63 protein-coding genes (1 of these 63 running past the window's edge) are annotated in these 53,748 nt (G+C 72.1%); 23 read left to right on the forward strand and 40 right to left on the reverse strand.

Annotated elements, in window-relative coordinates:
- Positions 1–208: 208 nt before the first annotated feature.
- From AB0898_RS00785 to AB0898_RS00810, 6 genes are all read right to left on the reverse strand, one after another.
- Positions 209–913, reverse strand: coding sequence for a SigE family RNA polymerase sigma factor (locus tag AB0898_RS00785; RefSeq protein ID WP_407078268.1), 705 nt, complete (start codon positions 911–913; stop codon positions 209–211).
- A gap of 340 nt (positions 914–1,253) precedes the next feature.
- A complete protein-coding gene (locus AB0898_RS00790; RefSeq protein ID WP_366800642.1) occupies positions 1,254–2,312 on the reverse strand; it encodes an aspartate-semialdehyde dehydrogenase in 1,059 nt (352 codons plus the stop codon).
- Positions 2,312–3,589: an aspartate kinase gene (locus tag AB0898_RS00795; protein WP_366800643.1), complete on the reverse strand. Its 1,278-nt coding sequence runs from the start codon at positions 3,587–3,589 to the stop codon at positions 2,312–2,314. Before AB0898_RS00795 ends, AB0898_RS00790 begins: the two co-directional genes overlap by 1 nt.
- Positions 3,590–3,787: 198 nt before the next feature.
- The gene (locus AB0898_RS00800) at positions 3,788–4,450 is read right to left on the reverse strand and encodes a DUF5063 domain-containing protein (protein ID WP_366800645.1); all 663 of its coding nucleotides are present in this window, start codon (positions 4,448–4,450) and stop codon (positions 3,788–3,790) included.
- Positions 4,443–5,042, reverse strand: a complete 600-nt coding sequence (gene recR, locus AB0898_RS00805) for a recombination mediator RecR (RefSeq protein ID WP_366800646.1) — start codon at positions 5,040–5,042, stop codon at positions 4,443–4,445. Before recR ends, AB0898_RS00800 begins: the two co-directional genes overlap by 8 nt.
- A 51-nt stretch (positions 5,043–5,093) precedes the next feature.
- Positions 5,094–5,435 carry a YbaB/EbfC family nucleoid-associated protein gene (locus AB0898_RS00810; protein ID WP_366800647.1) on the reverse strand — a complete coding sequence of 114 codons (342 nt, stop codon included), beginning with the start codon at positions 5,433–5,435 and terminating at the stop codon, positions 5,094–5,096.
- Between the two features lie 233 nt (positions 5,436–5,668).
- Between AB0898_RS00810 and AB0898_RS00815 the strand changes: the two genes are divergently transcribed.
- Positions 5,669–6,400: an SLATT domain-containing protein gene (locus tag AB0898_RS00815; RefSeq protein ID WP_366800648.1), complete on the forward strand. Its 732-nt coding sequence runs from the start codon at positions 5,669–5,671 to the stop codon at positions 6,398–6,400.
- A 75-nt stretch (positions 6,401–6,475) separates the two neighbouring features.
- The gene (locus AB0898_RS00820; RefSeq protein ID WP_366800649.1) at positions 6,476–7,708 is read left to right on the forward strand and encodes a tyrosine-protein phosphatase; all 1,233 of its coding nucleotides are present in this window, start codon (positions 6,476–6,478) and stop codon (positions 7,706–7,708) included.
- Here AB0898_RS00820 and AB0898_RS00825 read toward each other — a convergent pair.
- Positions 7,680–8,231, reverse strand: a complete 552-nt coding sequence (locus tag AB0898_RS00825) for a hypothetical protein (RefSeq protein WP_366800650.1) — start codon at positions 8,229–8,231, stop codon at positions 7,680–7,682. The genes AB0898_RS00820 and AB0898_RS00825 overlap by 29 nt on opposite strands.
- Positions 8,232–8,546: 315 nt before the next feature.
- Here AB0898_RS00825 and AB0898_RS00830 point away from each other — a divergent pair, with 315 nt between their 5' ends.
- Together AB0898_RS00830 and AB0898_RS00835 are read left to right on the forward strand one after the other, a co-directional pair.
- Positions 8,547–9,932 (forward strand): aspartate aminotransferase family protein, encoded by a 1,386-nt coding sequence (locus tag AB0898_RS00830; protein ID WP_366800651.1) that lies wholly within the window; start codon positions 8,547–8,549, stop codon positions 9,930–9,932.
- A 38-nt stretch (positions 9,933–9,970) separates the two neighbouring features.
- Complete coding sequence (locus tag AB0898_RS00835; RefSeq protein ID WP_366800652.1) at positions 9,971–10,486, forward strand: GNAT family N-acetyltransferase; 516 nt, start codon at positions 9,971–9,973, stop codon at positions 10,484–10,486.
- 15 nt (positions 10,487–10,501) lie between these two features.
- Here AB0898_RS00835 and AB0898_RS00840 read toward each other — a convergent pair whose 3' ends face one another.
- Entirely contained in the window at positions 10,502–11,224 is a 723-nt protein-coding gene (locus AB0898_RS00840) for an MOSC domain-containing protein (protein ID WP_366800653.1), read from the reverse strand.
- Between the two features lie 192 nt (positions 11,225–11,416).
- Between AB0898_RS00840 and AB0898_RS00845 the strand changes: the two genes are divergently transcribed.
- Complete coding sequence (locus AB0898_RS00845; RefSeq protein WP_366800654.1) at positions 11,417–12,127, forward strand: GntR family transcriptional regulator; 711 nt, start codon at positions 11,417–11,419, stop codon at positions 12,125–12,127.
- Positions 12,128–12,221: 94 nt separating this feature from the next.
- On the opposite strand, the gene AB0898_RS00850 is transcribed toward AB0898_RS00845, so the two are convergent.
- Positions 12,222–13,337, reverse strand: a complete 1,116-nt coding sequence (locus AB0898_RS00850; RefSeq protein WP_366800655.1) for an FAD-dependent monooxygenase — start codon at positions 13,335–13,337, stop codon at positions 12,222–12,224.
- Positions 13,338–13,461: 124 nt separating this feature from the next.
- On the opposite strand from AB0898_RS00850, the gene AB0898_RS00855 reads away from it, so the two are divergent.
- The 3 genes from AB0898_RS00855 to AB0898_RS00865 all read left to right on the forward strand — a co-directional run bounded on the left by AB0898_RS00855 (position 13,462) and on the right by AB0898_RS00865 (position 14,763).
- Positions 13,462–13,812 carry a VOC family protein gene (locus tag AB0898_RS00855; RefSeq protein WP_366800656.1) on the forward strand — a complete coding sequence of 117 codons (351 nt, stop codon included), beginning with the start codon at positions 13,462–13,464 and terminating at the stop codon, positions 13,810–13,812.
- A 76-nt stretch (positions 13,813–13,888) separates the two neighbouring features.
- Positions 13,889–14,500, forward strand: coding sequence for a hypothetical protein (locus AB0898_RS00860; RefSeq protein WP_366800657.1), 612 nt, complete (start codon positions 13,889–13,891; stop codon positions 14,498–14,500).
- Positions 14,500–14,763 carry a helix-turn-helix transcriptional regulator gene (locus AB0898_RS00865; protein ID WP_366800658.1) on the forward strand — a complete coding sequence of 88 codons (264 nt, stop codon included), beginning with the start codon at positions 14,500–14,502 and terminating at the stop codon, positions 14,761–14,763. The genes AB0898_RS00860 and AB0898_RS00865 overlap by 1 nt, the downstream gene beginning before the upstream one ends.
- Here AB0898_RS00865 and AB0898_RS00870 read toward each other — a convergent pair.
- The 3 genes from AB0898_RS00870 to AB0898_RS00880 all read right to left on the reverse strand — a co-directional run bounded on the left by AB0898_RS00870 (position 14,711) and on the right by AB0898_RS00880 (position 17,495).
- A complete protein-coding gene (locus tag AB0898_RS00870) occupies positions 14,711–15,451 on the reverse strand; it encodes a hypothetical protein (protein WP_366800659.1) in 741 nt (246 codons plus the stop codon). The two genes, AB0898_RS00865 and AB0898_RS00870, sit on opposite strands and share 53 nt — an antisense overlap.
- Before the next feature lie 189 nt (positions 15,452–15,640).
- On the reverse strand, positions 15,641–16,198 hold the full coding sequence (locus AB0898_RS00875) for a hypothetical protein (RefSeq protein ID WP_366800660.1): 558 nt from the start codon (positions 16,196–16,198) through the stop codon (positions 15,641–15,643).
- A complete protein-coding gene (locus AB0898_RS00880) occupies positions 16,179–17,495 on the reverse strand; it encodes a hypothetical protein (protein ID WP_366800661.1) in 1,317 nt (438 codons plus the stop codon). The genes AB0898_RS00875 and AB0898_RS00880 overlap by 20 nt, the downstream gene beginning before the upstream one ends.
- A gap of 709 nt (positions 17,496–18,204) precedes the next feature.
- Here AB0898_RS00880 and AB0898_RS00885 point away from each other — a divergent pair.
- Complete coding sequence (locus AB0898_RS00885) at positions 18,205–18,855, forward strand: hypothetical protein (RefSeq protein ID WP_366800662.1); 651 nt, start codon at positions 18,205–18,207, stop codon at positions 18,853–18,855.
- A 42-nt stretch (positions 18,856–18,897) separates the two neighbouring features.
- Here the strand turns inward: AB0898_RS00885 and AB0898_RS00890 are convergent, their stop codons facing one another.
- The gene (locus AB0898_RS00890; protein ID WP_366800663.1) at positions 18,898–19,113 is read right to left on the reverse strand and encodes a hypothetical protein; all 216 of its coding nucleotides are present in this window, start codon (positions 19,111–19,113) and stop codon (positions 18,898–18,900) included.
- Positions 19,114–19,224: 111 nt separating this feature from the next.
- Here AB0898_RS00890 and AB0898_RS00895 point away from each other — a divergent pair, with 111 nt between their 5' ends.
- Entirely contained in the window at positions 19,225–21,057 is a 1,833-nt protein-coding gene (locus AB0898_RS00895; protein WP_366800664.1) for an OmpL47-type beta-barrel domain-containing protein, read from the forward strand.
- A gap of 87 nt (positions 21,058–21,144) precedes the next feature.
- Here AB0898_RS00895 and AB0898_RS00900 read toward each other — a convergent pair whose 3' ends face one another.
- Positions 21,145–22,428 (reverse strand): adenylosuccinate synthase, encoded by a 1,284-nt coding sequence (locus tag AB0898_RS00900; protein ID WP_366800665.1) that lies wholly within the window; start codon positions 22,426–22,428, stop codon positions 21,145–21,147.
- 208 nt (positions 22,429–22,636) lie between these two features.
- On the opposite strand from AB0898_RS00900, the gene AB0898_RS00905 reads away from it, so the two are divergent.
- Both AB0898_RS00905 and AB0898_RS00910 read left to right on the forward strand, forming a co-directional pair.
- Positions 22,637–23,437, forward strand: coding sequence for a diacylglycerol kinase family protein (locus tag AB0898_RS00905; protein WP_366800666.1), 801 nt, complete (start codon positions 22,637–22,639; stop codon positions 23,435–23,437).
- Positions 23,438–23,505: 68 nt separating this feature from the next.
- On the forward strand, positions 23,506–23,931 hold the full coding sequence (locus AB0898_RS00910; protein WP_366800667.1) for a BrxA/BrxB family bacilliredoxin: 426 nt from the start codon (positions 23,506–23,508) through the stop codon (positions 23,929–23,931).
- Positions 23,932–24,013: 82 nt separating this feature from the next.
- On the opposite strand, the gene tgmC is transcribed toward AB0898_RS00910, so the two are convergent.
- From tgmC to AB0898_RS00925, 3 genes are read right to left on the reverse strand one after another with little or no spacing between them, the layout of a single operon-like run.
- Entirely contained in the window at positions 24,014–25,234 is a 1,221-nt protein-coding gene (gene tgmC, locus AB0898_RS00915) for an ATP-grasp peptide maturase system methyltransferase (RefSeq protein ID WP_366800668.1), read from the reverse strand.
- Entirely contained in the window at positions 25,231–26,205 is a 975-nt protein-coding gene (gene tgmB, locus AB0898_RS00920) for an ATP-grasp ribosomal peptide maturase (protein WP_366800669.1), read from the reverse strand. Before tgmB ends, tgmC begins: the two co-directional genes overlap by 4 nt.
- Positions 26,206–26,207: 2 nt before the next feature.
- Positions 26,208–26,474: a putative ATP-grasp-modified RiPP gene (locus AB0898_RS00925; RefSeq protein WP_366800670.1), complete on the reverse strand. Its 267-nt coding sequence runs from the start codon at positions 26,472–26,474 to the stop codon at positions 26,208–26,210.
- A gap of 157 nt (positions 26,475–26,631) precedes the next feature.
- Between AB0898_RS00925 and AB0898_RS00930 the strand changes: the two genes are divergently transcribed.
- Together AB0898_RS00930 and AB0898_RS00935 are read left to right on the forward strand one after the other, a co-directional pair.
- A complete protein-coding gene (locus AB0898_RS00930) occupies positions 26,632–27,999 on the forward strand; it encodes a Tat pathway signal protein (RefSeq protein WP_366800672.1) in 1,368 nt (455 codons plus the stop codon).
- A gap of 12 nt (positions 28,000–28,011) precedes the next feature.
- Positions 28,012–28,290, forward strand: a complete 279-nt coding sequence (locus tag AB0898_RS00935) for a DUF6087 family protein (RefSeq protein WP_366800673.1) — start codon at positions 28,012–28,014, stop codon at positions 28,288–28,290.
- A gap of 63 nt (positions 28,291–28,353) precedes the next feature.
- Here AB0898_RS00935 and AB0898_RS00940 read toward each other — a convergent pair whose 3' ends face one another.
- From AB0898_RS00940 to AB0898_RS00970, 7 genes are all read right to left on the reverse strand, one after another.
- Positions 28,354–28,770, reverse strand: a complete 417-nt coding sequence (locus AB0898_RS00940) for a hypothetical protein (protein WP_366800674.1) — start codon at positions 28,768–28,770, stop codon at positions 28,354–28,356.
- Positions 28,771–28,877: 107 nt separating this feature from the next.
- Positions 28,878–29,102, reverse strand: coding sequence for a hypothetical protein (locus AB0898_RS00945; protein ID WP_366800675.1), 225 nt, complete (start codon positions 29,100–29,102; stop codon positions 28,878–28,880).
- 75 nt (positions 29,103–29,177) lie between these two features.
- Positions 29,178–29,963: a hypothetical protein gene (locus AB0898_RS00950; RefSeq protein WP_366800676.1), complete on the reverse strand. Its 786-nt coding sequence runs from the start codon at positions 29,961–29,963 to the stop codon at positions 29,178–29,180.
- On the reverse strand, positions 29,960–30,859 hold the full coding sequence (locus tag AB0898_RS00955; RefSeq protein ID WP_366800677.1) for an ABC transporter ATP-binding protein: 900 nt from the start codon (positions 30,857–30,859) through the stop codon (positions 29,960–29,962). The genes AB0898_RS00950 and AB0898_RS00955 overlap by 4 nt, the downstream gene beginning before the upstream one ends.
- Positions 30,856–31,059, reverse strand: a complete 204-nt coding sequence (locus AB0898_RS00960; RefSeq protein ID WP_366800678.1) for a hypothetical protein — start codon at positions 31,057–31,059, stop codon at positions 30,856–30,858. The genes AB0898_RS00955 and AB0898_RS00960 overlap by 4 nt, the downstream gene beginning before the upstream one ends.
- A gap of 264 nt (positions 31,060–31,323) precedes the next feature.
- Positions 31,324–32,940, reverse strand: a complete 1,617-nt coding sequence (locus AB0898_RS00965) for an ABC transporter permease (protein WP_366800679.1) — start codon at positions 32,938–32,940, stop codon at positions 31,324–31,326.
- On the reverse strand, positions 32,937–33,851 hold the full coding sequence (locus tag AB0898_RS00970; RefSeq protein ID WP_366800680.1) for an ABC transporter ATP-binding protein: 915 nt from the start codon (positions 33,849–33,851) through the stop codon (positions 32,937–32,939). Before AB0898_RS00970 ends, AB0898_RS00965 begins: the two co-directional genes overlap by 4 nt.
- A gap of 73 nt (positions 33,852–33,924) precedes the next feature.
- Here AB0898_RS00970 and AB0898_RS00975 point away from each other — a divergent pair, with 73 nt between their 5' ends.
- Complete coding sequence (locus AB0898_RS00975) at positions 33,925–34,449, forward strand: MarR family transcriptional regulator (protein WP_366800681.1); 525 nt, start codon at positions 33,925–33,927, stop codon at positions 34,447–34,449.
- A gap of 34 nt (positions 34,450–34,483) precedes the next feature.
- On the opposite strand, the gene AB0898_RS00980 is transcribed toward AB0898_RS00975, so the two are convergent.
- A complete protein-coding gene (locus AB0898_RS00980) occupies positions 34,484–34,876 on the reverse strand; it encodes a VOC family protein (RefSeq protein ID WP_366800682.1) in 393 nt (130 codons plus the stop codon).
- Between the two features lie 106 nt (positions 34,877–34,982).
- Between AB0898_RS00980 and AB0898_RS00985 the strand changes: the two genes are divergently transcribed.
- On the forward strand, positions 34,983–35,957 hold the full coding sequence (locus AB0898_RS00985) for a YafY family protein (RefSeq protein WP_366800683.1): 975 nt from the start codon (positions 34,983–34,985) through the stop codon (positions 35,955–35,957).
- Between the two features lie 8 nt (positions 35,958–35,965).
- On the opposite strand, the gene AB0898_RS00990 is transcribed toward AB0898_RS00985, so the two are convergent.
- From AB0898_RS00990 to AB0898_RS01020, 7 genes are all read right to left on the reverse strand, one after another.
- Positions 35,966–36,406, reverse strand: a complete 441-nt coding sequence (locus tag AB0898_RS00990) for a DUF6086 family protein (protein WP_366800684.1) — start codon at positions 36,404–36,406, stop codon at positions 35,966–35,968.
- Positions 36,403–36,684 carry a hypothetical protein gene (locus AB0898_RS00995; RefSeq protein WP_366800685.1) on the reverse strand — a complete coding sequence of 94 codons (282 nt, stop codon included), beginning with the start codon at positions 36,682–36,684 and terminating at the stop codon, positions 36,403–36,405. Before AB0898_RS00995 ends, AB0898_RS00990 begins: the two co-directional genes overlap by 4 nt.
- A gap of 43 nt (positions 36,685–36,727) precedes the next feature.
- Positions 36,728–37,201 (reverse strand): hypothetical protein, encoded by a 474-nt coding sequence (locus AB0898_RS01000; RefSeq protein WP_366800686.1) that lies wholly within the window; start codon positions 37,199–37,201, stop codon positions 36,728–36,730.
- Positions 37,202–37,217: 16 nt separating this feature from the next.
- Entirely contained in the window at positions 37,218–37,424 is a 207-nt protein-coding gene (locus AB0898_RS01005; protein ID WP_366800687.1) for a hypothetical protein, read from the reverse strand.
- 58 nt (positions 37,425–37,482) lie between these two features.
- Positions 37,483–38,148 (reverse strand): response regulator transcription factor, encoded by a 666-nt coding sequence (locus AB0898_RS01010; protein ID WP_366800688.1) that lies wholly within the window; start codon positions 38,146–38,148, stop codon positions 37,483–37,485.
- Complete coding sequence (locus tag AB0898_RS01015) at positions 38,145–39,509, reverse strand: sensor histidine kinase (RefSeq protein WP_407078269.1); 1,365 nt, start codon at positions 39,507–39,509, stop codon at positions 38,145–38,147. The genes AB0898_RS01010 and AB0898_RS01015 overlap by 4 nt, the downstream gene beginning before the upstream one ends.
- Before the next feature lie 266 nt (positions 39,510–39,775).
- On the reverse strand, positions 39,776–40,984 hold the full coding sequence (locus tag AB0898_RS01020; RefSeq protein ID WP_366800689.1) for a cytochrome P450: 1,209 nt from the start codon (positions 40,982–40,984) through the stop codon (positions 39,776–39,778).
- Positions 40,985–41,198: 214 nt separating this feature from the next.
- Here AB0898_RS01020 and AB0898_RS01025 point away from each other — a divergent pair, with 214 nt between their 5' ends.
- The 5 genes from AB0898_RS01025 (at position 41,199) to AB0898_RS01045 (ending at position 43,617) form a co-directional block, all read left to right on the forward strand.
- The gene (locus tag AB0898_RS01025) at positions 41,199–41,582 is read left to right on the forward strand and encodes an ArsR family transcriptional regulator (protein WP_366800690.1); all 384 of its coding nucleotides are present in this window, start codon (positions 41,199–41,201) and stop codon (positions 41,580–41,582) included.
- Positions 41,579–41,848 (forward strand): hypothetical protein, encoded by a 270-nt coding sequence (locus AB0898_RS01030; protein ID WP_366800691.1) that lies wholly within the window; start codon positions 41,579–41,581, stop codon positions 41,846–41,848. The genes AB0898_RS01025 and AB0898_RS01030 overlap by 4 nt, the downstream gene beginning before the upstream one ends.
- Before the next feature lie 116 nt (positions 41,849–41,964).
- On the forward strand, positions 41,965–42,678 hold the full coding sequence (locus tag AB0898_RS01035) for a DUF4097 family beta strand repeat-containing protein (protein ID WP_366800692.1): 714 nt from the start codon (positions 41,965–41,967) through the stop codon (positions 42,676–42,678).
- A gap of 95 nt (positions 42,679–42,773) precedes the next feature.
- Positions 42,774–42,995, forward strand: coding sequence for a hypothetical protein (locus tag AB0898_RS01040; RefSeq protein WP_366800693.1), 222 nt, complete (start codon positions 42,774–42,776; stop codon positions 42,993–42,995).
- Positions 42,996–43,122: 127 nt separating this feature from the next.
- Positions 43,123–43,617 (forward strand): DUF3592 domain-containing protein, encoded by a 495-nt coding sequence (locus AB0898_RS01045; RefSeq protein WP_366800694.1) that lies wholly within the window; start codon positions 43,123–43,125, stop codon positions 43,615–43,617.
- A gap of 58 nt (positions 43,618–43,675) precedes the next feature.
- Here AB0898_RS01045 and AB0898_RS01050 read toward each other — a convergent pair whose 3' ends face one another.
- The 3 genes from AB0898_RS01050 to AB0898_RS01060 form a co-directional block, all read right to left on the reverse strand.
- On the reverse strand, positions 43,676–44,554 hold the full coding sequence (locus AB0898_RS01050; protein ID WP_366800695.1) for an alpha/beta hydrolase: 879 nt from the start codon (positions 44,552–44,554) through the stop codon (positions 43,676–43,678).
- Between the two features lie 213 nt (positions 44,555–44,767).
- Positions 44,768–45,961 carry a kynureninase gene (gene kynU / locus AB0898_RS01055; RefSeq protein ID WP_366800696.1) on the reverse strand — a complete coding sequence of 398 codons (1,194 nt, stop codon included), beginning with the start codon at positions 45,959–45,961 and terminating at the stop codon, positions 44,768–44,770.
- Positions 45,954–46,814 (reverse strand): tryptophan 2,3-dioxygenase family protein, encoded by an 861-nt coding sequence (locus AB0898_RS01060; RefSeq protein WP_366800697.1) that lies wholly within the window; start codon positions 46,812–46,814, stop codon positions 45,954–45,956. Before AB0898_RS01060 ends, kynU begins: the two co-directional genes overlap by 8 nt.
- 424 nt (positions 46,815–47,238) lie before the next feature.
- Here AB0898_RS01060 and AB0898_RS01065 point away from each other — a divergent pair, with 424 nt between their 5' ends.
- Complete coding sequence (locus AB0898_RS01065; protein ID WP_407078270.1) at positions 47,239–48,711, forward strand: hypothetical protein; 1,473 nt, start codon at positions 47,239–47,241, stop codon at positions 48,709–48,711.
- 49 nt (positions 48,712–48,760) lie between these two features.
- On the forward strand, positions 48,761–49,180 hold the full coding sequence (locus AB0898_RS01070; protein WP_366800698.1) for a DUF3151 domain-containing protein: 420 nt from the start codon (positions 48,761–48,763) through the stop codon (positions 49,178–49,180).
- A gap of 72 nt (positions 49,181–49,252) precedes the next feature.
- Here AB0898_RS01070 and AB0898_RS01075 read toward each other — a convergent pair whose 3' ends face one another.
- The 5 genes from AB0898_RS01075 to AB0898_RS01095 form a co-directional block, all read right to left on the reverse strand.
- Positions 49,253–50,746, reverse strand: a complete 1,494-nt coding sequence (locus tag AB0898_RS01075; protein ID WP_366800699.1) for an MFS transporter — start codon at positions 50,744–50,746, stop codon at positions 49,253–49,255.
- A gap of 206 nt (positions 50,747–50,952) precedes the next feature.
- On the reverse strand, positions 50,953–51,975 hold the full coding sequence (gene fbaA, locus AB0898_RS01080) for a class II fructose-bisphosphate aldolase (RefSeq protein WP_366800700.1): 1,023 nt from the start codon (positions 51,973–51,975) through the stop codon (positions 50,953–50,955).
- Positions 51,976–52,133: 158 nt separating this feature from the next.
- Positions 52,134–52,685, reverse strand: coding sequence for an orotate phosphoribosyltransferase (pyrE, locus tag AB0898_RS01085; protein WP_199581434.1), 552 nt, complete (start codon positions 52,683–52,685; stop codon positions 52,134–52,136).
- Between the two features lie 41 nt (positions 52,686–52,726).
- On the reverse strand, positions 52,727–53,515 hold the full coding sequence (locus AB0898_RS01090; RefSeq protein ID WP_366800701.1) for an aldose 1-epimerase: 789 nt from the start codon (positions 53,513–53,515) through the stop codon (positions 52,727–52,729).
- 54 nt (positions 53,516–53,569) lie between these two features.
- Positions 53,570–53,748: the final stretch of an SRPBCC family protein gene (locus AB0898_RS01095; protein WP_366800702.1), read on the reverse strand. The gene runs 661 nt beyond the window's last position; 179 of the gene's 840 nt are visible here — the last part of the coding sequence; its start codon lies off the right edge, out of view; it ends in the stop codon at positions 53,570–53,572.

The raw sequence follows: 53,748 nt of genomic DNA on the forward strand, positions 1-53,748 counted from the left end.
GGCTCCTCGGCCGCGCCGGAATCCTCGGCCGCCCCCGGAGTCTTCGCAGCCTCCGAAACCGCCGGAGGTGTCTCGCGTTCCTGTCCGGCCTTCCGGCCGTCCCCGTCGGGGCCGTGCTTCACAGTTCCGTTCCCAGCGTGCGTAGGCGTGTCGTCGTGGCCGGTGCTCGGGTCGCGCAGCGGATCCCGCTCGCGCGGAGCGTCCCCGCTCATGTCTTCGCCCCCATGGACACCCGCAGCGCGGCGATGCCCCGTGAGCCGTACGCCTTCACCGAGCCGAGCGAGATGCCGAGCGTCTCGGCGACCTGGGCCTCGGTCATGTCGGCGAAGTAGCGCAGCACCAGCACCTCGCGCTGACGTCGCTGGAGACCCTTCATCGCCTTGATGAGGGAGTCGCGCTCCAGCTGGTCGTACGCGCCCTCCTCCGCGCTCGCCATGTCCGGCATCGGCTTGGAGAGGAGCTTCAGGCCGAGGATGCGCCGGCGCAGGGCGGACCGGGAGAGGTTGACGACCGTCTGCCGGAGATAGGCGAGGGTCTTCTCGGGGTCACGCACACGTTTGCGCGCCGAGTGAACGCGGATGAACGCCTCCTGCACGACATCCTCGCAAGAGGCGGTGTCGTCGAGCAGCAGCGCCGCGAGCCCCAGCAGCGAACGGTAGTGCGCGCGGTAGGTCTCGGTGAGATGGTCGACGGTCGTACCGGCGGCCGCGTCGGCCGTCTGGTCCTCGGAGCCGTCGCGCTGGCCGGGTATGCGGGTCTGCCGTCCCGTGGGCATCGGCGCGATCACCGGCATGTCGCCGAGCGCGCGCGGCCGGAGGACGGCGCGGGGCGGACGGAGCGCCGCGGCGCCGCCTGCCGTTGGGGATACGCCCTGCTCGAAGAGCATGGGGGCGAATTCGAGTACCTCTGCCACGCCAGTTGGACACGCGCACCCCCACAAGGGTTGTACGTGCCGGGCGTCACATGTGCGACGACCGACGGTTCCTCAAGTGCCGCCATGCGTCCCGCTCTTCCCCTGTGTCCTCGTCGAACGGGCGTCACCCGCCCCCGATCACGGCGCTCCGCGCCGAGATCTCCGCGTCCCCGGCCCCACGCGGGTGCCCGCAAAGACGCTTGCCGCCCTCACGCGGTTGCGGAGGGCGGGAAGGAAATCCTCTGTTGTCGTGGAGCCGGGGTTCAAGTGGATTGGACCATGGTTCCGGCCACATTTCTTAAAATAATCCTACGGAATCCACAGGGTTCTCCCACCATTCCTACAGATTCCCGGCGACCAGCTCCGCGATCTGCGCGGTGTTGAGCGCGGCCCCCTTGCGCAAGTTGTCGCCGCAGACGAACAGTTCGAGCGCGGTGGGGTCGTCCAGGGCGCGCCGTACCCGCCCGACCCAGGTGGGGTCGGTGCCCACCACGTCCGCCGGGGTGGGGAATTCACCCGCCTCGGGGTCGTCGCACAGCACCACACCGGGCGCGGTCGCGAGGATCTCGCGGGCGCCGTCGACCGTGACCTCGTCCTGGAAGCGGGCGTGGACGGTCGCGGAGTGGACGGTGACGACGGGGACGCGGACACAGGTCACCGCGACCGGGAGGTCCGCCAGCCCGAGAATCCTGCGGGACTCCTCCCGCACCCCCAGCTCCTCGGTGGACCAGCCGTCCGCGCCGAGCGACCCGGCCCAGGGCACCACGTTGAGCGCGACCGGCTCCGGGAACGGCCCGGTCAGCTCGCCCGCCGCGCGCCGTACGTCACCGGGGGCGCCGCCCAGTTCCGTACCGGCGACCAGGGACAGCTGGGCGCGCAGGGTCTCGACCCCGGCCCGCCCGGCCCCGCTGACGGCCTGGTACGAGGAGACGACCAGCTCGCGCAGGCCGTACTCGGCGTGCAGCGCGCCGAGGGCGACGATCATCGACAGGGTCGTACCGCCCGGGCTCGCCACGATGCCGCGCGGCCGGTTGCGTACGGCGTGCGGGTTGATCTCGGGGACGACGAGCGGCACCTCGGGATCGCCCCGGAAGGCGCCGGAGGTGTCCACGACGACCGCGCCGCGCGCGGCGGCGAGCGGCGCCCACTCACCCGCGACCTCGTCGGGCACGGCGAACAGCGCCACGTCGATCCCGTCGAAGGCGTCCTCGGTGAGCGCGCCGACCTCGGTCTCCGCCCCGCGCACGGTCAGCTTGCGGCCGGCCGAGCGCGGGGAGGCGAGCAGCCGGATCTCGCCCCACACGTCGGCGCGGTGGGACAGGATCTGGAGCAGGACGGCCCCTACCGCGCCGGTCGCCCCCACGACCGCGAGGGCGGGGCGGGTGAGGCCCGTGGTCATCAGCGGCCGGTGCCTCCGTAGACCACGGCCTCGTCGCTGTCGGAGTCCAGGCCGAAGGCGGTGTGCACGGCGCGCACGGCCTCGGTCACGTCGTCGGCGCGGGTGACGACCGAGATGCGGATCTCGGAGGTGGAGATCAGCTCGATGTTGACGCCCGCGTCGCTCAGCGCCTCGAAGAAGGCGGCGGTGACGCCCGGGTTGGTCTTCATCCCGGCGCCGACGAGGGAGATCTTGCCAATCTGGTCGTCGTAGCGCAGGGAGTCGAAGCCGATGCCGGGGCGGTTCTTCTCCAGGGCGTCGATGGCCTTGCGGCCCTCGGTCTTCGGCAGGGTGAAGGAGATGTCGGTCAGGCCCGTGGAGGCGGCCGACACGTTCTGCACCACCATGTCGATGTTGATCTCGGCGTCCGCGATGGTGCGGAAGATGGCGGCGGCCTCGCCCGGCTTGTCCGGCACGCCGACGACCGTGATCTTGGCCTCGGAGGTGTCGTGCGCGACACCGGAGATGATGGCCTGCTCCACCTGCTGTACCCCTTGCTCGGTCGGCTCGCTGCTGACCCACGTGCCGCGCAGCCCGCTGAAGGAGGAGCGGACGTGGATCGGGATGTTGTACCGGCGGGCGTACTCCACGCAGCGGTGGAGCAGCACCTTGGAGCCGGACGCGGCCAGCTCCAGCATGTCCTCGAAGGAAATCCAGTCGATCTTGCGGGCCTTCTTCACCACGCGCGGGTCGGCGGTGAACACGCCGTCCACGTCGGTGTAGATCTCGCAGACCTCGGCGTCGAGGGCGGCGGCCAGCGCCACGGCCGTGGTGTCGGACCCGCCGCGCCCCAGCGTGGTGATGTCCTTCTTGTCCTGGCTGACGCCCTGGAACCCGGCGACGATCGCGATGTTGCCCTCGTCGAGCGCGGTGCGGATGCGGCCGGGCGTGACGTCGATGATCCGGGCTTTGTTGTGGACCGAGTCGGTGATGACGCCTGCCTGGCTGCCGGTGAACGACTGGGCCTCGTGGCCCAGGTTTTTGATCGCCATCGCCAGCAGGGCCATGGAGATACGCTCTCCGGCGGTCAGCAGCATGTCGAATTCACGTCCGGCAGGCATCGGAGACACCTGCTCGGCGAGATCGATCAGCTCGTCCGTCGTGTCGCCCATCGCGGAAACGACGACAACCACCTGGTTGCCGTTCTTCTTCGCTTCCACGATCCGCTTGGCGACGCGCTTGATGCCCTCGGCATCGGCTACGGAGGAGCCTCCGTACTTCTGCACGACAAGGCCCACGTGCGCTCCTCGCTCGGTTCGTTTGTGTCGGCTCAGTCTATCGAGCGTCCGAAATCGGCCACCGCGCTCCCGCATGGTGAGACATCGTCCGCCCGGTCCCGAACCTGCCCAGCCCACCGGCCCTCACGCGGAACGTGCCTCGCGTCACAGCCCGGAGGGCACTCCGGCGGCCGCCCCGGCGGCAGCCGTCCGGCCGCGTCAGCCGCCCTGCCGGATGCCGAGCGGGGTCCCGATCTCCTCCGCCATGACCCGCCCCGCCTCGATCTCCAGGACCTCCTCGTCCATGGACTCCTGGTCGGTGTCGAGACCGTCCAGCTCCTCCAGGGGCTGGTCCAGGCGGACGTGGATGAGGACGGACTGGAGGGCACGCAGCACGGCGGAGGCGGTGGGCCCCCAGTTGGAGAAGTAGGAGAACTGCCACCACCACAGCGCCTCGGTGGTGCGGCCCGCGCGGTAGTGGGCCATGCCGTGGCGCAGGTCGGTGATGAGGTCCGCGATGTCGTCCGAAATACGGGCCGGCACGGGTGCCTTGCTGGGCGCGTACGGGTCGAAGACCTCGGAGTAGACGTCGACCGGCTCCAGCAGCCGGGCGAGGTTCTCGCGCAGCTCGTCGACGTCCGGCTCGGGGCCGGGGTCGGGCTCGTAGCGCTCGTCGGGCACGAAGTCCTCGTGCGCGCCGAGCCTGCCGCCCGCCAGCAGCAGCTGGGAGACCTCCAGGAGCAGGAAGGGGACCGTCGAGCCGGGCTCGTCCCCCTTCGCCACCTCGGTGACGGCGACCAGGAAGCTCTCCACCTGGTCGGCGATCTGGACCGCGAAGTCGTCCGGGTTCTGCGTCGTGGCGTGCAGCGTGGCGTCAGACATCTAGGAGTCGTCTCCCCTCGAAGGCGCGGCCGAGGGTCACCTCGTCCGCGTATTCCAGGTCACCGCCGACCGGCAGGCCGCTGGCCAGGCGGGTGACCTTCAGACCCATGGGCTTGATCATGCGGGCGAGGTACGTCGCCGTGGCCTCGCCTTCGAGATTGGGGTCCGTGGCGAGGATCAGCTCGGTGACCGTGCCGTCCGCGAGCCGGGCCAGGAGTTCCCTGATGCGCAGGTCGTCCGGGCCGACGCCCTCGATGGGGCTGATGGCGCCGCCGAGGACGTGGTACGTGCCCCGGAACTCCCGGGTGCGCTCGACGGCGACCACGTCCTTGGGCTCCTCGACCACGCAGATGACCGAGGGGTCACGGCGCGGGTCGCGGCAGATGCCGCACAGCTCCTCCTGTGCCACGTTGCCGCAGGCCGCGCAGAACCGGACCTTGGCCTTGACCTCCAGGAGCGCCTGGGCGAGCCGCTTGACGTCCGTCGGCTCGGCCTGGAGCACATGGAAGGCGATCCGCTGCGCGCTCTTGGGACCGACGCCGGGCAGCCGCCCCAGCTCGTCGATGAGGTCCTGGACCACGCCTTCGTACAACGGACTGCCTTTCCTGGAGACCTTTCGGTACGTACGGTAGTTGCCCCGGCGTCAGAACGGCAGACCGGGGATCCCGCCGCCGCCCAGGCCCTGGGCCAGCGGGCCGAGCTTCTGCTGCTGGAGGGTCTGCGCGTTCTCGTTGGCCGCCTGCACGGCGGCGACGATCAGATCGGCGAGGGTGTCGGTGTCCTCGGGGTCGACCGCCTTCGGGTCGATCTTCAGCGAGCGCAGTTCACCGGAGCCGGTCACGGTGGCCCGCACCAGGCCGCCGCCCGCCTGGCCGTCGACCTCCGTGGCCGCCAGCTCCTCCTGGGCCCGCTGGAGGTCCTGCTGCATCTTCTGGGCCTGCTGGAGCAACTGCTGCATGTTGGGCTGGCCACCACCGGGAATCACGATCAGCTCCTGTCCGTACCGGCGCCGCGTACGCCGCTCTGGCACGAGCCTACGTGCTCCGGGCGGCCCTCGCCCCGCCACTCTTTCGAGTGAGAACGACCCCGACCGTATACCTGATCAAGGCCCTCTTACGGGCGGATTGCCCGGGAAAGCCACCACTTGGCCACCCATTGGGCGGTAGGAAGGGTGGCGCGCGCGTCATGGAGTGGGTCGGTTTCAGTAGGGAGTGCCGGGTGGGTCAGGCGGAGATGCAGCCCGAGGGTCCGCCGCAGGACGGCCGGGGCGGGGGCACGGCCGACCTGACGGGCCGGGCGTTCCCGCTGGGCGACTGGGGGGAACCGGCGGAGCGGCTGGACGAGCTGTACCGCTGGGTGGAGGACGGCGCGCTGCGCACGGCGGCGTGGTACCTCCGCGACCGCCTGTGGCGCCGCCGTACGGCCCGGCTGCTGCGGCTCGGCACGACGGCCGGGGTGGCGACGGGTGCCGTACTGCCCCTGCTGGACCTGACGCACGCGGTCCCGGGCGCGGCCCCCTGGGGGTACGTGGCGTTCGTGCTGGCCCTCGCCTGCACGGGCCTGGACCGCTACTTCGGCGTCTCCTCCGGCTGGATGCGCTCCGTCGCGACGGCCCAGGCGGTCGAACGGCGCCTGCGGACCCTGCAGTTCGAGTGGGCCTCGGAATGCGTCCGCGAGGTGCTGGGCCCGGCGGAGGGCACGGCGAGCGAGGCGGCGGAGCGCTGTCTCTCGGTGCTGCGGCGCTTCTCCGAGGACGTCTCGGACCTGGTCCGCGCGGAGACGGCCGACTGGATGTCCGAGTTCCGCGCCGCCCCCTCCCCGCTGACCCCGCACACCACCCCCCGGCTGCCCCGCCCGGACTCCGCCGTCCCCGCGCCCCGCCCGCTGCACTCCCCCCACCCGGCCGCCCGCCCGAACATGCCCCGGCAGCGGCCGCCGGAGCCCCGGTGACGTCCGCCGGAGCCCCGGTGACGTCCGCGCGGGCCCTCGGCCGAACCGGGGCCGGCGGCCGTAGAGTGCCCGCTCGTGGACAGACACATACGATTCGATCGGCTGCACAACTTCCGTGACCTGGGCGGCTATTCGGCCGGGGACGGTCAAGTGGTGCGCTGGGGACGGCTGTTCCGCTCCGACTCGCTGGGCAAGCTGGCCGGCGCGGACTGGGAGCGGTTCCTCGCGCTGGGCGTCGGCACGGTGATCGACCTGCGCTATCCGTTCGAGATCGAGGCGCGGGGGCGCGTCCCCGAGCACCCGTCGCTCGCGTACCACCACCTCAGCGTCGAGCACCGCCCCTACGACCAGCCCGGGCAGGGCCCGGAGGTGGAGACGGGGCCGTTCCTCGCCGGGAAGTATCTGGAGGTGGCGTACGACGGGGTCGCCGAGCTGCGCCGGGCCCTTGAGGTGATCGCGGCCGCCGAAGGCCCTGTGGTGTTCCACTGCGCGTCCGGCAAGGACCGCACCGGACTGCTGGCCGCGCTCGTCCTGGCCCTGCTGGGCGTCCCCGAGGCGGAGATCGTCGCGGACTTCACGCTCACCGAGCTCGCCACCGAGCGGCTGATCGCCGACTGGCGGGCCGACAACCCCGGCACGGTGGCGACCTGGCCGGGCCACCACCGTGCCCCCGCCGAGGTGATGCGCCTCTTCCTCGACAAGCTGACCGCCGAGCACGGCTCCGTCCGCGCCTACGCCCGCGACCTGCTCGGCGTGGACGACGACCTCGTGGCCGCCCTGCGCCGCGCCCTCCTGACCGGCCTGGACTTCCGGCGCGCGGACGAGCGCGACCTGCCCACGCTGGTACGGCTCCGGGACGACGCCGCCCGCTGGCAGATCGGGCGGGGCATCGACCAGTGGAAGCCGGGCGGGCTCGGCGAGGACCACTTCCGGGCGCGGCTCGCGGACGGCGAGGTCTGGCTCGCCACGCTGGGCCCCGGCGGGCCGGTCGCGGGCGCCTGGGAGCTGTGGTGGGACGACCCGGCGGCCTGGGGACCGCAGCCGCCCACCGCCGGTTATGTGCACCGCCTGATGACCGACCGCCGCACCGCGCCCCCGGGCACCGGCCGCCTCCTCCTTGCCGAGGCGGAGCGCCGTATCGCCGCCGCGGGCCGGACCCTGTGCCGGCTGGACTGCCTCGCGGACAACGCCCGCCTGCGGCAGTACTACGAGGCGGCCGGGTACGAGGTGGTGGGCGAGCAGTCCGCGAAGGACGGCGGCCTCGGCAGCCCGTACGCGGTCACCCTGCTGGAGAAGCGGCTCGTCTGAACGTCAGCCCTCCGCCGGTCAGTTGGCCGCCGGGGAGCAGGGTGAGGGTGGCCGGGGGGCCCGAGGCGCAGGTCGGGAGGTGCGTCGCGGGGGCGGCGAAGCGCAGGGAGCCCGGGGTCACCGCCGTCAGCCGGGCCGTCGCGACGCACTCGTGGGCCGGGGTCTCCGTCACCAGGGTCAGGAGGGTGTCGCCGACCCGGCCCTCGGTGAGGGTCAGCCGGTGGGCGCCGGCCAGCCAGGTGCCGACGTAGGCGGCGGGTACGGACTCCTCCGGCTCCGCGTCCACCGGCGGGGCTGCCGTGGGCCTGCCCTCCTGGAGCAGGGCGTAGACGGAGCCGCCCGCGCCGAGGGCGACCACCAGGGCCACGACGACGAGCAGGACGGTGGAGGGGGCGCCGCGCCGGGGTGGTGCGGGCGGGGCGGGCGGGCCGTAGGAATGGGCCTGGGGGTGGCCGTACGGTCCCTGGCCGCCACCGGCGGCGGCCGGCCATTGGTCGCCGTCACCCACGGCTCCGTGCTGCACCTCGTCCGAGGGTTCGACCGGTCCTGGTGCCGGTCCCGACGCCCGCTCCGACGGCCGCTCCCGCGACTCCTCCGGCCCCCACCGATCCACGACAGCCCCGCCCTCCCCCAAGGCGCGCACCCCCGTACGCGCGGCCCAGGCGCCGGCGGGACATCCCCCGCACATGCGCTGATTCCGAGAATAGTGGGGCGGCCCGGACCGGGGGCGTGGTCGCGGGCGGCGGCCGCAAAACCGACAGTCTGTCGCGCGTCGCGGGCACCCGGCAGGCAGCCCGCCGATGTCGTACGGCCCCCCGCGCCGCATACCCTCCCCGGCATGACGTCACAGCCGCAGGCACAGCCACAGCCGCACGCGACCCCCGACCCCGCCACCGGCCGCGCCGTGAAGGCCGCCGACCGGGCCCACGTCTTCCACTCCTGGTCCGCGCAGGAGCTGATCGACCCGCTCGCCGTGGCGGGCGCCGAAGGCTCGTACTTCTGGGACTACGACGGCAGGCGCTACCTGGACTTCACCAGCGGGCTCGTCTTCACGAACATCGGCTACCAGCACCCGAGGGTCGTCGCCGCGATCCAGGAGCAGGCGGCGAGGATGACGACGTTCGCGCCCGCGTTCGCGATCGAGGCCCGCTCGGAGGCGGCCCGGCTGATCGCGGAGCGCACCCCCGGCGACCTGGACAAGATCTTCTTCACCAACGCGGGCGCCGACGCGGTCGAGCACGCGATCCGTATGGCCCGGCTGCACACCGGGCGCCCGAAGGTGCTCTCGGCGTACCGCTCGTACCACGGCGGCACCCAGCAGGCGGTCAACCTCACCGGCGACCCGCGCCGCTGGCCCTCCGACAGCGGCACGGCGGGCGTCGTCCACTTCTGGGCGCCGTTCCTCTACCGCTCCCGTTTCTACGCGGAGACGGAGGAACAGGAGTGCGCGCGGGCGCTTGAGCACCTGGAGACGACGATCGCCTTCGAGGGGCCCGGCACGATCGCCGCGGTGATCCTGGAGACGATCCCGGGGACGGCCGGGATCATGGTCCCGCCGCCGGGGTACCTCGCCGGGGTGCGCGAGATCTGCGACCGCCACGGCATCGTCTTCGTCCTGGACGAGGTGATGGCCGGGTTCGGCCGTACCGGCGAGTGGTTCGCGGCGGACCTCTTCGGCGTCGTCCCCGACCTGATGACCTTCGCCAAGGGCGTGAACTCGGGGTACGTCCCGCTCGGCGGCGTCGCCATCTCCCCGGAGATCGCGGACACCTTCGCCACCCGCCCCTACCCCGGCGGCCTGACCTACTCCGGCCACCCGCTGGCCTGCGCGGCCGCCGTCGCCACGATCGACGTGATGGCGGAGGAGGGCATCGTCGACAACGCCAGGCGCCTCGGCGACACGGTCCTGCGCCCCGGCCTGGCCGCACTGGCCGAACGGCACCCGAGCGTGGGCGAGGTGCGCGGTACGGGCATGTTCTGGGCCCTCGACCTGGTCCGCGACCCCGACACCCGCGAACCCCTGGTCCCCTACAACGCCGCCGGCGCCGACAACACCCCCATGGCCGCCTTCGCCACCACCGCCAAGCAGCACGGCCTGTGGCCCTTCGTCAACATGAACCGCACCCACGTCGTCCCGCCCCTCAACATCACCGAGGCAGAACTGAAGGAGGGCCTGGCAGCGCTGGACGCGGCCCTGACGACAGCGGACGGCTTCCTGGCCTGACCCCCACCCCGGGGCACCGGCCGCGCTACGGTGCCCCGGTGCCCTGGCCCACGCCCACCCCCCTCGCCACCCCCCGCCTCCACCTGGAGCCCCTCCGTGTGGGGCACGCGCGGGAGGCGTTCGTGTTTCTGGACGACACCCGGCTGCACACCTGGACCGGCGGTGCGCCGGACACTCTCCCGGAGTTGGAGGCGCGCTACGCACGTCAGGTTGTCGGGGAGTCGCCGGACGGGGCCCGGGGCTGGCTGAACTGGCTGCTGCGGCGGAGGGCGGACGGGCGGCTGGTGGGGACTGTGCAGGCGACGCTGAGCCGGACGCCCGGGGGTGGGACAGAGGGGATGGTGGCGTGGGTGACGGGGGCGGCGTATCAGGGGGAGGGATATGCGCGGGAGGGGGCGCGGGCCATGGCGGGGTGGCTGCGGGCCGAGGGGGTGAGTCCGTTGGTGGCGTACGTCCGTCCCGGGCATCAGGCGTCCATGGCGGTGGCCCGGGGTCTGGGGCTGAGTCCGTCGGACGTGGTCGTCGACGGCGAGGTCCGCTGGAGCGGGGCGTGACCCGGGGACGGACAGTCAGGTCAGTTCCAGGGGGTCGCCGAGTCGTACGCGGCCGGGGTGCGCGACCGTCGCGAGGGCGTCCAGGCGGAGGTCGTGGGACTGGGCGACGGCGCGCAGGACCAGGGGGGAGTGCGGGAGGTCCTGCTGGGCCTCGTTGATCATCACGCACCGCTCGCTGGAGCGTTCGAAGCGGATGCGCAGGGCGGAGCCGATCCGGGCCGTGCCGCCGAACCAGTCGTCCTCCACGAAGGGCCGGGTGCCGGGCGGGGTCCGTATCAGCAGGTTGGGGCGGAAGCGCCGCTCGTCGACGGGGACGCCGGGGACGGCCGCGCGGACCCAGTCGAGGGTGGCGGTGGTCAGCACGCTCAGCGGGAGCTGGTCGAAGTGCGAGACCGCGTCCTCGCGCGCCACTTCGACGTCGTCCCGTCGCAGATGGTGCCGTACATAGCCGGTGGGGTCCGCCACCGGCGTGCCGTCCGGGTCCAGCAGCTCGGGGGTCCGGGTGGTCACGCCCCCGGGGTAGCGGGACCGCAGCCGCAGCAGCCCCGGCATCCGCCGGAACCGGCGCGTGTTCTTGCCCGAGCCCAGCTTCCCCCCGGCGTCCCGCACCGCGTAGAGCCGGTCGCCGACGAGGCCCCGGGCGTCCACCTCGGCCTCCTCCACCATCTCGCCGCCGGTGGATTTGATGGGGTACCGCCAGATCCGTTCGACCGTGCCGAGCACGCTGTCCCTCGCCATTCCCCTGCCCCCCTCCGAGCCGCGAGCGAGCATAGCCAGGTCAGGGCGCCGACCGCGGTCTTCCTGCCCGAAATCGGAACCGCACCTGCCGCTCGCGGGCGACGGCCGCGTAAGGTGACGTGCTCGTAGGGGATGAAAGATCGGCAGTGCGTACGAGTACCGCACCCATTCGTGTGAGGAGACTCCCGGACGATGGCCTCCACCGGTGGCGTGACGCGCAGTACCCTCCGTCAGCAGATCGCGGACGCGCTGCGCGACGAGGTGCTGGCGGGGCGGCTGCGGCCGGGGCGGGCGTTCACGGTGAAGGAGATAGCGGACCAGTACGGGGTGTCCGCGACGCCGGTGCGCGAGGCGCTGGTGGACCTGTCCGCGCAGGGGCTGCTCGAGGCGGACCAGCACCGCGGCTTCCACGTCCCCGAGTACTCCCTCGCCGACTACCGCTCCATGATCGAGGCCCGGAGCCTGATCACCGAGGGCATGTTCCGCGCCCTGCTGGACGGGCACACGGCGTTCGCGCATCCCGAAGACCCGTGCACGGCGGCCGCGTTGGCGGCGGTACGGCGCCGGGGCGAGGAGGCGAAGCGGGCGAACGCGGCCGGCGACCTGACCGTCCTCGTCGGCTACGACCTCCGCTTCTGGCGCGAGCTGAGCGTGCTGTTCGGCAACCCCTACCTCGCCGACTTCCTCCACCGCCTCCGCCTGCGCTCCTGGGTCTGCGCGGTCCAGCACCTGCGCCGCCGCCCCGAGCCGCACGAGGTGCGCGGGCGGCTGTGGGCGGGCCACACGGACCTCATCGACGCGCTGTCCCGCCGGGAGGCGGAGGTGGCCCGCGCGATCGTGGCCGAGGCCAACGCGCACTCGCTGTCGCTGGTGGAGCGGCTGGCGGCGGAACAGGCGGGATAGCGCCCCCGGCGGAGGGGCCGGCGGGGCAGCGCCCCCGGCGGAGGGGCCGGCGGGGCAGCGCCCCCGGTGGCGGGACCGGCCGAGGAGCCGGCCGCTACTCCGCGAACAGGTTCACCAGGTTGTACGGCGCGTCGTCGCCCAGCATCTCCCGCAGATCCACCCCGTCGAGCGCGGCCGCGGCGCTGCGCGGGAACATCTCCCGCTCGTACGCCGTGAGCGCGGCCTCCACGTCGCCCGGGTGCGCGGCGATGGCCTTGCCGAGTTCGGCGCCGTCGAAGAGGGCCAGGTTGGCGCCCTCGCCGTTCGGGGCCGTGAGGTGGGCGGCGTCGCCGAGGAGGGTCACGCCCGGGACCCGGTCCCAGCGGTGCTCGTCGGGCAGGGCGTGGATGTGGCGCAGTACCGGCGCGGTGTCGCCGTCGGCGATGAGCGCGGTCAGCTCCGGCGCCCAGTCGCCGAACTCGCCCGCGATCCGCGTAAGCGCCGGGGCGGTGTCGGTGAGGTCGACGCCGTCGAACCAGTCGCGCGGCCGGACGAGCATCACCCAGGTGTGCAGGTCGCCGTCCCGCTCCCGGTGCACGAGGACGCCCCGGCCCGGCGCGAGCACCATGGTCGAGCCGTCGCAGACGAGCTTCGCGCTGCGCGGGTGCCGGGTGGAGGCGTCGAGCAGATAGGTCTCGACGAAGGAGACGCCGGTGTACTCGGGCGTCGCCCCGGAGAGCAGCGGCCGCACCCGGGACCAGGCGCCGTCCGCGCCCACCAGCAGCTGCGTCTCCACGGAGGTGCCGTCGGCGAAGGCCACCTCGTGCCGTCCGCCGCCGAGCCCGCGCACCCCGGCGACCTTGTGCCCCCATCGCACGGTGCCCTCCGGCAGCGAGTCGAGCAGCAGCTGCCGCAGCTCGCCGCGCGGTACCTCGGGGTTGGTGCCCGTACCGTCGTCGGGCAGGTCGAGCAGCACCTCGCCGTCCCGGCTCAGGACGCGGGTCGCCTGGCGCCCTTCGAGGATGAGCGCGCGGAACTCCTCGTAAAGACCGGCGTCCCGCAACGCCAACTGCCCGTTGTAGTCCCGGATGTCGAGCAGCCCGCCCTGCGCCCGCGCCTCCGGGGACGCCTCCGCCTCGTAGACGGTGGACGTGATGCCGTGGACGTGCAGGACGCGGGCGAGCGTGAGGCCGCCGAGTCCGGCGCCGATGATCGTGACGTGTGTGTTCATGGCCCCAACGTCCCAAGCGCGGCCGACAAAGCCCCGACACATGGCCGACAGCCGCACCCGCCGCCCGACAGCACGACGACACTGTCCCGGAAACCACCTTCCGCCCCGGAACTTGGAGCCGTTGATGACCGTCCGCCGAGTCGTCCCCAACCTCCACGCGCAGGCCCTTGAGGAAAGCCGCGCCTTCTACGGCCTCCTCGGCTTCGAGGAGGTCATGAACCACGGCTGGATCCTGACCCTGGCCTCCCCCGCCCACCCGACGGCCCAGCTGAGCGTGATGACCACCGACGCGACGGCACCGGTGGTCCCCGACCTCAGCGTGGAGGTGGACGACGTGGACGCGGCCTACGCGACCCTGCGTGCCCGGGGCGCCGAGATCCTGCACCCCCTCCAGGACGAACCCTGGGGAGTACGCCGCTTCTTCGTCCGCGACCCGAACGGCAAGGTGGTCAACGTGCTGGCCCACCGCGCCTGAGGGGGGTTCCTCGGCCCCCACCCCCTGATGTATCGTTTCTCGATAACATCGTTAATCGATAAGCGGGGTGGCTGTCATGACGCAGGACCAGAAGCTGCTCGAACCCATGGCCACCGTCACCTCGGTGGTCCTGCGTCTGCTCATGGCCTCGGTCATCACCGGGTTCGTCCTCTTCATCGTCCACGGCTGGGGCGGCCGCAGCGTCTGCCTCACGGACTGGACCTCCAGCAGCTCGTACGCGCCACGGGACTTCGCCCCCGAACCGGGCGCCGTCGTCGACTCCGTTCCGCGCTACTGCGCCCGGAGCGCGACGGCCTCGCAGAACGCCCTCGCCAGTCTCGGCCCGCTGGCCTCGCTCGCCCTGTACGCCGGGGGCCTCTTCCTCCTCGACCGGCTGCTCCGCGGCGCCTCGCGCGACGGGGTGCACACGGCGCGGGCCGCCGGCCGGCTACGGCTGCTGGGGTGGTGGCTCCTGGTGGGCAGCGTGGTGGCGGCGACCGTCGCGGCCGTCTCGCGAAGGGCCCTCATGGCATCGCTCGCCCGCAGCGCCGACCTCACGGCGCTCTCCTGGCTCCAGGACTGGAACGCGCCCTACCTGGCCGTGATCGTCGGCCTGGGCCTGCTGACCTTCTCCCGCATCACCCGCGCCGGCGCGGCGATGCGGGAAGACCTGGAAGGGCTCGTCTGATGCCCCCCGAGGAAGGTGACGGCCACGCCGTCGAGGTCCATCTCGACAAGCTCCTCCAACAGCGCGGCATGACCCTCGCCGAACTGGCCGCCCGGGTGGGCGTGACCAACGTCAACCTCTCCGTCCTCAAGAACGGCCGCGCGAAGGCGATCCGCTTCAGCACGCTCACCCGTATCTGCGAGGTGCTGGACTGCCAGCCCGGCGACATCCTCACCGTCCGGACGGTTCCGCCCGTACCCGCTCGGCCTGCTCCCCCGGCCTGACCCGCGCGAAGCCCTCCGTCCACTCGTCCTCGTCCAGCTCGTACGGGTCGCAGGAGAAGCAGTCCGGTTCGTCGCGGAAGCCCGGCAGCAGGCGGGCCTGCCGGAGCCGTTCCGCCGCCCGCTCGGGGGTGGAGTAGATGCCGAGCAGCTTGACGTCGTCGCCGGCCGACTCGTCGCAGAACACGCCGTTTCGATCGACGTGGACGGTCGAGCCGTTCTCGCCGGCCTCGTTCTGGTGGCCCACATGCCACAGGGGGTACACGATCACGGCCGCGAAGCCAGCAGCGCCCTCGCGGGGAGGCGATGCGGTTTCGCGTGACGGTGAGCAACAGGGGCGTGCGGATGTCGAGTTGAGCGGCGCAGTCGGCGACGGTTTCGGCCGGCCGGCCGCGTCGCGTGAAGCGGCGTCGTGCCCCAGCCCCGGCAGGAGGGCCTGGAGGGCGGAGAGCCGCACCGTCCCGATCCGCGCCGTGGTGTCCCAGGCACAGCGTAGGAACGGCTGCACGGGAAGCGGCCGTTCCTCCGCCACCGCCCCGGCATCATTCATGCCCCAGAGCCCAGGCACGCCCCCTTCTTCGAGCCATCCCATGGCAAGCGACCGCTGGTAGAACAACTGATACGCGTCGTGCTCGGACGCGGGATCGTGCCAGGCGTACCGGATCAGCTCCCCGTAGAGCGCCGCGAACATGGCACCCGCCGTACGCCGGCCCGTCGGCGCGATGCGTGGCCGAACGGTGTCACCCTCCTCCGACACATCCCCCTCCACGGCTCAGTGACCCCCCACGCTACGCCTCACGGGGCCCAGAACAGCGAAGACCACGCCACCAAGACTGTGGTCCGGCGACCTCACGATCGCCGGACCACAGGGTTGGGACACTTATTTCGCGGAGTCGAGCGCAAACTCGCAGTGCATGTCCTGGTAATAACTGACATCGCCCTGCTTGTATTCGACCCGGCACCCGCCGAGATGCCCCCGGACGCGTCCGGTGACTTCGACCAGCACGCTCCCGTATTTGTCGCTCAGAACTCCGGGTTTGATGCTGTACGACCTCTTGTAGTAGTCGTGGAAACTACCGAAATCGGGGTCGCCCATTTTCCGGCTCCCGGGATCTCGGCCCGACAGAAGAAATCCGTTTGTTTCGAGATCGGAGTAGACGCTGTAACCGAGCACCTTCACACCCTCGGGCACATGCAGCAGTCGCATACGGGTGATCTCGACGGTTTCCTTGCCGCGATTCTTGAGCATGGGGTACGAGAACCGGTATCGCAGGCCGGGGCGGACGTGCGGGAAGCCGAGGACCCCGTGCAGCTGCGGACCGGAGCCGATGAGTGCGGTCCCCTTCCGGCCGGGACCGGACCCGGAGGGCATGTGGCAGCCGCCCAGCGCGACCAGGGCGAGCCCGAGCGCGACGACCCTAGAACGAGTAGAGGACACCGGCGTTGCCCCACACAGGACCCTTGGCCCCCCAGATGTCGTGCTCCAGCTTGCCGTTGCCGGCGGTGATCTTCTCGAAGTGGTTCCGGTTGTACTCGGTCTCGGTGCTGAGCTTGACGCCGAAGAACGAGGCGGAGCGTGTGTAGTTCATCGACGAGCCGGAGGTCAGCGTGTAGTAGGCGCCGCGCGGGATGACCCCGCGGTAGGACGCCTTGGACTTCGAGTACGGCGAGGAGCCGTCGTGGCTCGTCACCTTGGCGCCGTACTCGCCGACCGTGCCCCCGGACGGCACCTTGTACTTCACCGGCACGATGCCGTACGTGGTGCTGCTGCCACCGCCGCAGTTCAGGTAGGTGGCGGTCTCCTTGAACTCGATCGGCACCCGCCACTGCTTGGCCCAGTAGGGTCCCTTGTTCGTGAACCCGGTGGCGTGCCCGGTGCTGGACTTCCGCGCGACGCGCCCACTGAGCGACCAGTCCTTCCCGTTCGCGCTCACCTCGACACCGATGGACTCCGACAGGGTGTCGTTGAACTCGAACGCCGCCTGCGCGTCGTAGAAGGCGTGGCTCTCGCCGACGGTGGTGTAGCGGATGCCGTCCTTGATGACCTTGGTGGACTGGTAGCAGGCGTTCGGAGAGGTCTTGGCGGGGGCGACCGCGCTGTAGTCCTTTCCGCCCACGACATCGGGGTTGTAGCCGGTGGTGGACTGGCCGTCCGCGGACTGCCACTGCGCCGAGGGCGCGGCATCCGGGTCGGTGGCGTCGCTCCCGTCGTCACTTCCGTCGGGGCTTGAGGACGAGGTCTCCAGCGGGGTGCCGTCGGCCGCGCCGGCGGGGGCGTTCGCCGGGTCCGACGTGCCGTCCGAGGAGGCGTCGCTCAGCGCCTGGGAGTCGGCCTGGCTGACCGTGAGCGGGTGCAGCGCCACGGAGAGGGGGGCTTCCGCGCGGGCGTCGGCGGAACTCTGCGTGGTGGCCGGCCCGGTGGCGACACCGGCGTCGAGGTAGTCGCTGCCCGACAGAATCGTGCCGTCGGGCGCGGTGCCCGTGGCCGTCGCCTGCAGCGAGAGGACGCCGTCGTTGGCGTCCGCGTACGCCTGTAAAGCGCTCGGAAGCGTGGCGGGCAGGGTGAACGACCACGATCCGTCGGCGCCGGTCGTAGCCGTGCCGACCTGCGTGGGCGTCACCAGGGAGCCGTCGGTGGGCACCGAGTCGACCGAGGTCAGGACGACCGCGGCATTGGCCAGCGGGGCACCGGAACCCAGCGTGAAGGTGCCCTTGATGGTGGGCGGCCCGCTCACGGCCGTCACCGTCGTCTCCGGGCTCGGCGTCACGGTGGGACCGCCGCTCGGCAGCGTTCCGTCGTCACCCGGCTTGACGTCGGTGTCCGTCGGGCTGGGCGTGGGGGAAGGGCTCGACGTGCTTCCGCAACCGCCGCCTCCGGGCGACACCGCGTCCGTGCACGCGGCGAAAGCCGGTGAATTCCCCGTGGTGACGCCCAGAACCACCAATGTTGCCACTGCCGTAGTCGTCAGAGCCGCCCTGAGTGCCGGCCTGGTCTTCCCACGCATACGCAAACCTCTCCCCGAAGAATCCCGGATTGCGCCGGGCTCGAAACGATCAGGAGTGATCGATGCCGGAACACTATGCGAAAGGAATTACCAAATCTACGAGAAGTCGACAGCTGGCCTTAAAACTGCGCGGAATTTGAGGTTCCACACACGATCGACAAGGTGAATTCGATTCAAACATCGTGACCGGTGAGGGTGCGGTAAGCCGATGGCCACCAGTTCAAGAAAAGAGTAAGTTCTCTTACTCGTCGTTTCACTTGGCGGATTATCCCGCAGCCCGGTCGTATCGCCCTCAGGAGTACCGGCGCACCGTCACGCGGGCGGCCGCGGCGCACGATCCCGAAGCACCCGCCGCACAGAACCCGCCCGCCTGACCGGCACGCATTACGCTTGTCAGCCCGCGACACCCGACGCGCCCCCGACGTGCGAGGAGCTCTCCTTGGCCTGCGACCTGTGGCTGGTCCCTCTCGTGGACGTGCTGTGCCACGCCCCGGACAACCCGTTCGCCGAGGAACTCGCGCATTACAACGGCGCGCTGACCGACGCCGGGCTCCCGACGGTCCCCGTGTTCCCGTACATGCCGGGCCTGTCCGGCGACGTCGCCCCCGTCGCCGGTTTCGACTACGACGCCCTGCACTTCCTGCGCCGCGTCTACCTGCTCCAGGTCTGCGGCCTGCCGGTCACGCCCGTGGACGAACTCGGCGGCGACTACGAGCAGTTGCTGGAGATGTTCGAGAACACCGCCCAGCAGTCGCACCTGGTCTGGCACTACGACCACGCGGGCGCGTACGTCCCCGTGGACTTCCCGCACCCGCTGTCGAACGACGAACTCCTCGCGGGCGGCGGCCCCCTGGGCTCCACCCACTCCCTGCTGCGCGAGCTGGAGCACATCGCCCCGGCCCTCGGCATCGACCCCGCCAACCCGCCGGCCGCTCCCCAACCCCCCTCGGCACCGACCGAGTTGGAAGAGGCCGCCGCGCCCGCGCCCTACGACCCGAGCCCCTTCGCCCGGGAACGGCACGTCTGGCTCGGCCTGCACGCCGCCGCCACCCGCTCGCTCGCCCAGGGCTCGATGATCGTGTTCAGCTGAGCCCCCGCCGCACCGTGTCCGCCACGGTGTGGACCCCGTTCGTCACGGGCGCCCGACGAGCCTGATCACCGGCGGCCACAGCACCCCCGTCCCCACCAACAGCGACGGCCCCAGATGCAGCGGGCACACCATGAGCGATGCCCGCCCCTGCCGTACGACCTCGAACACGGCCGGGTCCACACAGTCGGGCCCCCGGAGGGAGGCGTCACCCGCACCTCCGTAGGGCCCCCGGCACCGCACACCCTGGTCGCCGCTCATACCCCGATCGCACCCCGCCGGAGGGCGCCCCGCACCTGGCGGGCGGCCAGCAGAGTGACCGTACGACGAGCCGTACGGGGTGGACACCGGGCGTAGCCCTACCGTGCGGCCATGAATACACAGCGTTACCAAGGGCGCACGGCGCTGGGCATCATGGCCCTGGCCGTCACCCTGCTCATGCTGGCGACGGCCGGGGCGACGGCCGCCGCACAGCGCGCGGGCACCCAGCTGACGGTGAGGTTCACCAACAACAGCGACCGCGATCTGACCCTGGGGCCCTTCAGCTACAACGGGTGCCCCGCGAATCTGCCGGAGCGCGTCAACGCGGGCGCCACCGCGAGCTGGAGTCTCGACGCCTGCGGCGACCCGCGCGGCAACTTCGGGAATGTCAGTTTCAACATCTACCGGGAGACCAACCGGACACAGATCACCTGGGACGCGCCCGTCGTCGGCGACGCCACGTACACCCAGTCGGCGCCGTCCGGCTATGTGATCAGCCGCAGCGGCGGCCAGGGCATCAACCCGACCGTCGACTTCACCTTCGACTGCAACTCCACGACCTGCGACGGCATCCCCGACAGCTGGAAGCGGAACGGCATCTACATCAACCCCGCCGACGGCAGCGCCCACACCGCGCCCGGCCCGGGGCTGAAGTTCATCGACCTGCCCGCGATGGGGGCCACGGTCAACAAGCCGGACATCTTCGTCCAGCTCGACTGGATGGCGAACGACAACCACAGCCACGCGCTCGCGCCCGCCGCCATCAAGCAGGTGGTCGACGCCTTCGCGAACTCGCCGTACTCCCGGCACTCGCCGTCGACCGGCATCAACCTGCACGTGGACGCCGGGCCGAACAGCATCATGAACTTCGCGACCAACGCGACCTGGGGCACCCTGAGCACGGCCCGGCAGCTGCCGGAGCAGACCAACCTGGGCACCGCGGTCAACGGCATGTACCAGTGGAACGCCTTCAACACGATCAAGAACCAGACGGGCGGCTTCACCAGCACCGGCCGGGCGCCGGTCTTCCACTACGCCATCTCGGCCCACAACCTGAACTCCGGCACCGACTCCAGCGGCATCGCCCCCACCCCGGGCAGTGACCTCATCGTCAGCCTGGGCAGCTTCGCGGGCCAGGTGGGCACGGTCGCCGAGCAGGCGGGCACCTTCCTGCACGAGCTGGGGCACAACCTCAACCTGGAGCACGGCGGCGACCAGAACGTCAACAACAAGCCGCAGTACTTCAGCTCGATGAACTACCTCTACCAGTTCGGTCTGACGTCCGGCACCACCACCGGCCTCACCGACCTCTCCCGCCAGAACACCTCGCTCAACGAGAACAGCCTGAACGAGCGGTCGTACCCCACGAGCAGCGGGAACTACGACGTCCGGCACTGGTGCCCGGGCAGCAACGGCGGCTCCTTCGTCCTGGTGCCCGCCGCGGACGGCCAGGTCGACTGGAACTGCAACGGCATGATCGAAACGGCGCCGGTCTCCTTCGACGTCAACAACGACGGCCAGCGCACGACGCTCACCGGCTTCGACGACTGGAGCAACGTGCTGCTGCGCGTCGGCGCGGTCGGCCGCACCGAGGCCTCGGGCGACGTACCGCCCCCGACCCGCGAGGACGAGCTGACCCCGAGCGAGGCCGAGCTGAACCTCCCGCTGGACACCGAGCCGCCGGTCACCAAGGCCCGCGTCGCGCCGTGCTCCACCGGGTACGGCGCCAACCGCTCGGACGTGTGCGTCACCCTGACCGCCAAGGACCGCATCTCCGGCGTGGCCAGGACCGAGTACCGGCTCGACGGCGGCGGCTGGAAGAAGTACACCTCCCCCGTCACGGTGCACGGCAAGGGCAAGCACGTGCTGAAGTTCCGCTCGGTGGACTACGCCCAGAACCGCGAGAAGACGAAGTCGGTCACCGTCACCGGCAAGCGCCCCTGACCCGGGAGCGCGCAGGAAAAAAAGGGGCCCGCACCGGTCGGTCGGTGCGGGCCCCTTCTCCATGTCCCCGCGCGGGAACATGTCCCTTTACAGGAACGAGTTGATCTCGATCGTCTCGTCGCGGCCGGGGCCGACGCCGATGGCGGAGATCGGGGCGCCGGACATCTCCTCCAGCGCCTTCACGTAGTTCTGCGCGTTCTTCGGCAGGTCGGAGAAGGACTTCGCCTTGGTGATGTCCTCGGACCAGCCGGGCAGCGTCTCGTAGATCGGCTTCGCGTGGTGGAAGTCGCTCTGGGAGTACGGGAGTTCCTCGACGCGCTTGCCGTCGATCTCGTACGCGACGCAGACCGGGATCTCCTCCCAGCCGGTGAGCACGTCCAGCTTGGTGAGGAAGAAGTCGGTGAGACCGTTGACGCGCGTGGCGTAGCGGGCGATCACCGCGTCGAACCAGCCGCAGCGGCGGTCACGGCCGGTGGTGACACCGCGCTCGCCGCCGATGCGGCGCAGCGCCTCGCCGTCCTCGTCGAACAGCTCGGTCGGGAACGGACCCGAGCCGACGCGCGTGGTGTACGCCTTCAGGATGCCGATCACGCGGCTGATCTTCGTCGGGCCGACGCCGGAGCCGGTGCAGGCACCGCCGGCGGTCGGGTTGGAGGAGGTGACGAAGGGGTACGTGCCGTGGTCGATGTCGAGCAGGGTGCCCTGACCGCCCTCGAACAGCACGACCTTGTCGTCCTCCAGCGCCTGGTTGAGGACCAGGACGGTGTCGGCGACGTACGGCTTGATCTGCTCCGCGTAGCCCAGCAGCTCCTCGACCACCTGGTCCGCGGCGATCGCGCGGCGGTTGTAGAGCTTGGTGAGCATCTGGTTCTTGACGTCGAGCGCGGCTTCCACCTTCTGGAGGAGGATCGACTCGTCGTAGAGGTCCTGGACGCGGATGCCGACGCGGTTGATCTTGTCCGCGTAGGTCGGGCCGATGCCGCGGCCGGTCGTACCGATCTTCCGCTTGCCGAGGAAGCGCTCGGAGACCTTGTCCATCGTCACGTTGAACGGCGTGATGATGTGCGCGTTTCCGCTGATGAGGAGCTTCGACGTGTCGACGCCGCGCTCGTTCAGACCGCTCAGCTCGGAGAGCAGGACCGAGGGATCGACGACGACACCGTTGCCGATGACCGGCGTACAGGTGGGTGAGAGGATTCCGGAAGGGAGGAGGTGGAGCGCGTACTTCTGGTCGCCCACGACGACCGTGTGGCCGGCGTTGTTGCCGCCCTGGTAGCGCACTACATAGTCCACCGAGCCACCGAGCAGGTCGGTCGCCTTCCCCTTGCCTTCGTCACCCCACTGAGCACCGAGCAGCACAAGTGCGGGCACGCGCGTACACCCCTTCCGGGCGGGGCATGTCCAAGGTCGGGGCGTGGGCGAAGAGGTTTCGTCGCCTCGTCGCCGTGTACCGCCCGCGACCGTCATTGGCCGCACAACCCGTCGGACCGGATGCCCCGGAATAGACGAAGCCCCTGGCGCAATAGCGCAAGGGGCTCTTGCACAAAGATGCTACCCGAGGAAGCGAGGCAGGACCGAGGTGGCGACTTCCGCGACGTCCGATCAGCTCCTGGTGATCATCGACCCGGCGGCACGGCAGGGGGACGGGGAGTCCGTTCGGATAGCGAAAGACGTGCTCAGCGCGGGTGCGGCGGCGAAGGTGTGCCTGCCGGACTCTCCCGAGGAGTTCGCCCGGGTGCTGGGCAGACGGGGGTCCCGGCGGCCGGTGGTGGTCGGGGACGACGCGGCACTGGTCCGCGCGGTGAGCCTGCTGCACCGGCACCGGGAGCTTTCCGACTGCGCGGTGTCGGTGGTGCCGGTGGGCGCGGCTTCGCTCGCGCGGTCGCTGGGGGTGCCGCCGGGGGCGGTGGCCGCCGCCCGTGCGGTCCTGGAGGGGTCCGTGCGGCGGCTGGACCTCCTGGTGGACGACAGCGACGGGGTGGTGCTGGGGTGCCTCGGGATACCGCCGGCGTCGGCCCGGGCCTCCGTCCCGGAACCGGTCGGCGCTTCGCCCGCCCACCCCTGGCTGCGGTCCCTGGTCCGCCGGGTGGCGTACCGCCCTGCGGTCCGGCTCCGGGTCGAGATCGACGGGGAGACGGTGACGGACCTGGACCATCCGGTGGAGGCGGTGTCGGTGACGCCGTCCGGGCACGGCGTGGCCTCGGTGGAGATCCACCCCTTCTCGGAATCCACCTCCTCCGTCGTCACCTCCGCCCGCACGATCACGGTGACGGGGGAGGACTTCCGCTACCGCGCGGACGCGGTGACCTCCGGTCCGGTACGGCGTCGCACCTGGCGGGTGGCGGAGGGGGCGTGGGGGCTGGTGGTGCCGCGGGGGTGAGGGGTGGGGGCGCGAGGTGTAACTACTCTGCGTACGCACATGATCTCCGTACGTAAGGACGACCCGTCATGCCGTACTCCCCCCTCCTCGTCCGGCCCATGACGGAAGAGCTGACCTCGATCGGCTTCACGGAGCTGCTCACGGCCGAGGACGTGGACCGCGCGAACCTGGCGGGCACGAAGGGCCTGACCCTGCTGTTCTTCAACTCCGTGAAAGGCAGCGCGGCCGGGATGGGCCGTCCCGGCGTCCGCCAGGCCCTGGAGAACGCGCCCAAGCGCCCCGACCGCCTCCTGACGGTCTTCGCCGAACACGACCTGGACGCCACCGCCCGCGCCCGCTCCCTCTTCCCCGACATCCCACCCTCCGACCCCTCCATCGCCCTCTTCAAGGACGGCGACCTCATCCACTTCATCCCCAGCCACCGCATCGAGGGCCGCGACGCGGGGTCGGTGGCGACGGAGCTGACGGGGGTGTTCGAGGAGTTCGCGGGGTAGGGCGGTGACGGCCTGCCTTCGCGGCTGGGTCAATGTGCCGTTGCGGCGACGGTCACCGGAACGGGTGATTCTGCGCCCAGCGCTACCGGCGCGGGTGGCTCCGCCCGGCACGCACAAGGGGAAGTGACAGGTCGGGGAGGTGGGGATGCCGGAGATGCTGGCCGCCGCCGTCGACGCGGAGCGTGAAGGCCTCCGGGCCGGGACGGCCTGCCTCGTCGTACGCGGTCAGCACGCGCTCGATCCGCGCCCACAGGCGCACGGGTCCACACTCGCGGACCTCCCACCGTCCCTCGCCCGGAGTGAGGGTGGCGGCGGAGCCGGTGACGACGTCGACCAGCCGCACGACATCACCCACGACCGTCATTTGCGCGTCCGGTACGGCGCACTGGGCGAGAAAGCGCAGATGGAACGCCTCCTCGGTCCCGGCCATGACGCGCTCCGGGCCGTGCCGGGCGACGCGCCCGGACTCCGGGAGGGCTGCGGCCCAGTGGGCGGGGTTGCCGAACGCCGGCGCCGCGTGGGTGCGCGCGGACATGAAGGAGACCGTGCCGGGCAGCAGCCGACCTTCCGCGGTGCCGTCGCCGTGCACGGTCAGCAGTACGCGGGCGTAGCCGTACAGCCAGCCTGAGAGGGTCAACAGGATCTTTCCGCCCGGCCTGGTCTGAGCGAGCAGAGTCGGGGGGACTGCGCGGAAGGAGCAGGCGGCCACAATCCGGTCGAACGGCGCCTCGGGCCAGTAGCCGTACAGCCCGTCTGCCACCGCCAGGGTGGGGGTGTAGCCGCAGGCGTACAGCGCGTCGGCCGCCTGGCCGAGCCTATGCGGGTCAACCTCGATGGAGGTCACCCGCGCGGAACCCAGGCGTTCGCACGCGAGGGCGGTGGAGTAGCCGGTGCCCGTGCCGATTTCCAGCACCGTGTGCCCTTCGGTGACGTCGGCGTCCGCCCACATCCGCACCACCAGCGACGGCAGTGTGGAGGAGGAAGTGGGGGCTCCGCCCCGCCTCAACCGCGGGTCCTTCCAGTCGGCCTCATCGCCGTCGAACTGCGTGATGAGTGTGGCGTCGGAGTACGCGGCCGACAGCCAGCGGTCATGGTCGAGTTCGGCGGTGACCGGCTTCCACACCGTCAGGCCCTGTACGTCGCGTTCGTCGGCAGGCAGATAAAAGCCCGGCACGAAACGGTGCCGGGGCACCGTAGCCACCGTTCGCGTCCACTCCACGTCCAGTCCCTGCTCGGCGAGGGAACGGGTCAGACGGGCTCGCAGTTCGGCCGCGTCGGCCTCCAGGTCGCCGCTCGTGCTCACGGCGCACCTCCGTTCTGCAGAAGGTCGGCGAACGCCTCGGTGACAGCGGCCGCGTCAGGCAGCCAGCCCCACTGACCGTTCGGGTTGCATTCGATGAACGTCCAGTCCCGAGGGGTCCCTCCGTCGCCCGTGAGAGCGAAGTCGAAGCAGCCGAAGACCAGGCCGAAGGTGGCCAGGTAGCGCTGCAGGGCAGCCTCGATCCCGGCGGGGACGGAGACCGGAGCGTGAATCAGCGCGTCCCAGTCGCCACGGCGCCAGTCCAGCGCCCCGTCCGGGGCGGCGATCTGCTGGGCGAACACGCGGCGGCCGACCACCGTGACGCGCACATCGCCGGTCTTGGGGATCTCCGCCTGGAACAGGTGCGCGGTCACTGCCAGCGAGTCGTCGAAGGTGGCCGGGTCGACGCGCTGGGTCCAGATCGCACCGGTGCGCCCTGCCTCGTCGCGGGGCAGCCCGCGGAAGGTCTTGTAGACGATGGGGCCGTGGTGGGCGGCGAACTCCCTTGCCGCTTCGGGATCGTTGGTGACCAGCGTCGGCGGGATCGCCAGGCCGAGCCGCGTCGCGAGCTGAAGCTGAGCAGGTTTGAAGTCCGCGGCTGTGACCGCCGACGGATGGTTCACGTAGAAGGCACCGTGCAGGTGATTCAGCACTCCTCCGAACCCGTGCCGGGCCTCGGCAGCGGCAAAGTCGCGCTGCTGGACGGGCAGATACCGGTAGCGGGTGACGTAGGGAGTGGGGCGGCGGTAGTACACCGCCGCCACCTCCCCCAACTCCACGTCCCGGCTGTCGGTGACCAGCCGTCCGGTCCAGACAGGCGCTCCGGCGCCGATGTGGGCGCGGAAGGCCAAGTCGCGAGCGATGTCGGCCGGGTCGACGCGGACGACGGGCACCTCGCGCTCGTTCAGCGCGGCGATGACGCGGTCCGCAGTGACGTCCTCCAGCGCGGTGACAACCAGGACGGTGGAGGCCATCGTCAGTCCGACTCGTAGTCGGTGGTGTGGTCGTCCTGGGTCTGCGGCTGAGGGTCCTGCCCGTCGCCGCCGCCGGACACCGACGCGGTACCGGTGGTCTTACTCGTACCGTGCTTTCCCATCTCCACGGCCTGGCCGGCGTCGTCGGCGTACGCGGCGGTCTGGGTGGCCGCGTCGAACGTCACCGTGGCGTACGACGGCGGGCCGACCGGAAGCCGGTCGGTGACCAGCCGCATCGCCCACGGAGCCTGCGGTGCAAGCGTCGCCATGCGTTCGTCCTTCCCCTTGCCTCATGCGGATAGCCGAGCGACTACCGCTTCAGCAGAATCAACCTCCCGCGCCATCAGTGACCAGTACCGTAGGTACCGCGAACCGTGGCGAAACTGACACGCTCCGTGACCGCGAGTCAGGGGAGGTGAGGCATCGGTGCCGAGCAGACCGAGCAATCCGCATCTTGCACTGTGGATCCTGATCTCCGGCCTGTCACACGGCGAGATCGCGCGCCGGATCACCGCTGAGGCGATACGCCGAGGTCATCGGCAGATCGCCCCGGACGCCACTCGCGTCCGTCGCTGGATCGACGGCGAACGGCCGCGCCCGCCTGTGCCCGCGCTCCTGGCGGCGGTGCTGTCCGAGGCACTTGGCCACCCCCTCACCCCGGGTGATCTGGGTCTGACGTCCGCCGGTCCCGCACTGGACAACATCCAGCTCCCCCTGCTGACCGAGACAGCGGCTCAGACTCTTGCCGGATGGACCCAGATGGACCTGTTCTTCGACCGCCGCGAAGCCCTCAAGCTGGCCCTCGGTGCCCCGCTGATCCTGGCCGCCGAGCGGATGCTGGGCGGCACCGCGCGTCGGCTGAACCGCGACACCAAGGGCTTCGACACCGACACCACCACGGCCCTGGAAGAGGTCACCGCGTTCTTCGCGAAGGCCGACGCCTCCAAGGGCGGCGGTCTGTACCGCTCAGCGATCGTCGCGCAGCTCGCCGAAGTCGCCCGCCGCATCCAGGACGGAGTCCCGCCCGCGCTGAAGACCCGGGTGTTCGCGGCCACCGCCGACCTGGCTGCGCTGGCCGGGTGGGTCAGCCACGACTGCGGCCGGTACGCCACCGCCCAGCGGTACTGGTCTTACGGCATCTACGCCGCCTCCGAAGCCGGGCAGCGGGATCGTGGCGTGGAGATCGTCACCCGCATGTCCCACCAGATGATCTACCTCGGGCACCCCGGCGACGCCCTCGGCCTGCTCGGCGTTGCCGCAGAGAAGGCCTGCCTGCCCGCGGCCAAGGCACTGGTCGCCTCGCAGACGGGACGGGTGCACGCAGCCCTCGGCGACGAGCGCCGGGCCGACCGGCACCTCGGCGCCGCCGACGAGCTGGTGACCGACGGCTTGGGCGACGGCGTTCCGGAGTGGATGGCGTACTTCGACGCCGCCGAGCACGCCGGTGCACGGGCAGTCTCCGCCCGCGACCTGCACCGCATCGGCCGAACCCGCGCCGCGAGCGCGCACTTCACCGACGCCCTCGCACTCAGGCGACCGGGGTTCGAGCGGGTGCGTGTCATGGACCGGATCGGCTTGGCCGCCGCCCTGTTCGACGAGGGCGAGCCCGAGCAGGCCGCGGCTGCCGCGCAGCAAGCCCTGGACGAGGCGGCCCGGGTCGACTCCGCCCTCGTCATCTCCCGGCTCAACACCCTGCTGGATGCCGCCCGCCCGTACCGGACCGCCGCAGCGGATGCGGTACGGGACCGCGCCACGGATCTCGCTGCGGCACGACCGACCGACATCGCCGCCTGAGAGCCTTGGAGCATGGGCAAGCACGCGCGGCCCGGGCCGCCGAACCAGCCGGCCAGGGCCTTTCCCCGGGTCGACGAGGACAAGCCGCTCGCGGCGTACGAGAAGCGGCGGCGGCCGCCGATGGACGTCTACCGGCGGCACCGGCCACTTCATGGTGAGGGCGGCCACGTGCGGCCCGATGAGCCCCGGGTGCTGGAGAAGTGGGACGGGTTCGCGTACGGGCCTGTCGGTACCGCTGCGGATCTCGCGGAGGCGCAGCGGTGGGTGGACGAACGGCGACATGGGTCCTGAGCTTCCCAAGGGGGGTTGGTGGCTTGGCTCGGGGGCGGAGTCAACGTGCCGTTCCGGTGGTGGTCACTGGGGCGGGTGGTCTTTCCGGGGGGTGGGGAGGAGGTCGGAGAGGGTTGCCACGGGGTGGCCGAGCAGGTCTGGGAGTGTGTGCCGTTGGCGGGTGGTCAGGGGGGCGGTGAAGATCACTGCGTCGGGGTCGGTCCGGGCACAGGTCTGCGCCAGTTCGCGTACTTTGCCGTGGCTCAGCAGGGTTCGTGAGGAGTAGGGCAGCGCCATCTTCCGGGCGCCGCCGGACGAGACGCCTCGGCGTTGCACGATGCGCGCGACGACCCGGGCGCCGTGCGCCTCCAGCTCGGCGGCCGCCGATGCCATCAGGGTGTCGAAGTCCTTCTGTTTCGCGGAGAAGTAGCCGACCAGGACCACATCGGCGCCCGTGTCGGGGATACGGAACGCCCGGTACCGAGCCGGTTCCGACGACACGCGGCGAGCCGGGCGACGGTCGCGCCTTCGAGGCTGATGCACGGTCCGCAGGCTAGAACCCCGGCGGCCCTCGGCGACACCGGATTTCTCGCTGCCCGGCCCGCGGCCTAGGCCCGCTCGGCGGCGAACAGTTCCAGGTGGGCGCAGGCCGGGCAGCGCCAGGCGTCGATCCGCCGGCGCGGCCGGCCCAGCCTCTTGGCGTTGCCGAGCGGACCCAGCTGGAGAGATCCCGCGATCCACCGCGCGAACCCGCGAGCACCTTGTCCGGAGTCCTCGACGAAGCCCGGTTCCAGCCCCACCGTGCCGCATTGGGTGCACCGTATGTTGTCCATCGTCGGAGTTTATTGAGCGGCCGCGCGAGCACGACACACGCGAGGGCGCAGATCGGCTGGTTTCCGCGCCTCCGGCTACTCCAGAACGCGTTCCACCCGGAAGACCGGCGGCATCAGGACGAGCAGCACGGCCGTCAGGGTCAGCGTGCCGCCCACGTACCAGCCCGTGATCGTCGTGTACGCCTCGGGGCGCATGCCGCTGACCGTCGTCGCGCCCAGGGCGGGGAGCAGGGCCACCGTGCGGGCGACGCCGCCGAGCCCGGCCGTCGGGCGCAGTCCGGCGGGCCGGCAGAAGCCGGTGAACACGGTGGCGGACGCGGCCCACAGCACGGAGGCCGCCGGGACGAGCAGCCCCAGCGACAGATACCCGGGGCTGAGACGGACACCGCTGCCGCCGAACGCCAGGGCCGCCCAGGCGAGTCCGGTGAAAGCGAGGACGAGCACGAGCCAGGACAGCGCCCCGGCGATCAGCGCGCACGCGGTGTAGGCGACGTACACCGAGCGCAGCCGGACCGGGGAGGCGAGCAGTGCCTCCATGGCGCCGCTCCCCAGGTCCCCGGAGACGACGGCGCGGCTGACCGCCCCCGTGATCAGCGCGGCGGCCACCCCGAGCAGCGTGGGCGCGACGAGCAGCGCGGTGCTCAGCGCGCGGGACGTGGTGGAGTGCAGACCGGCCACCGCGACCAGGCCGTTGTCGGCGGCGACAAGCCCTCCGTGGACCGCGCCGGGGAAGACGTGCGGCAGGACGAGCAGCAGGGCCACCAGGCCCGTGCCCGTCGCGGCGGGAACGAGCAGGGCCTGCCGGCCCTGCTGGCGCCAGGTGCGCAGCAGCAGGGCGCCGAGGAGGCGGCCGGTGGTCATGAGGGATCGTCCAGGAGTCGGTGGATGGAGGCTTCGAGCGCGGTCCGGGTGGCGGCGGCGCCGGTGGACACGGGGCGTACGTCGGTGACCTCGATGCCGTCGGCGACCAGGCCCGCGATGTGCGCCCCGATCGTCGTGTCCAGCCCCACCTCGGCCCGCTCCCAGGCTCCGCCCCGGCGCGAGGTGCGCAGGTCGTACGCGGACGACTCCGCGTCGTCCCCCGGGTCCCGCGACACCGGCAGCGCGGTGAGCGACCCGCCGCCGAGGACCAGCATCCGGGAGGCGAGCGTCATCGCCTCGGGCACGCTGTGCGTGGAGTACAGGACGGTCCTGTCCGCGCCCCAGGACCGTACGAGTTCGCGGGTCCGCTCGGCACTGACCGGGTCGAGTCCCGTCAGCGGCTCGTCGAGCAGCAGGACCCGCGGGTCGGTCAGGGTGAGTCTGGCCAGGTCGGCCCGCTGGAGCTGGCCCCGGCTGAGCCGGGCGGTACGCCGGCCGAGCAGCCCCTCGATGCCGAACCGCTCGGCCGCCTCCCGTATCCGCGCGGCGCGCCGTGCCCCGTCCAGGCCCCGCACCCGCGCCCAGAACTCCAGGTTGTCCCGCACGCTCAACTGCGGGCTGAGCGCGGCCCGGTGGGCCAGTGTCCCGATCGCCCGCTTCGCCTCGCGGTCGGCGGCCAGGTCGGTGCCGCCGATCAGCACGCGCCCGGCGAGCGGCGGCAGGATGCCGGCCAGGACCCGCATGAGCGTGGTCTTGCCGGCGCCGTTGCGCCCGAGCAGGGCGTGCACTCCGGGGGTGAGTTCGGTGTCGACCGGGCCGAGCACCGGGCGGCGCCGGTACCCGGCGACGACCCCCTCCAGGCGTACGACCCCTTCCAGGCGTGCCTCCCCCGTCACGGCGCGTCGAACAGGGTGGCGCGCTGCCCGGCCGTCAGCTCGCTCTCGTCCACCCGGCGCAGCAGCGACAGATGCCGGCCCGCCTTGCACAGGCCCAGCCGGCGCGGGCCGAGCCGGATGGTGGTCAGCGAGACTCCGGGAATCCAAGTCCCCCAGAAGACGTGGCCCTTGCCGCACTCGATGATGGTGTCCGCGGCCATGTGTCTCTCCCCGAGGTGTCAGGCGGCCCGCGCGCGGCGGCGCCGGTTCGACGTGGTCCGGCATCGCGCCCACCGCGGCGCGGCCGTCGGTGTTCGCCGGCGCTCCGGGCGGATCGGCGGTGCGGCGATCACCAGCTCGATGATGATCGTTCCCCGGTTCACGGCGCCTGCGGTCAGACCGTTTCCGGACAACTTCAGCACGGGTGCGGCGCAGGGCCCGGCGGGGGCGGACGCGTTCGGAGCGACGGCTGTCGGCCCCTCCCCTCAGCCCGCCAGGTCGCGCCTGCGGATACCCATGAGCCCCGCGCACGTCAGTACGACCGTCACGCCCAGGAGGGCGGCCACGGGGGCCCCTTGCGGCTCGGCGCCCGGGAGCTTGGGGAGGTGGGTGTACGGGGAGAGGTTCAGGAGGGCTTGGGGGGCGTTCAGGGCGGGACCCACCCAGCCGAGGAGGAGGGTCGCGCCGGCCGCGGCCCAGGCGATCGACGCCGCGCGGGGCAGGAGGCCGTAGAGGAGGACCGTCAGGGCGCCCAGCGTCCAGATCGCGGGGAGCTGGACCAGGCAGGCTTCCAGGAGGGCCAGGGGGCGTTTGCCGTAGCCCGCCATGAAGCCCAGGGCGGCCAGGAGCATCAGGGCGCCCGAGCCCGCGAAGGACACCGTCAGGTGGCTCGCGGCCCAGCGGAGACGGCTCACCGCGCACGCGAGGATCGGCTCCGCCCTCCCCGACGTCTCCTCCGCGGACAGGCGGAGCACCGACGAGACGATGTACAGGGCCGCGACCAGGCCCAGCATCCCCGTCATCGCGGAGAGGAACGCGTCCTCCGCGCCCGCACGGCCGCCCATCCGCTCCAGGAGCTGCCGTACCCCCTCGTTGTCGCCCATCATCCGGGTCGCGCCCTGGGTGAGACCGCCGTAGACGACCCCCGCCAGGAAGAACCCGGCACTCCAGCCCAGCAGCGCGCCCCGCTGGAGCCGCCAGGCCAGGCCCGCCGCGCTGCCCAGGCGGCCCCGGGCCGGGCCCGGACGGGTCGGCAGGAAGCTCATCCCCAGGTCACGGCGGGCCGCGAGGGTGAAGGCGAGGGCGCCGAAAGCCACAACCGCCGCCGCGAACAGCAGCAGGACCCACCAGCGTTCCCCCGCGTACGGCCGCAGGTTCTCCTGCCAGCCCAGCGGGGACAGCCAGGTCAGCGGGGCGGAACCGTCCGCGCGGGCCGAATCCCCCGCCGCGCGCAGCACGAACGCCGCCCCCAGCACCGCCGAGGTCAGCCCCCGCGCCAGCCGCGCGCTCTGCGTGAGCTGCGCCGCGACCGCCGCGACCCCGGCGAAGACGAGGCCGGTGCCCGCGACGCCGAGCGCGAGCGCCACCGCGCCCCGGACGCCGTACGCCGCCATGCCGGCGGCGAGCAGCAGTGCCAGTACGGCGTTCGCGACCGCCGCCGCGAGCAGCGCCGCCGTCAGCGGGGCCCGGCGGCCCACCGCCGCCGAGGCGAGGAGTTCCGCCCGGCCGCTCTCCTCCTCGTCCCGGGTGTGCCGTACGACGATCAGCAGGCTCATCGCGGCGGCGAGCAGCCCGGCGTACACGCCCGCGCGCCACGCGGTCAGGCCGCCCACGGAGTCGTCCAGCAGGGGCCCGGTGAGGGCGCGCAGCGAGGCGTTGGCGGTCATCTGGGCGCGCAGGGAGGCGCGTTCGGCCGCCGTGGCGTACAGGCCCTGGAGGGTGCCGGGCATGGAGAGGACCATCAGGGCGTTCACCCCGGCCCAGAGGGGGAGTTGGACGCGGTCGCGGCGGAGGGCGAAGCGGAGGAGGGCGGGGGTGGCGGTGAGGGTGGAGGCGGGGTGGAGACCGGGGTGGACGTCGGGGGCTGCGGCCGTGGTCGTCATCGTGCGGCCACCTCCGCCGGCGCCGGCGTCTCCTCCTCGTAGTGCCGCAGGAACAGCTCCTCCAGCGTCGGCGGGGTGGAGGTCAGCGAGCGGACGCCCACGGCGGTGAGGGCGCGCAGGACGCCGTCCAGCCGGTCGGTGTCCACCTGGAGGTGGACGCGGTGGCCCTGTACGTCGAGGTCGTGCACCCCGGGGAGTCCGGTGAGGCCGGCCGGGTCGCCGCGCAGCTCCGCCCGCACGCTGGTCCGGGTCAGATGCCGCAGCTCCGCCAGCGAACCGCTCTCCACCGTACGGCCCTTGCGCACGATGGAGACCCGGTCGCACAGCGTCTCCACCTCGCTGAGGATGTGCGAGGAGAGCAGGACGGTACGGCCCCGGTCCCGCTCCTCGGCCACGCAGGACTGGAAGACCTCCTCCATCAGCGGGTCCAGGCCCGAGGTCGGCTCGTCCAGGATCAGCAGGTCCACGTCCGAGGCGAAGGCGGCGACCAGGGCGACCTTCTGCCGGTTGCCCTTGGAGTACGTACGGCACTTGCGCGTCGGGTCCAGCTCGAACCGCGCGGTCAGCTCGGCGCGGCGGCGCTCGTCCAGGCCGCCGCGGAGTCTGCCGTACAGGTCGACGACCTCGCCGCCGGAGAGGTTGCGCCACAGGGTCACGTCGCCGGGGACGTACGCGATGCGGCGGTGGATCTCCACGGCGTCGGTCCACGGGTCGCGGCCGAGCACCTGCGCGGCGCCGGAGTCCGCGCGGAGGAGGCCCAGCAGGACGCGGAGGGTGGTGGACTTCCCGGCGCCGTTCGGACCGAGGAAACCGTGCACCTCGCCGCGTTCGACGCTGAGGTCGAGGCCGGTGAGGGCGTGGGTACGGCCGAAGGACTTGTGCAGTCCCGAGACCGTGATGGCCTTCGTCATGCACGCGAACGTACGCTTCTTTCAGAAAATTGTGAAGTTAAGGAATCGTATAAATCAGGGTTAGGGTGAGGACATGACGGAGTCGAGGGCGGATTCGGGCGCGACGGACACGGGGGCGGGGCGCGATCCGGAGACCGTGTCGCGGTTCGTGGAACGGTTCGCCGCGCAGCTCGTGGAGGCGGGGATGCCGCGCATGCCGGCCCGTGTCTTCGCGGCCCTGCTCTCCTCCGACACCGGCACGCTCACCTCCGCCGAGCTGGGCGAACAGCTCCGCATCAGCCCGGCGGCCGTCTCCGGCGCCGTCCGCTACCTCGCCCAGGTCCACCTCGTCTCCCGCGAACGCGAACCCGGCTCCCGCCGCGAGCGCTACCGCGTCCACTCCGACCAGTGGTACGAGGCCCTCACCAACCGCGAGGCGATCATCAAGCGCTGGGAGGACGCCCTGCGGGACGGCGTGACGACACTCGGCGCCGACACCCCGGCCGGCCGCCGCCTCTCGGACACCCTGGAGTTCTTCGAGTTCATCGAGAAGGACGTGGCGGGACTGATGGAACGGTGGCGGGCCCACCGGGAACGGCGTGCGGCCGACGGCGCCTGATCAAGAGCCGGGCGCGTTTCCCGCGCGGGAAGCGTCACGCGGGGGGTGTCGTGCGGTGCGTGGCCGGGGTGAAGAAGTTGACGAGGTTGCCGTCGGGGTCGCGGAGCAGGAGGGAGCGGTTGCCCCAGGGCATCGTGGTGGGCTCGTTGACGAAGTCCCGCGCGAAACCGCGCAGGTCGTCGTACACGGCGTCCACGTCGCCCACGCGGAACTCCAGGATGACGCTGCGGTTGTCCGCCGGGCGGGCGGAGCCGGGCGCGAAGAGGGGGACCGTACGGGTGCTGCCGATCGCGAGCGTGGCGGAGGGGGTCCTGAGCTCCGCGAAGTCTTCGTTGGCCCAGGTGGCGGACACGCCGGTGGCACGCTCGTAGAAGCGGACGAGGCGGGGGACGTCGTCGGTGATGACGCGGGTGGAGGCGAAGTGCACGGGGTCTCTCCTGCGAAGTGAGGTAGGGGCGCCGATGGCCCGGTGACCGCACGCTACGACCGATACCGGGCAGAACCCGCCCGGTATACGCGGGAGAATTCCGGCCATGCCCCGACCCCTCGCCCGCGTCCTCACCCTCCTGGAGCTCCTGCAGTCGGGCGGCACCCGGACGGTCCCCGAACTCGCCGGCCGGCTGGGCGTCGACGAACGCACCGTACGGCGCTACGCGCGGCAGCTCGTCGACCTCGACGTACCCGTGGAATCGGTGCGCGGCCGCTACGGCGGCTACCGGCTCGGCCCCGGCTACCGCATGCCCCCGCTCATGCTGAACGACGACGAGGCACTGGCCGTGCTGCTCAGCCTGGCCACGGACCGGGCGAGTGACACGGCAGGGGAGACGGCGAGGGAGACGGCGGCGGCCAAGATCCGGCGGGTACTCCCCGAGCGGCTGCGCCGCAGGCTCGACGCGGTGCTCGGCTCGCTCGCCTTCACGGAGCCGCCCGGCAGGACGCCGGCCGCCCCGGACCCCGCGGTCCTCCTCCCGGTCGCCGACGCGGTACACCACCACCGGCCGGTCTCGATCCGCTACACCGCCGCCGACGGCCGGCGCAGCGAGCGCATCCTGCATCCGTACGGGGTCGTGGCCCACGCGGGCCGCTGGTACGTCACGGCGGCGGACCTCTCCTCCGGTGAGGACCGCACCTTCCGGCTGGACCGCGTCACCGGCGTACGGACCCTGCCCGGCTCCTTCGAACCGCCCCCCGGCCCCGGCCCGGCCGAACGCGTCCTGACCGCCCTCGCCACCGCGCCCCACCGCCACGAGGTGACCCTGCGCGTCCGGGCGGCCCCCGAGCACATCCGCACCCGCCTCCCGCCCGGCCTCGCGACCGTGACGGCCCCCTCTCCCCCGGACGACTGGTGCCACGTGTCCCTGCGCGTCGCCCACCTCGACTGGCTCCCCGCGGCCCTCGCCTCCCTGGACCGGCCGTTCGTCATCGACGGGCCACCTGAACTCCGCGTCCTGGTCGCGGAGTTCGCCGCCCGGATCACCGACTGCGCGCGCCGGGAACCCGGCCGGTGAAGGAGGTGTCAGCGGGCCATGTGACGGCTCAGGCGGGCCGCCTTCTCGCGCAGGGAGGTCGCCCAGGCCTCGGGGGTCGCCGGGGTCGGCATGCCCGTGCCGGCGGAGATCTGTACGTCGCTGCGGGGGCCCCGGGGCGGCGCCGCCAACTCGGCCCAGTCCAGGTCGATTCCGGCGCGTTCGGCGAGGACCAGGACCGTCGTGGTGAAGCCCTCGGAGAGGGTCAGGATGACGGTGTGGGTGGTGCGGCGGTGGCGGGCGAGGAGGGCGTGGGTGAAGGCGCCGAAGAGGGCGGGGTCGATTCTGGACTCGTCGCACTCCATGGGGCCGATGCCCGAGGGGAGGCCCAACTCCGCCTCGAACAGCTCCACTTGCCGCAGGAACAGCCGCGACGCCCCGTTGGACGGGTTCCACAGGGTCTCGTCGCCCAGGATGAAGTCCTGGCTCATCCCGCCACCCCGCGCGGGTAGAGCCGGAACCGCGTCGTGTCCTCCGCCTCGAAACAGACCTCCTGCCCCCAGTGAGCACTGAGCCGCCGGGCGACCGCGATCAGCCGGCGGCGGTCCTCCGGGGTGTGGGCGGGGTGACGGACCCAGCCCTGCTCGGAGATCCGGTGGCCGAGTTCACCGAACAGCAGGTTCTGGTACCGGAGTTCCTCTTCATCGGTCAGCGGCGTGACGGCGTCCTCGGCGGGCCGTATCTCGACGTTGTACAGGTCTCGGATCACGGCACACACGCTCGCACTCTGCTCGGGGACGGGTCTCCGCAGGCTATCGGCCGGGGGTGATCTCCGTTGCCGCCAGCACGTAGTCGAAGCAGACCGGGTCACCGTCCTCGTCCACCGGAAACTCGTAGCCGCTCACGTTCGCGAACGCCACCCCCAGCTCCGGCAACGCGTCGAAGCCGAGGTCGTCCTCCTCGACGGCGTACCCCCGCTCAGCGAACCTCGCCAACAGCTCCTCGCTCGGGGTGCGGAAGACATCGAGCCCGTCGAGCAGCACCCGCACCCCACAGTCCTCCCGCCGGAACCGGAACAGCTCCACCCCGCTCAACTCGCCCTTGGTGAAGCCGAGTACGACGACCATCCCGGACTCGTCGTGCGAGAGCGTCACCTGCCCCGGGTCCGCGTCCCGCCCACCGATCAGGAACGCGCCCCCGTCCCGGACCGCGCCGCGCGCCTCCTCGGCCGACATCCCGAACCGGAAAGAGGAGACCCCGACGCCCGGCATCAGTTCGAGTTCCACGCCGGCCTCCATGCAGTCAGGGAGCGATCTCCGTGGCCACCAGAACGTAGTCGAAGTACCGGGGGAAGCCCGTCCGGGGATCTGCCGGCACGTCCTGGGAGCTCGCGTTGGCCAGGATGACATCGAGGTCGGGGATGCCGTCGAAACCGGCGTCGTCGTAGTCGATGACGTGCCCCCTGCTCTCGATCGCGCGGCGCAACTCCCGCTTGGGGGTGCGGAACACATCGAGGCCGTCGAGCTTCTCGCTCCATCCTCGGTCCTTCCGCCGGAGGCACCCCCGTTCAGCCCGGTGTCACCAGCCGTGCCTCGTAAGCGAACACCGCCGCCTGCGTGCGGTCTCTCAACCCCAGCTTGACGAGGATGCGGCTCACGTGGGTTTTCACCGTGGACTCGGCGACGATGAGGCGGGTGGCGATCTCGGAGTTGGAGAGGCCCTGGGCTATGAGGATCAGGACTTCCGTTTCGCGGTCGGTGAGTTCGCCGTAGGCCGCGTGGGCGGAGGGCATGAGGCGGGGGGTGTCGGAGAGGCGGGAGAACTCGTGGATCAGGCGGCGGGTGACGGAGGGGGCGAGGAGGGCTTCGCCGGAGGCCACCACCGCGACCGCGTCGACGAGTTGGCGGGCCGAGGCGTCCTTCAGGAGGAAGCCGGAGGCGCCCGCGCGCAGGGCCTGGTAGACGTACTCGTCCAGGTCGAAGGTGGTCAGCACGAGCACCTTCGCGGCCGCGTCCGCCGCGACGATCTCCCGGGTGGCCTCGATGCCGTTGAGTTCGGGCATGCGGATGTCCATGAGGACGACGTCCGGGGCGAGTTCACGTACCCGCGTCACCGCCTCGCGGCCGTTCACCGCCTCGCCGACGACCTCGATGTCCGGCATCGCGTTCAGCAGGACGGAGAAGCCCTCGCGGACCATCATCTGGTCGTCGGCGATCACGACGCGGATCGTCATGACCGGCCCTCGTACAGCTCGACCGCGCTGCCGGGGGCGGGGACCGGGAGGAAGACGGTGACCTCGTAGCCCCCGTCGTCCGTCGGGCCCGCGGTCATCTCGCCGTTCAGCATGCTCACCCGCTCCCGCATGCCCGTGATGCCGTGACCGGCGCCCGGGGAGGGCTTGATCAGACTCGGGGCGGGCGGCGGGCCGTTGACCACGCGGACGCCCAACCCGCCGAGCACGTAGGCGATCTCGACGCGCGCGGTCGCCCCCGGCGCGTGCCGGAGCGTATTGCTGAGCGCCTCCTGCACGATGCGGTACGCCGACAGCTCGACGCCCTGCGGGAGTTCACGCACCGCGCCGGTGACCGTCTTGGTGACGTCCAGGCCGGTGTCCCGCACGTTGGCGAGCAGGGTGCCGAGGTCGGCGAGGGTGGGCTGCGGGGCGTCCGGGGCCTCGTAGTCCTCCGCGCGGACCACGCCGAGGACCCGGCGCAGCTCGGTCAGGGCGGCCACCGCGTTCTCCCGGATGGTGGCGAACGCCTTCACCAGCTCCGGCGGCGGGTTCTGCACCCGGTAGGGCGCCGCCTCCGCCTGGATGGCGACCACCGACATGTGGTGGGCCACCACATCGTGCAGCTCGCGGGCGATGGTCGAGCGCTCCTCCAGCAGAGTGCGCCGCGAACGCTCGTGCGCGGTCGCCGTCCGCTGCTCCGTCACCTCCTGCCGGGCCTGGCGGCGCGTGTGCCGGACCGTGACGGCCAGCAGGAGCAGCGCGGAGATGATCAGCATCGGGGCCACGTCGGAGGACTCGTGCCAGGCGAAGCCGGTCTCGGCGAGAAAGCCGTACACCGCCGTGATCGCCCACATCCACGCGGCGGTGCGCGGCCGGGTGCGTAGCGCGACCACCGTGAGCACGGTCAGATGGGCAAGGAAGCTGCCCGGCAGCCAGGGCCAGAAGCTCCAGTACCCGCCCGCGAGGAACGTCGTCACCGTGGTCGCCAGGAGCGACAGCCAGAAGGCGGCCGCCGGACGCGCGAGGGTGAGCAGGACCGGCGCGAGGGTCAGCAGTGCGCACACCAGGGCGCCCGCGCCGCCGAAGCCGCGGTTCGCGGCCATCAGCGCCGCGACGCCGCCGAGGGCCGCGACGGCTATGTGCGGGGCCAACACCCCGTACTCCTTCAGACGGTCGGGCAGCACACGTGCCGGCAGCCCATGGAGGGCCACGCGGGGCATCGGGCGGTACGCGAAGGCGCCGGTGAACAGGTCCTGCCGCAGCCCCCGCAACGCGTCCGCCGCGAGCCGGAACTCGGGGCTGCGGGGTCTGTCCTCGCCGCGCGGGGGCGGCGGCTGCATGTGCGTCGTCGTGTCGGTCACGTGGGAGACGGTAGGCGGCAGCGGGGGACGCGGTCGTCCCCTCGCAGGGGGGTTTCCGGGGGTCCGTCTCAGGTACTACGCGGTGCCCTCAGCGGTGCCGGACCAGTCTCGCGACCTCCGGCGGCAGCGCCTTCCTCGCGTCGACGGCGACGAGAAGGACGCCGCCGGGCAGGACGCGCACAGCGCCACGACGGCCGCCGCCAGGAACGCCCTTCGGTACTGCCTCATCCGCGACACCCCTCCGCCGGTCCGGTCGGTCACGCTCCTCAGACGACGGAGACCTCCAGTGCGTTCAGGCCGCGCAGCACGAACCCCGGTTTGCGTTCCGGTTCCGCCGCCAGGGCGAGGGTGGGGGCCCGGGTGAGCAGCGCGCGGGTGGAGGCGGCGAGTTCGAGGCGGGCGAGGGGGGCGCCGATGCAGTAGTGGATGCCCGCGCTGAAGGAGATGTGCGGGTTGTCGCGGCGGGTGAGGTCCAGCCGGGCGGGGTCGGCGAAGACCGCCGGGTCGTGGTTGGCGGAGCCGAAGAGGAGGGCGAGTTCGGCGCCGCGCGGGATCTTCGTGCCGTCGATCTCGATGTCGTCCAGGACCCAGCGTTCGAAGAGCTGGAGCGGGGTGTCGTAGCGGAGCAACTCCTCGACGGCGGACGGGATCAGGGCGTGGTCGGCGCGGAGGGCGGCGAGCTGGGCGGGGTGGCGGAAGAGGGCGAGCCAGCCGTTGGCGGTGGCGTTGACGGTGGCCTCGTGGCCCGCGTTGAGCAGGAGGACGGCGGTGGAGACCAGCTCCTGCCCGGTGAGGCGGTCGTCCTCGTCGTGGGCGGCGATCAGCGCGGAGATCAGGTCGTCCCGGGGGTCGGCGCGGCGGGCCGCGATCAGCCCGCGCAGATACGCCGAGAACTCCTGCGAGGCCCGTACCGCCCGCGCGGCCGTCTCCGGCGACGGGTTCAGCTCGTACATCCCGCAGATGTCCGCCGACCAGGGCCTGAGCGGCCCCCGGTCACCCTCCGGAATCCCGAGCATCTCCGCGATCACCGCGACCGGCAGGGGCTCGGCCACCTCCGCGACCAGGTCCCCGCCGCCGGCCGCGACCAGCCGCGCGACGAGTCTGTCGGCCAGCCCCTCCACGTACCCCCGCAGCCGCTCCACCGTGCGCGGGGTGAACGCCTTCGCCACCAGGCGCCGGATGCGGGTGTGGTCCGGCGGTTCGAGGTCGAGCATCCCGTGGTCGTTGAGGGTGTGGAACGGCTCGTGCTCGGGAGGGGGCGCGGTCCTGCCGAACTCCTCGTGCGAGTACCGGTGTTGATACGTCCGCCCCAGCCGCCGGTCCCGCAGCAGGGCGGACACGTCGGCGTGGTGGGGGACGAGCCACTGGTCCGACGGCTCGTATCTGATCACCCGCCCGCGCGACCGGAGTTCGGCGTAGGCGGGGTAGGGGTCGGCGAGGAAGCCGGGGGACGCGGGGTCGAAGGTCGCTGACATGGGGGGACGCTAGCCGGGGTGCGGGGGTGTGACCAGGGGCGCGCGCCGGTCCGCCCACCGAGCCCCACGCCTCCGTCCCGGACGGGATTCCGCCAGCCTTGGGCATGATCCGGCCAACCCCTGCCATGCCCCCATGGCACCTGCTAACTTTTTTTTGCAGGACAGGGGGAGCACACCAAATCCCCCACACCGAACGTCAGTTGGGAGGCACGACATGAAGGACCCGCCCGCGCCCCCCATGAAGTTCCGCGACCTCTGCGACCTCACCGGTGACGAGCTGACGAAGGTCCTCGCGGCCCTCTCCAACCCGCACCGCCTGCGCGTCGTGGCAGCCCTGACCAGGGAACGCGACTACGTGAGCCGGCTGGCCCGCGAACTCCGCATGAGCCGCGCCCTGTTGCAGGTCCATCTGCGCAAGCTGGAGAGCGCCGGGCTGGTGACCTCCGCCGTGGAGGTCTCGGAGGACGGCAAGGCCATGAAGTACTACGAGGTCGTCCCCTTCACCCTGCATCTGACCCCGCTCAGCATCACCGCACTCGCGGAGACCATCACCGTCCCCACCGACGACGAGGCCGCCCCGGCCAAGGAGGAACGATGAACTTCTACGACCCGGACGGCATCGTCATCAGCCTGGGCCTCCTGACGCTGATCGCGCTCGTCGTCGTCGTGGCGCTGCGCCAGCGCGGCAGCACCCAGCGAGCCAAGGCGGTCCTCGCGCGCGACCAGGACTACCGCAGACTCACCGAAATGGTGCTCACCACGCAGGAGTCGACCGACCAGCGGCTCGCCGAGGTCGCGGCCCAGCTCGCGGACATGACGTCGCGGGTCGCCTCCATGGAGCACACCCTCAAGGCCGTCGAGTAGGCCCGCGAGCCCGGCCGGCCGGCCCGGAACCCGCCTCCCCCACCGCTTCCGCCGTCCCCCTTCACCTTCACCTTCACCTTCACCGAACCAAGGAACCAAGGAACCGAGGGAGAACCATGCACGCGCAGCACACCGGGACCAGGCCGGGCCGCCTCCTCCTGATCGCCGGGTCCGCCGTTCTCGCCGCGGCCGCGCTCACCTCGTGCGACGGCCACACGAAGGTGGCCGAGTCGCGGTACGGCATCGACGCGAAGGTGACGTCCCTGGACACCAGCACGTCCGGCGGGAACATCGAAGTGGTCGCGGGGAAGGGCCCCGGCGCCCGCGTCACCGAGCGGCTCACCTACAGCGGCGACAAGCCCCGCACCGCGCACACCCTGCACGACGGCACCCTCTCCCTGAGCGCTCCCGGCTGCGCGGGCGGGCGGTCGGGGAACTGCGGCGTCGACTACCGGGTGACCGTCCCGCGCGGCACCACCCTCTCCGTGCGCACGGAGGGCGGCAACATCACCCTGCGGGGCCTGTCCGGGGCGGTGGCGGCCCGCACGGAGGGCGGGAACATCCGCGTCAGCGGGTCCACCGCGAAGAGGCTCGCCGCGTACACCTCCGGCGGGGGCGTGGACCTCGCCCTCACCACGACACCCGACAAGGTGACGGCCGAGTCGAAGGGCGGAAACGTCACGGTACGGCTGCCCCAGGGCCGCTACGCGCTGGACGTCTCCACCGGCGGCGGGCGGCGCACGGTGTCCGTGGGCGACGACCCGTCCTCCTCCCACATGGTGCGGGCCCACACCTCCGGCGGCGACGTCAGTGTCCGCGCCACAGGCTGAGCGGTTCCGTCCGTCTGCGGGATGACAGCTGTCATCTCCAGGAGGTGCCCCCGGACACTGACCGGGCGATGGGCCGTCTTCCTAGACTCCGGAGCATGTTCACATCCCGCACGGCAGGACAGGACGACTCCTGGGAAGGGGTCGTCACCGACAAGTCACGGGGCATGCTCGACGGCTCGAACATGTACCACTTCGTACAACTCCGGCTCGCGGACGGGGAGTCCAGGAAGGTCAGGATCAGGCGCCGGCTGTGGAAGGAGGTCTCCGTGGGGGACCGGATCGTCAAGCGGCCGGGCTCCGATCCCGTCAAGGGGTAACGGACCGCCCCCGCGCGGGGCACCCGCCTCCGACGCCTCTTCTCCGGGGGGCACGATGCCTCTTCTCCGGGAACACGGTCTAATCGCTCCGGCGGGCCGGAGGGGCCCGGCCGACGAGAGGAGTGCCGTGAAGAAGCAGGCGAGCGGGAACAAGGGCGTCCGGTGGCTCGTGTGGGGGTTCCTCGCGGCCGGGGTGCTGTTCCTCGGCATCGGGGTGGCTCTGGGCGGGATGTCGGTCTCGTTCCTGTCGAGCGCCGAGCGCGCCCAGGGCACGGTGATCGCGCTGAACTGGGGCAGCTCGCACAGCGGTTACGGCCGCTCGTCGCGCGGCAGCGGCGGGCCCTCCGCGCACCCGGTCGTCACGTTCAGGGCGAAGGACGGGGAGCAGCACATGTTCACGAGCAGCGCGGGCTCCAACCCGCCCGCGTACGACCGGGGCGAGAGCGTCGAGGTGCTCTACCGTGCGAACGACCCCGACGACGCGCGGATCAACGGCTTCCTCTCGCTGTGGCTCCTGCCGGTCGTCTTCGGCGGGCTCGGGGTGGTGTTCACGGCCATCGGGACGGTGATCGGGATCGTCATACGCAAGCAGTCCCGCAGCGCGGCGGTCCCGGCCTCCTGAGCCGCACGCCGCGCACCCCGAGCCGTACCCCGCGCGCCCTCAGCCTCATCTCGCGCCCTCACCAGGCCAGTTGAGCGATCTCCTCCGCGACCACCGCACACGCGTCCGCCGCCGGGTCGATCAGGGGGAAGTGGCCGACGTCTTCGAGGAGCGTGAGGCCGACGACCTCGCCCGCCTTCGCCGCCGCCTCCGCGTACGCCTCGGCGACCGGCTCGGGGACATCGAGGTCGGCGCGGCCCTGGACCAGGGTCGTGGCGATGCCGGTGGGGAGGAGGAGGGCGGGGTCGGCGTGGGGCCGGCGTTCGGTGAACAGGTCCGGGCCGCCGAGGAGTTGGATCACCGCGTCACGGCAGACCTCCAGCTTCGCCGCCAGGGCGAAGTCCGCGACCGGGGCGAGCGCGACCACGCCCCGGAGAGGGGCGGGACGGTCCGTGCGCCAGGGGGAGCCGGCGGGCAGGACATGGCGTGCCGCCGCCCACAGGGCCAGGTGGCCGCCCGCCGAGTGACCGGTCAGGACGATACGGCGGGTGTCCGCCTGCGGAAGCGCCTCGCGGGCCAGGCCGGGCAGGGCGTCGAGGGCGGCGGCCACGTCGTCGAAGGTCTCCGGCCAGCGGCCGGCCTCGTCGGCGCTGCCCGATGAACTTCCGCGCCGGTACTCCATGTTGGCCACCGCGAAGCCCCGCCGGGCCAGGTAGTCGGCGAGGGGGGTGATGTGCCGGCGGTCGTAGGGGGCGCGCCAGGCGCCGCCGTGGAGGATGGCGATCAGGGGCGCCGACGCGGGCTCCGCCGTCTCCGTCCGGGGCGCGTAGAAGTCGATCACGTGGTCCGGGTGTTCCCCGTACGCGGCCGTGGCATCCGGCTCGACCGGCGCGTGCGAGAACGCCGACTCCTCCTCGGCGGCGGCGCGGGCTGCTGCTGCGGCGTCGTCGTCCGGCATGTCCAACCTCTCAGCGAAGGAACGGAATTCGGGGTTCGGGTGCGGCCACCCCTCCGTTGGCCGGACGGTACCAGGCCGGACACATGCCCCGACATGGGGATGTGACGCAGGGTCACCCAATGGGCGCCCCTGCCGCTTTTGCCCCACCACTCGCCGGTCCGGGAGGTCCGGGGGGCCGCTCGCGGGCGGCCCCCGGACGTACCGTCCAGCGCCCTACGTCAGCGCCCCCGCCAGCACCCGCGCCGCCCGCTCCGTCTCCGCGAAGCCCACGTACAGCGGGGTGAAGCCGAAGCGGAGCACGTCGGGGTGGCGGAAGTCGCCCACCACGCCCCGCTCGATCAGCCGGGGCATGACCTCGGCGGCGTCCGGGCAGCGCAGCGCGATCTGGCTGCCCCGCTCCTCGTGCCGCAGCGGCGTCACGCACTCCACGCGGCCCGGCTCGGTGTACTCCGTCACGCAGCGCAGGAAGAAGTCCGTCAGCGCGAGCGACTTCGCGCGCACCGCCTCCACCGAGACCCCGTCCCACACGTCCAGCGCCGCGTCGAGCGCCAGCATGGACAGGATGTCCGGCGTGCCGACCCGCCCGCGCGGCGCACCCGGTGCGGGACGGTACGACGCGCTCATCCCGAACGGCTCCGCGTGCGAGTTCCAGCCCGGCAGCGGGGAGTCGAAGCGGGGCTGGAGGTCGCCGCGGACGTAGAGGTACGCCGGTGAACCGGGTCCGCCGTTCAGGTACTTGTAGGTGCAGCCGACCGCCAGGTCCACCCCGTGCGCGTCCAGGCCGACCGGCAGCGCGCCCGCGCTGTGGCACAGGTCCCACACGACCAGGGCACCGGCGTCGTGGACCGCCGCCGTGAGCGCGGGCAGGTCGTGCAGGCGCCCGGTGCGGTAGTCGACGTGGTTGAGCAGGACCGCCGCCGTACGGGGGCCGAGCGCGGCCGGGATCTCCGCCGGGGTGAGCGCGCGGAGCGTGCGGCCGGTCATGCGGGCCGCCGACTCGGCGATGTAGCCGTCGGTGGGGAAGGTCGTCGCGTCGACCAGGATCTCGTCCCGGCCGTCCCCGGCCATCCGGACGGCGGCCACAAGTGCCTTGAACACGTTGACACTTGTCGAGTCGCCCACCACAACTTGCCCCGGTCCGGCGCCGATCAGCGGGGCGATCCGGTCGCCGATCCGCTCCGGCGCCGTCCACCAGCCCGACTCCTCCCAGGAGCGGATGCGCAGTTCGCCCCACTGGCGGCACAGCACGTCCCGCATCCGGTCGGGGACGTGCGCGGGCAGGGCGCCGAGCGAGTTGCCGTCCAGATAGACGACGTCGTCCAGGGTGAACTTGTCACGCAGGGCGGCCAGTTCGTCGGCGGCGTCCAACTTCTCGGCCACCCGCGTCAGTTCGTTCGACTCAGACATACGACCTCGCCGTCCACAGCTCGGGGAACACGGTGTTCCGGGCCCGCTTCTCCAGCCACGCCACCCCGGCCGAACCGCCGGTGCCGGTCTTGGCGCCCATCGCGCGGCGGGTGGCCACCAGGTGGTCGTTGCGCCAGCGCCACACCAGCTCGGCCACGTTCGTCAGCGCCTCGCCGAGGCGGGCGGTGTCGGCGTCCGGGTCGCCGGAGTACACGGCCGTCCAGGCCGCCTCCACCTCCGGCGCGGGCTCGTACCGCTTCGACACGTCCCGGTGCAGCACCGAGGCGGGGATGTCGTGGCCCCGGCGCGCGAGGAACCGTACCGCCTCGTCGTACAGGCTCGGCTCGTGCAGCGCCTTCTCCAGCTCGGCGTGCACGCGCGGGCTGCCCCGGTGCGGGACGAGCATCGAGGCGGACTTGTCCCCGAGCAGGAACTCCATCCGGCGGTACATCGCGGACTGGAACCCGGAGCCCTCGCCGAGCGCGGAGCGGTAGGAGTTGAACTGGGCCGGGGTCAGCTGCGCGAGCGGGCGCCAGGACGCGTTCAGCGCCTCCAGCTCGCGCACGGAACGCTTCAGCGCGGCGGTCGCGGTGGGCACGTCGTCCGAGCGGAGCGCCTTCGCGGCGGTCTCCCACTCGTGCGTGATCACCGTGAACCACAGCTCCATCACCTGGGTCGTCACCAGGAAGACCATCTCGCCGGGGTCGTCGGAGAGGGTGTGCTGGAGGTGGGTGAGCACGTCGGCCTGTACGTAGTCCTCGTACGGCGTCGTGCCCGCGAAGTCGAGATGCGGGGTCTCGGGCTCAGCGGCCTCTTCGGGGGCCTGGGAAGGGGGGTGAGCCTGGTGGGACATCGCTGTCTCCTGTCGAGCTACGGGTAGCGGTCCGCCCCTGCCGATGCCGGCACGGGGGCCCCGGTCCCCAGATCGAATCCTGCGTAATCCCACCGGATACGGCAAGGGCTGCCTCCCGCACCTCCCGCCCCGGGGACCTCGTACGTCACCGAAAGCGCATTCCCTTGTCGCACGGGATCGCCTATCGTCGCGGCGGGGATCACGGGGAACGAACGGCTACGGGGAACGCGGGGGACGCGATGCCGCACGCGCGCGGGGGGACGACGGGGCGGGGCTCTACGACGGGGCCGGACTCTGCGGCGGGACCGGGAGGTACGGCGGATCCGGGCGCCACGGCGGGACCGGACGGTACGGCGGGACCGGGCGCCACGGCAGAACCGGGCGGTACGGCAGGACCGGTCCGCTCCGGCCCCCGCGCCGGCCGATGACCTCCCTCGGCACGCGCACCCCCGACACCACCACCGCGCCCCCGCCCCCGCGCAGGGCACCGCTCTGGTTCGTCCCCATGCTGTGGACAACCGCCCTCGGCCTGTGGGGACTGCCCCGGCGGCACAGCCTGTGGCGCGACGAGGCCGCGACCTGGCAGGTGGCCCTGCGCGACACCGCCGACATCTGGCACATGCTCGGCCAGGTGGACGCCGTGCACGGCCTGTACTACCTGCTGATGCACGCCCTCTTCACCTGCTTCGGCCCCGGCACCACCACCCTGCGGCTGCCCTCCGTCCTGGCCATGGCGGTGGCGGCCGCGTGCGTGACCGCCATCGGCGCGCGGCTGGCCGGCCGGTGGGCCGGACTCGGCGCCGGGCTGGCCCTGGGACTCCTCCCGGCGGTGCAGTCCTACCTCCAGGAGGGACGCCCGTACGCGCTGGTCGCGGCCGGGGCAGGCGTCTCCACCCTGCTCCTGGTGACCCAGCTGACGGGCCGCCCCGGTACGGCACGCTGGACGGCGTACGGCGCCACGGTCCTCCTCTGCGGCCTCCTCAACTGGCTCTCCCTCCTCGTCCTCCCCGCCCACGCCCTCACCCTCGCCCTGTCCCGGGCCGGGCGCGGAACGTGGGTCCGCTGGGCGGCGGCCTCCTCGGCCGCCGTGGCCGGTATCGCGCCGCTGGTCCTCTTCAGCCGCGGGCAGTCGGCCCAGATCTCGTGGATACCGCCCCTGACCTGGCACATGCTGATCGGTCCTGCGGTGCTGGTGGGAGTGGGGTGCCTCGGGGCCCTGGCGGACCGGGCCCGCCCCGCCCGGCTCTCCCTCGCCGCCGTCGGGCTCCCCCTGCTCGCCGTCCCGCAGCTCGGTCTCGTCCTCCTCTCGCTGGCCAAGCCGCTGTTCCTGGACCGGTACGTGCTGTTCAGCCACCTCGGGCTCGCGCTCCTGGTCGGCGGCGGGCTGGGCGCGGCCGTACGGGCGGTCCGGCCGCGCTTCCCCCGGGCCGCACCCTGGGTGCTCCCCGTCGCGCTGGCCGTCGCGGTGGCGGCCCTGCTGCCGTACTCCCTCGCCAAGCGCGCCCCCGCGAGCCGGGTGGACGACGTGTTCGCCGTCGCCGGGCGGGTCGAGCGGCTGAAGCGGGACGGGAACGCGGTGCTGTTCGTACCGGCCGCCCGCCGGGACACGGCACTGGTGTCTCCGGGGGCCTTCACCGGGCTGCGGGACATCGCCCTCGCGGAGGGGCCGGTGGAGTCCGGCACGCTGAAGGGCGTGGAGGCAGGACCCGGGCGGATACGGGACGCGATGCTGCGCGAGACGCGGATACTGCTGGTCACGGACGCGCCGGAGGTCGCGCGGCCGGTGTCGGGGCTGCGGGACAGGGCGAAGCGGGACGTGCTGGCGCGGTACTTCACGCCGGTCGCGGACGCATCGGTGCGCGGGCGCCGGGTGACGGTCTACGAGCGGTCGGTGTGACCCCGGAGGGAAACCGTGGACGTCGTTCCCCCAGTGGCAGACTGCACTCATGACGACGCACAAGAACCTGTTCGGCGGCCCGGACCCGACCCGCCTCCCGGAGAACGAGGAGGCGTACCGGCTGCTGGCCGAGGACTCGCTCGCCCCGGCCGAGGTCGTGGCCAAGTACCCGACCTTCTCCCTGGCCTGGGCCATGCTCGCGGACGACGCCTTCGAGGCGGGGCGCGTGGTCGAGTCGTACGCCTACGCCCGGACGGGTTACCACCGCGGCCTCGACCAGCTGCGCCGCGCCGGCTGGAAGGGCCACGGCCCCATCCCCTGGAGCCACCGCCCCAACCGCGGCTTCCTGCGCTGCCTCGCCGCCCTCACCCGCGCCGCCGACTCCATCGGCGAGAAGGACGAGGCCGAGCGCTGCCGGCAGTTCCTGCGGGACAGCAGCGAGGAGGCGTACGAGGAGCTGATGCGGTAGGTCGCGTGGTGGGCGGCGCCGGGATTCCGGTGCCGCCCAGCCCTGCTGTGCCGCCCGGCCCGGCCGTGCCGCTCAGCCCCGTCCCGCCGCGCTGCCCGCTGCTCTGCCCGTCTCCAGCGGCGGTGTCGTGAGGTTGCCGTGGGTACGGCACTCCGGGTGCGGGCACTCCGGCGTCGGACGCCGTCTGACCAGGGCGAACGCCAGAATCGAACCCAGCACCAGGACCCCCGCGCAGATCGGCATCGCCCGGTCGAAGGACCGGTTGAAGGCGGGCGCGGAGCGGTACGCGTCCGGGCCCATCCCCGTCAGCAGCGGGAGCGCGGCGACCGCGATCAGGCCCGCCGCGCGGGCCGCCGCGTTGTTGATGCCGCTGGCCACGCCCGCGCGGGCGGTGTCCACCGAGGCGAGGACGGTCGCGGTCAGCGGAGCCACCAGGGTGACCATGCCGGTGCCCATGACCACCAGCGCGGGCAGCACGTCGGTGAGGTAGTTCGCGTGCGGGCCCACCCGGACCATCATCAGCATCGCCGCCGCGCACAGCAGCGGGCCCACCGTCAGCGGCAGCCGGGGTCCGATCTTGTCGGCCAGCGCGCCCGAGCGGGACGAGAACAGCAGCATCAGGACGGTCGTCGGCAGCAGGGCCGTACCCGCCTGAAGCGGTGAGTAGCCCGCCACCACCTGGAGCTGGAGCGCGGTCAGGAAGAAGAAGCCGCCGAACGCCGCGTACACGCACAGCGTGACGACGTTGACCGCCGTGAACTGCCGCGAGGAGAAGATGTCCAGCGGCAGCATCGGACCGGCCCGGTGCCTCTCGACGTAGACGAACGCCACCGCCGACGCCACACCCGCGACCGCCGTCACCACCACGCCGATCGAGGCCGAGCGCGCCTCGATCAGGGCGTACGTCAGCAGCGCCAGCGACAGCGCGCCGAGGACCGCGCCGAGCACGTCGAAACGGCCCGGGGGCGCGCCCTCGCCGGAGGTCGCCGCGTCCGACTCGGGCACGTGCCGCAGCGCCACGGGGACGCACACCAGCGCGAGGGGCACGTTCAGCAGGAACACCCAGCGCCAGCCGGGGCCGTCCACCAGCCAGCCGCCGAGAAACGGGCCCACCGCCGCGCCGACCCCGCCGAACCCCGACCAGAGGCCGACCGCGCGGCTGCGGTCGTCGGGGTGGAACGACGCCTGGATCAGCGCGAGCGAGCCGGGGGTGAGCAGCGCGCCGCCGATGCCCTGGAGGGCGCGGGCGCCGATCAGCACGGCCGGGTTCGGCGCGAGTCCGCACAGCAGCGAGGCCGCCGCGAACCACACCACGCCGATCATGAACACCTTGCGGCGGCCGTACCGGTCGCCCAGCGAGCCGCCGAGCAGGATCAGCCCGGCCAGGGTGAGCATGTACGCGTTGACCGTCCACTGGAGGGCGGAGAGGCTCGCGTCCAGGTCCCGCCCGATGCGCGGCAGCGCGACGTTGACGACGGTCGAGTCCAGCAGGGCCATGCTGGAGCCGAGCACGGTGGTGAACAGGATCCATCTGCCCTGGGGCGAGGCCAGCCGGACATCGGGCATGACCTCACATATACCGCAGACCTACATGTGGCGACACACCATGAGGGCGGCCCACATGTGCGGGCTAACCATGTGCCCGGCCCACATGTGGCGACACACCATGGGCCCGGCCCACATGTGGCGGCACGCCATGGACCCGGCCCACATATGCGAAGGACCCGGCGCCCACCCAGGGCACCGGGTCCACCACACACCACCCCGAAGGGCTACTTCATCTTGTTGCCCGCCGACCGCAGGTTGTTCGCCGCCACGACCACACGCGCGGCCATCGACGCCTCGGCCAGCTTGCCCCAGGTGCGCGGGTCGTAGGCCTTCTTGTCGCCGACCTCGCCGTCGATCTTCAGGACGCCGTCGTAGTGCGAGAACATGTGGCCCGCGACCGGACGGGTGAACGCGTACTGCGTGTCCGTGTCGATGTTCATCTTCACGACGCCGTTCTCCAGCGCGGTGAGGATCTCCTCCTCCGAGGAGCCGGAGCCGCCGTGGAAGACGAAGTCGAACGGGGACTGCTTGCCGAACTTGGCGGCCACGCCGTCGTTCAGCTCCTTCAGCAGCTCGGGGCGGAGCACGACGTTGCCCGGCTTGTAGACGCCGTGGACGTTGCCGAAGGAGGCGGCGAGCAGGTAGCGGCCCTTCTCGCCCAGGCCGAGGGCCTCGACGGTGCGGATCGCGTCGTCCACCGTGGTGTAGAGGGAGTCGTTGATCTCGTGCGTGACACCGTCCTCCTCGCCACCGGTCGGGGTGATCTCCACCTCAAGGATGATGTTGGCGCGGCGGGCCTGCGCCAGCAGCTCCTGGGCGATCTCCAGGTTGTCCGCCAGGGTCTCGGCGGAGCCGTCCCACATGTGCGACTGGAACAGCGGGTTGCGGCCCGCCTTCACCCGCTCCTCCGACAGCGCGAGCAGCGGCCGCACGTAACCGTCCAGCTTGTCCTTGGGACAGTGGTCGGTGTGCAGCGCGATGTTGACCGGGTACTTCTCGGCGATGATGTGCGCGTACTCCGCGAGCGCGACCGCGCCCGTCACCATGTCCTTGCTGTACTGGCCGCCGAGGAACTCCGCGCCGCCGGTCGAGATCTGGACGATGCCGTCGCTCTCCGCCTCGGCGAAGCCGCGCAGCGCCGCGTTCAGGGTCTGGCTGGAGGTGACGTTGATGGCCGGGTAGGCGAACTTGCCTGCCTTCGCCCGGTCGAGCATCTCGTTGTAGACCTCGGGAGTTGCGATGGGCATCTGTCCGCTCCTCGTGTTGCGGGTTGGCGTTCTGCGTGGCGGCCCTGAACTTGGACCCAGGGGGCGACGACGTCATCGTCGTGCCCATCTTTCCAGACCTGTCCCGGCGGGCGGCCTGACGGTCGGAGACGGGAGAAGTCCACGCGGTGGCGGGCGGTTCAGTCCAGACCCAGTTCATCCTTCGAGAAGGCGAACCGGTACGGAACGCCCGCACCGGCCTCGATCTTCTCCGCCGCGCCGGTCGCCCGGTCCACGATCGTCGCCACCGCGACGACCTCCGCACCGGCCTCGCGCACCGCCTCGACGGCGGTCAGCGGCGAACCGCCGGTGGTGGAGGTGTCCTCGACCACCAGCACGCGCCGGCCCGCGATGTCCGGGCCCTCCACGCGCCGCTGGAGACCGTGCGCCTTCGCGGCCTTGCGCACCACGAAGGCGTCCAGCTTCCTCCCGCGCGCGGCGGCCGCGTGCAGCATGGCCGCGGCCACCGGGTCGGCGCCCATGGTCAGACCGCCCACCGCGTCGAAGTCCAGGTCGTCGGTGAGGTCCAGGAGGACCTGGCCGACCAGCGGGGCCGCCTCGCCGTCGAGGGTGATGCGGCGCAGGTCGACGTAGTAGTCGGCCTCCAGACCCGAGGAGAGGGTCACCTTGCCGTGCACCACGGCCTTGTCCTTGATCTGTTCCAGCAGTTCGCCACGCGCGTCGGTCGTCATACGGCCAGCTTAGAGGCGGCGCCGACGCGGCGGCGGACGGCTCAGAGGCGGCGCCAGCTCCAGGTCGTGGACGCCTCCAGCGGGTCCAGCGGAGTGACCAGGCGGGGCGCGGTGTTGAGCCCGTCGGGCGGTCCGGTCTGCGGCTCGACGCACACGGCGGCGTCCTGCTCGTCGTAGACGACGGCCCACTGCTCGCGGCTGGTCAGCTTCAGCTCCAGCTGTCCGGGCCAGGTCAGGGTGACGTCCACGCCGTCGGGCATCCCGAAGCAGTCGTCCCAGGGGCCGGGCTTGGGGTCGATCCGGTTGCCGGTGGGCAGGTGGTCCGCGCCGCGCTCCTCCTGCCAGGCCGGGGTGAAGTCGATCCGTACGCCCTCACCGCCCAGGGTCCGGTTGAACCAGGGGTGCCAGCCGATCTGCGCCGGGAACGAGTCCTCGTACGTCTCCACCGCCATGGTCAGCGTCAGGCTGTCCTCGCCGAGGCTCACGATCTGGGTGACCTTGCCGGGGTGCGGCCAGGGGTCGGTCAGCTCGTACGTCAGGACCGCCTCGTCCGCCAAGACGCGGGCGGTGCGCCAGGCGCCGTCGCGGGTGGTGCCGTGGATGGCGTGCGGCGGGGAGTTGAGCGGCATCTGCCGTACGACACCGCCGTCCAGGAACCGGCCGTCCCTGATGCGCCCGCACCAGGGGACCATCGGGAAGCAGCCGAACCGCTCGCCCTGGCGCAGCAGCTCCGTGCCGCCGACCCTCAGCCCGGCGACCCGGCCGCCGTTGCCGGGCCGGACCACGACCTCCGCGTCACCCGCGGTCAGCACAATGTCTTCGTCACTCACGGGACGACCCTACTCGCGTACGGGCCGCCCGCCCGTGGTGCCCGGCCCGCCGGCTCAACGGCGCTTGCGCAGCGCCCGGGTGACGACGATCGCGGAGGCCAGCGCGAAGGCGGCGGCGGGGGCCGCCCAGCGCAGGGTCGAGTTCGCGGTGACCGCCTGGGGGGCGGGTACGGGGGCGTAGCGGCCGCGCGGCGGGGCGTGGTCCACCTCTTCGGCGCTGCGGCCGATCATCG

The organism is Streptomyces sp. NPDC005435, assembly GCF_040703155.1.
Classification (GTDB): domain Bacteria; phylum Actinomycetota; class Actinomycetes; order Streptomycetales; family Streptomycetaceae; genus Streptomyces.

What these genes read in the sequence shown, in the direction of transcription:
- AB0898_RS00860 (WP_366800657.1), top strand. Translation starts at nt 13,889, where the DNA reads ATGACGCAGGACCAGAAGCTGCTCGAACCCATGGCCACCGTCACCTCG.
- AB0898_RS00970 (WP_366800680.1), bottom strand. Translation starts at nt 33,851, where the DNA reads ATGACGAAGGCCATCACGGTCTCGGGACTGCACAAGTCCTTCGGCCGT.
- AB0898_RS00890 (WP_366800663.1), bottom strand. Translation starts at nt 19,113, where the DNA reads ATGAGCGGCGACCAGGGTGTGCGGTGCCGGGGGCCCTACGGAGGTGCG.
- AB0898_RS00845 (WP_366800654.1), top strand. Translation starts at nt 11,417, where the DNA reads ATGGCCTCCACCGGTGGCGTGACGCGCAGTACCCTCCGTCAGCAGATC.
- kynU (WP_366800696.1), bottom strand. Translation starts at nt 45,961, where the DNA reads ATGTCTGAGTCGAACGAACTGACGCGGGTGGCCGAGAAGTTGGACGCC.
- tgmB (WP_366800669.1), bottom strand. Translation starts at nt 26,205, where the DNA reads ATGGCCTCCACCGTCCTGGTTGTCACCGCGCTGGAGGACGTCACTGCG.
- AB0898_RS01035 (WP_366800692.1), top strand. Translation starts at nt 41,965, where the DNA reads ATGCACGCGCAGCACACCGGGACCAGGCCGGGCCGCCTCCTCCTGATC.
- AB0898_RS00935 (WP_366800673.1), top strand. Translation starts at nt 28,012, where the DNA reads ATGGGCAAGCACGCGCGGCCCGGGCCGCCGAACCAGCCGGCCAGGGCC.
- AB0898_RS00830 (WP_366800651.1), top strand. Translation starts at nt 8,547, where the DNA reads ATGACGTCACAGCCGCAGGCACAGCCACAGCCGCACGCGACCCCCGAC.
- fbaA (WP_366800700.1), bottom strand. Translation starts at nt 51,975, where the DNA reads ATGCCCATCGCAACTCCCGAGGTCTACAACGAGATGCTCGACCGGGCG.
- AB0898_RS00960 (WP_366800678.1), bottom strand. Translation starts at nt 31,059, where the DNA reads ATGGCCGCGGACACCATCATCGAGTGCGGCAAGGGCCACGTCTTCTGG.
- AB0898_RS00990 (WP_366800684.1), bottom strand. Translation starts at nt 36,406, where the DNA reads ATGAGCCAGGACTTCATCCTGGGCGACGAGACCCTGTGGAACCCGTCC.
- AB0898_RS01075 (WP_366800699.1), bottom strand. Translation starts at nt 50,746, where the DNA reads ATGCCCGATGTCCGGCTGGCCTCGCCCCAGGGCAGATGGATCCTGTTC.
- AB0898_RS00840 (WP_366800653.1), bottom strand. Translation starts at nt 11,224, where the DNA reads ATGGCGAGGGACAGCGTGCTCGGCACGGTCGAACGGATCTGGCGGTAC.
- AB0898_RS00865 (WP_366800658.1), top strand. Translation starts at nt 14,500, where the DNA reads ATGCCCCCCGAGGAAGGTGACGGCCACGCCGTCGAGGTCCATCTCGAC.
- AB0898_RS01010 (WP_366800688.1), bottom strand. Translation starts at nt 38,148, where the DNA reads ATGACGATCCGCGTCGTGATCGCCGACGACCAGATGATGGTCCGCGAG.
- AB0898_RS01070 (WP_366800698.1), top strand. Translation starts at nt 48,761, where the DNA reads ATGACGACGCACAAGAACCTGTTCGGCGGCCCGGACCCGACCCGCCTC.
- AB0898_RS01065 (WP_407078270.1), top strand. Translation starts at nt 47,239, where the DNA reads ATGACCTCCCTCGGCACGCGCACCCCCGACACCACCACCGCGCCCCCG.
- AB0898_RS01030 (WP_366800691.1), top strand. Translation starts at nt 41,579, where the DNA reads ATGAACTTCTACGACCCGGACGGCATCGTCATCAGCCTGGGCCTCCTG.
- AB0898_RS00910 (WP_366800667.1), top strand. Translation starts at nt 23,506, where the DNA reads ATGCCGTACTCCCCCCTCCTCGTCCGGCCCATGACGGAAGAGCTGACC.
- AB0898_RS00965 (WP_366800679.1), bottom strand. Translation starts at nt 32,940, where the DNA reads ATGACGACCACGGCCGCAGCCCCCGACGTCCACCCCGGTCTCCACCCC.
- AB0898_RS00870 (WP_366800659.1), bottom strand. Translation starts at nt 15,451, where the DNA reads ATGTTCGCGGCGCTCTACGGGGAGCTGATCCGGTACGCCTGGCACGAT.
- AB0898_RS01060 (WP_366800697.1), bottom strand. Translation starts at nt 46,814, where the DNA reads ATGTCCCACCAGGCTCACCCCCCTTCCCAGGCCCCCGAAGAGGCCGCT.
- AB0898_RS00850 (WP_366800655.1), bottom strand. Translation starts at nt 13,337, where the DNA reads ATGAACACACACGTCACGATCATCGGCGCCGGACTCGGCGGCCTCACG.
- pyrE (WP_199581434.1), bottom strand. Translation starts at nt 52,685, where the DNA reads ATGACGACCGACGCGCGTGGCGAACTGCTGGAACAGATCAAGGACAAG.
- AB0898_RS00855 (WP_366800656.1), top strand. Translation starts at nt 13,462, where the DNA reads ATGACCGTCCGCCGAGTCGTCCCCAACCTCCACGCGCAGGCCCTTGAG.
- AB0898_RS01020 (WP_366800689.1), bottom strand. Translation starts at nt 40,984, where the DNA reads ATGTCAGCGACCTTCGACCCCGCGTCCCCCGGCTTCCTCGCCGACCCC.
- AB0898_RS00800 (WP_366800645.1), bottom strand. Translation starts at nt 4,450, where the DNA reads ATGTCTGACGCCACGCTGCACGCCACGACGCAGAACCCGGACGACTTC.
- AB0898_RS00925 (WP_366800670.1), bottom strand. Translation starts at nt 26,474, where the DNA reads ATGGCGACGCTTGCACCGCAGGCTCCGTGGGCGATGCGGCTGGTCACC.
- AB0898_RS01025 (WP_366800690.1), top strand. Translation starts at nt 41,199, where the DNA reads ATGAAGGACCCGCCCGCGCCCCCCATGAAGTTCCGCGACCTCTGCGAC.
- AB0898_RS00895 (WP_366800664.1), top strand. Translation starts at nt 19,225, where the DNA reads ATGAATACACAGCGTTACCAAGGGCGCACGGCGCTGGGCATCATGGCC.
- AB0898_RS00945 (WP_366800675.1), bottom strand. Translation starts at nt 29,102, where the DNA reads ATGGACAACATACGGTGCACCCAATGCGGCACGGTGGGGCTGGAACCG.
- AB0898_RS00950 (WP_366800676.1), bottom strand. Translation starts at nt 29,963, where the DNA reads ATGACCACCGGCCGCCTCCTCGGCGCCCTGCTGCTGCGCACCTGGCGC.
- AB0898_RS01040 (WP_366800693.1), top strand. Translation starts at nt 42,774, where the DNA reads ATGTTCACATCCCGCACGGCAGGACAGGACGACTCCTGGGAAGGGGTC.
- AB0898_RS00985 (WP_366800683.1), top strand. Translation starts at nt 34,983, where the DNA reads ATGCCCCGACCCCTCGCCCGCGTCCTCACCCTCCTGGAGCTCCTGCAG.
- AB0898_RS01050 (WP_366800695.1), bottom strand. Translation starts at nt 44,554, where the DNA reads ATGCCGGACGACGACGCCGCAGCAGCAGCCCGCGCCGCCGCCGAGGAG.
- AB0898_RS00790 (WP_366800642.1), bottom strand. Translation starts at nt 2,312, where the DNA reads ATGACCACGGGCCTCACCCGCCCCGCCCTCGCGGTCGTGGGGGCGACC.
- AB0898_RS00975 (WP_366800681.1), top strand. Translation starts at nt 33,925, where the DNA reads ATGACGGAGTCGAGGGCGGATTCGGGCGCGACGGACACGGGGGCGGGG.